Genomic DNA, 57,671 nt, shown 5'->3' with positions numbered 1-57,671 from the left:
ACATGATTGCCGGTCGTGGTGACTGGGTGATCTCCCGTCAACGTGTCTGGGGTGTTCCGCTTCCAATCTTCTACGCCGAAGACGGCGAAGCCATCTTGGATGCCGACATCATCGAACACGTGGCCCAATTGGTCGAAAAGCACGGTTCAAACATTTGGTTTGAAAAGGATGCCAAGGACCTCTTGCCAGAAGGCTACACGAACGAACACTCACCAAACGGCATCTTCAAGAAGGAAGAAGACATCATGGATGTCTGGTTCGACTCCGGTTCTTCATGGAACGGTGTGCTTCGCACGCGTCCTCAGTTGGACTTCCCAGCCGATTTGTACCTCGAAGGTTCTGACCAATACCGTGGTTGGTTTAACTCATCGTTGATCACATCCGTTGCCGTAACGGGTCAAGCACCATACAAGAACTTGCTCTCCCAAGGATTCACTTTGGATGGTAAGGGAAACAAGATGTCCAAGTCCCTTGGAAACACGATTTCACCAGCTGAAGTCGGTGACCAACTCGGTGTTGAAATCCTCCGTTTGTGGACGATTTCCGTTGACACATCACAAGACATGCCGGTATCGCAAGAAATCTTGAAGCAGGTTGCGGACTCTTACCGTAAGGTTCGTAACACGATGCGTTTCTTGTTGGCCAACACGTCTGACTTTGACTATTCAAAGGACGCCGTACCATTCGAAAAGCGTTCCGCCCACGACCAGTACGCAACCGTCCTTTTGAACGACTTGGTTGCCGGCATGGAAGACGCCTACGACAACTACCGCTTCAACGACGTTTACTCCAAGTTGATCAACTTCATCAACGTGGACTTGTCCGCCTTCTACTTGGATATCGCCAAGGACGTGGTTTACGTCGAAGCGCCGAACTCAGAACTCCGTCGCTCCATGCAAACGGTCTTCTACGAAACGGTGACGGCTTTGACGAAGCTCATCTTGCCAGTCTTGCCACACATGGCCGAAGAAATCTGGTCATACTTGCCAGACGATTCAACGAAGTTTGCTTACTTGCAAGACATGCCTGAAGTGAAGGATATCCCTGAAGCTGAAGACATCAAGGCTAAGTGGCAAACGGTCATGGCCATCCGTTCGGCTGCCAACAAGGCAATCGAAGGGGCCCGTTCAGCCGACTTGATCGGAAAGAACGCCGAAGCAGCGATGACAATCTATTTGAACGAAGACCAGGAAAAGACGTTGTCCGACTTGCACGTCGACATGCGTTTGCTTTTGATGGTTTCTCAATTGACGATTGCTTCTGCTGATGAAGCGCCAGCTGACGCTGACAAGTTTGACGACATTGCCATGGTTGTCGAAAAGGCCCGCGGTGGTTTGTCACCACGTGACCGTCGCTACCACGAAGACCTCGGTGCCGATGCTGCCTTCCCTGAATTGGCCGCTTACGAAGCCAAGATCGTCCGTGACTTTTACCCCGAAGCCGTCGAAGAAGGTTTTGAAAAGTAAGATTAACTGGACTTTTACCAGAAATTAAGCGAAAATAAAAAGCATGTCAAGTAAAAACACTTGACATGCTTTTTGCCTTCTGGCATACTATATTTGTAAAGAAATTCGGAGGAAATTAATTATGTCTGTAAAGATTCGTTTGAAGCGCATGGGTGCTAAGAAGCGTCCTTTCTACCGTGTCGTTATTGCTGACTCACGTTCACCACGTGATGGTCGCTTTATCGAAACTGTTGGTACGTACAACCCAGTTGCACAACCACAAGAAGTAAAGTTGGACGAAGAAAAGATCATGTCATGGTTGGCCAATGGTGCACAACCATCAGACACGGTTCGTAACTTGTTGTCTAACGCTGGTATCATGGCTAAGTTTGCTGAAACGAAGTCAGGTAAGAAGCCTGCTGCTAAGAAGGCTTCAAAGCCAGCCAAGAAGGCTGCTGCTAAGCCAGCTGCTAAGAAGGAAGAAGCAGCTGATTCATCTTCAAAGCCAACGACTAAGAACACGGTCGCTGAAATCAAGGCTTACTTGGACGCCCAAGGTACTAAGTACGCATCATCAGCTAAGAAGGCTGACTTGTTGGACTTGGTTTAATCTAAGCTTTTAAAAACTACCATTTTGGTAGTTTTTTTATTTGGAAAAGTCACGGGCGAGGGCACGTTATTTTACCCGGCTTTTAAGCCGAATAATTTGCTATAATAGGTGCTATGGAAAACACAAATTACTTTAAAATTGGAACCATTGTGAACACCCACGGAATCCGCGGGGAACTCAAGGTTAAGGCCATCACGGACTTTGCGGAAGAACGCTTCAGCAAGGGGGCCGTGGTCTTTCGGAAGGATAGCAACGGTTACGTTGCCGAAACCATGGAAAAGGCACGCATGCACAAGGGCATGTGGTTATTGACTTTTGTAGGGGTAACAAACATCAACGACGTTGAAGCCTTCAAGGGACAAGACCTCTTTGTGTCTGAAGACGACCGCAAGGAACTGGAAGACGGCGAATACTACTACTCCGAAATCATCGGCTGCGAAGTGCAAGACGAAGCAGGAGAAGTGATTGGTTCCGTTAAGGAAATCATGGAAACCGGTGCCAACGACGTTTGGATCGTCAAGCGTCCCTCCGGTAAGGACGCCTTGATTCCCGTTATTCCTGACGTGGTGAAGGAAGTGGATGTCGACAACCAAAAGATCGTCATCGACGTATTAGAAGGATTGCTAGATTAATGAAAATCGACGTACTCTCACTATTCCCGGACATGTTTGCACCAATGAAGCAGTCCATCATCGGAAAGGCCATCGACCGAGGCGCTTTGGACTTTGATGTGACCGATTTCCGGGACTACACAACAAACAAGCACAACAACGTGGATGACTACCCATTCGGTGGTGGTGCGGGGATGTTGCTCACGCCACAGCCCATCTTTGACGCCATGGAAGCCGTTAAGGAAAAGTCAGCAGACAAGACGACCGGTCACGTGGTGCTCTTGGACCCAGCCGGTAAGAAGTTCGACCACACCGACGCCGAACGCCTGGCCCAATACGACCACTTGACCTTTGTCTGTGGCCACTACGAGGGTTACGACGAACGCATCAAGACCTTGGTCGACGAAGAGCTTTCACTCGGTGACTACGTGTTGACCGGTGGGGAACTTGGGGCCATGGTCATGATTGACGCGACCGTGCGCTTCATGCCGGATGTTTTGGGAAACCGGGAATCAGCCTCTGGTGATTCTTTCCAGGACAACCTCTTGGAGTACCCACAGTACACACGTCCCGCGGACTTCCGTGGAATGAAGGTGCCGGATGTGTTGATTTCCGGTAACCACGGCAAGATTGCCGAATGGCGGTTGAAGGAGTCTTTGCGTAAGACCTACCTGCGCCGTCCTGACTTATTAGAAGGCCGTCAGTTCTCAAAGGAAGAACGCGACCTGTTAGACGACATTAAGACTGAAGAAGCCGACAAGAACTAGTGCTTCTTCTTGGGGGATGAAAGATGGAATTAGAATTTTTAGGGACCGGATCCGGTCAGCCATCCAAATTTCGAAACGTAGCCAGCATTGCGATGAAACTGCTAGACGAGCGAAACGCCGTCTGGCTTTTTGACGTTGGGGAAGCCACCCAGCACCAAATCTTAAAGACGACCATTCGTCCTCGCAAGATTGAAAAAATCTTCATCTCCCACTTGCACGGTGACCACATCTTTGGCCTGCCTGGTTTGCTTTCTTCCCGTTCCTTCCAAGGCGCCGACAAGAACGAACCGTTGACCATTTACGGTCCCAAGGGCTTGAAGTCCTTTGTGAACACGGCACTTCGTGTATCCGAAACGCACCTGTCTTACCCGATTCACTTCGTTGAAATCGAAGCGGGAACGATTTTTGAAGACGAGACCTTCAAGGTTGTGGCCGAACCACTCCGTCACCGGATGGAAGCCTGGGGCTTCCGCGTGGAAGAAAAGCCACACGCCGGCGAGCTCTTGATTGACAAGGTGAAGGCCGACAACATTCCGTCCGGTCCCGTCTACGGTCAGTTGAAGGCTGGTGAAACGGTGACCTTGGCCGACGGCCGCACCGTGAACGGAAAAGACTACCTCGGACCCGCCCAACCAGGGCGTGTCATCGCCATCATCTTTGATACGATGCCGACCGAAGGAGCCAAGATTTTGGCCAAGGACGCCGACGTTTTGGTTCACGAATCAACGTACGGTGTCTCAAAGGACGAGGGGAAGATGGCCCGCGCCCACGGTCACTCAACGACCCGTGACGCCGCCAAGTTGGCCCAGGAGATGGGCGTGAAGAAGTTGGTTCTGACGCACATCTCAGCGCGTTACATCGGACCACTCTTGAAGAAGTTCATCTCGGATGCCAACAAACTCTTCAACAACACCTATGTCGCCCGCGATATGGACGTCATCGATGTGCCATTTACAAAGGAGTCCCATGAGTAGAAAGTGGCAAGAACAAGAAAAGCCGGATAGCCAAAAGATTCAGGCGTTAAAAGACCCCTTGGGTCTTGGGCCAGTCACGGCAGGCTTCTTGGTGCAAAAGGGCATCGACACGGTCAAGAAGGCGGAAGCCTTCCTGCACCCAAGCTTTGACCAGTTGCACGATCCAGCTGACTTTTACCAAATGGACCAGGCGGTCGAACGAATCCAAGAAGGGGTGTTCTCCGGCGAGACCATTCTGGTCTACGGGGATTACGACGTCGACGGTCTGACGTCCACGACGATCATGACCGAAGCGTTAACCTCTCTTGGGGCCGACGTGGTTCCTTATATTCCAAACCGTTTTAACGACGGTTACGGACCCAACCAGGAAACCTACAAGCGCTTGATTGAAGAGACCGGCGCCACGTTGATCATCACGGTCGACAACGGGGTTTCTGGAAAAGAGCCAATCGCCTGGGCCAAGGAACAGGGCGTCGACGTGGTCGTGACCGACCACCACGCCTTGCCCGACGAACTGCCCGACGCAGTTGCCGTTGTGCACCCAAGACATCCAGAAGGAAAGTACGGATTTGGCGATTTGTCCGGAGCCGGGGTTGCCTTCAAGGTGGCCCAGGCCGTCCTGCAAGACGGCATGCCCGCCGAGGATTTGTCTGATTTGCCAATCGAGTTCTTTGACCTGGTTGCCATGGGCGCCATCGCCGACGTCGTGTCTTTGACCGATGAGAACCGGGCCTTTGTGACCTGGGGATTGAAAGAGATTGAAAACAACCCACGGCCTGGAATCGCGGCCCTCTTGAAAGGGGCCAAGCACCAGGCCGGCGACCGCGTCTTAGCGGAGACCGTCGGCTTCAAGCTGGCACCCCGTCTGAACGCCATCGGTCGTTTGGGGGATGGATCGCTTGGACTGAAGTTGCTGATGACAAAGGACCCAGACGAGGCCAAGGTACTCGCCAAGCAGGTCGAAGAAATCAACGACCAACGCCGCGAGATTTCAGACAAGGTCTTCAAGGAAGCGAAGGAACAGGCGCTCTCGCCTGAGATGGCCGACCAACCCTTGCTCTTTGTTGCCGGTGAGGACTGGCACCAGGGTATCCTTGGTATCGTTGCGGCCCGCTTGACGGACGTCGTCTGCAAGCCCGTTGTCGCCCTCACACACGTGGATGGCCTCTATAAGGGCTCAGGACGTTCCTATGGCGACTTTGACCTGCATGCCTTCCTAGGAGACTTCCAAGACGATTACGCGTCTTATGGAGGCCATGCGGGCGCTCTTGGGATTGCCATCGAGGAAGACAAACTCGAGACGGTCCGGAAGCGGGTAAAGGAAGCGGGGTCGGGTCTGACTTTTGAAGCCGAACCACTCGCCGTCTCATTGATGGTGGACCCGGGGATGTTGACTAAGGACTTCTACGAACAGTTGGAAGTCTTGGAACCCTTCGGCCAGGGCAACAGCCAGCCAATCCTTGGCTTGAAGCGGGTTGCTTTGACCGCCACGTCCACGATGGGGAAGGAAAAGCAGCACCTGAAGCTCGCCTTCAACGGGGGACAAGGGCCGGTCGAGGCCTTAGTTTTCAACAACGCCGAACTAGCGGCGGAAGGCGAAGGTCAAAAGCAGGCCGACATGGCCGGTAAGTTGGGTGTGAACACCTTTGCCGGACGCACGCGCCTGCAACTGCTGTTGGAAGACGTTGCATTCCCAGCAGGTGGTGCGAACACGAGCGCTGCTGGACAGGGCGTACAGGCTACTGGTCAACAGGCTGCCGGCAACGCCAATGCTGGGAACGGCAAAAAGGCGAATAAGGCCAACCCAGCCGCTAGCGGCAAAAGCCGGGTGCTTCAGGCCAGTCAGGCCGAGTTCGCCCAGGTCTACAAGTACCTCTACGTTCACCAGGAAATGAACTTGGTGGACAACCTGAAGCAGGTGCTTTTGGAAGTGAAAATCGAAGAACAACAATTTAAATTGATGATTCAGGTCTTTTTGGACCTCGGATTTGTTAAAATGGAAGCTGGACGCGTCCTTTGCATTAAACAAGCGCAAAAAAAGGCGCTGTCTGAGTCAAGGACATACCAGCGTTATTTTGCCGGTTAAACCGGTTAGAAGGAAACACTATGACTAAGATTGATTTACATGACTACGTGGCTTCCGTTCAGGATTATCCTGAACCAGGCGTCACTTTCCGTGACATTTCACCTTTAATGGGGGATGGAAAAGCTTACAAGGAAGCCATTAACCAAATCGTTGACTTTGCCGAACACTTGGACGTCGATTTGATTGCGGGTCCCGAATCACGTGGCTTCATTGTGGGATCACCATTGGCCTACTCAATGGGCATCGGCTTCGTGCCAGCCCGTAAGGTTGGAAAGTTGCCACGGAAGGCCGTTTCCGCGTCTTACACGTTGGAATACGGTGGCGTGAACACGCTTGAAATCCACGAAGACGCCATCAAGCCGGGTCAACGCGTGTTGATCGTTGATGACTTGTTGGCAACGGGTGGTACGATTAACGCCACGCGTCAAATTATTGAAGAGCTCGGTGGGGTGGTCGCAGGTGTGGCCTTCATCATCGAACTCGAGGACTTGCATGGTCGTGAAAAGATCATGGAAGCCGGCGAAGTGCCATTCTTGGCATTGATGGAATACTAATCAAAAGGATTGAACGTTTTAGGGAGCGGCAGAATGGACAACATCTTTACGGTTATCATCGTTATTAATTCCGTACTGGCCATTTTGACCGTCTTCCGCGAACCACGCGATATCGCCGCGACATGGGCATGGATACTCTTACTGTTGTTCCTGCCCGTCATCGGCTTTATCCTGTACTCCTTTGCGGGACGAAAGCTGCCTCACCGGCGGCTTTTTGCGTATATGGACCAGGACGCGTCGGAGATGGAAAACTTGATTCAACGACTGGTCAAGGAGGGGCCTGGGCCTTCACTGGAAAAACGCGCTGACGCGCTTTCCAGGTCCGCCCGTTCCTTAATCACGCTCTTCCAACGGATCAACCAGACGCCGCTCGCCACGAACAATAACGTGAAGGTGCTGACGTCCGGCCAACGTTTCTTCGAAGAGCTGAAGGAAACCCTGCGTTCCGCTAAGGAAACCATCAACATCGAGTTTTACACCTTTTACGGCGACGAGCTTGGATGTGAGATACGCGACATTTTGGTGGAGCGTGCCAAGGCGGGCGTGGACGTTCACGTGCTGTACGACTCCTTAGGCTCCGTCGGTACGACGGGCCGTTTTTTCAAGCCCTTAAAGGACGTCGGTGGGCATGCCAGTTCCTTCCTTCACCGCCGCTTCAACCTCATCAACTTCCAGCTGAACTTCCGTGATCACCGCAAGATTGTCGTCGTCGACGGTCGCGTCGGCTTTGTCGGCGGCTTCAACATCGGTGACCAGTACCTCGGTCGCAAGAAGAAGTTCGGCCACTGGCGTGACACGCACCTGAAGGTGAGCGGTTCTGCCGTCTACTACCTCCAGGCCCACTTCCTTTTGGACTGGAACGCGTCAGCCGTCAAAGAACGGATGGCCGTCACCAAGCGTCTCTACTTCCCCGATTTGGAGGAGGCACGCCAAGGTGACACCAACATGCAAATCGTCACCTCCGGACCCGATTCCGACGACGAGCAAATCAAGATGGGGTACATCCGCCTGATTCAGCTGGCCAAAAAACGCTGCTGGATTCAGACGCCCTACTTGATTCCAGACGATTCCACGATTGATGCGCTCCGTATCGCTGCCAACTCCGGTGTCGACGTTCGCATCATGATTCCTTGTATGCCGGACCACATGTTCGTCTACCGCGCCACGCAGTACTTCGCCTGGCAGCTGGCTAAGGACGGCATCAAGGTCTACACCTACCAGAACGGCTTCCTCCACGCCAAGACGATGGTCGTGGACGACCACCTCGCCTCGGTCGGGTCGGCCAACTTCGATTTCCGCTCCTTCAAGCTGAACTTCGAGGTGAACGCCTTCTTGTACGACAAGGACGTGGTTGAAACGCTGGCCGAACGCTACGAGCACGACATGAAGCAGTCGAAGCTGCAGACGGTCGAAGGCTTTGAAAAGCAATCACGCTGGATGATTTTCAAGCAGTACGCTTCACGCTTGCTTTCACCGATTCTGTAAATTTTATGAAAACAAAAAGAACCCCAATCCTGGGGTTCTTTTTTTATTACGACTTAATTGGCGCTGTAGACGGCGTCTTTGAAAGAGTCGAAGCTGTGGTAGTTTTGGTTGAGCCCGTCCGGTAGGCTGTACTCGGCGTTCTGCCAAAATTTTTTCGAGTTCGTCGCGCCGTTCTCTTCGCCAATCACGATTAGTTCGAAGGGAAGGCCGGATTCGCGCAGGTCCTGCAGAATCTGCCAGTCGACCTCGTTTCCGTTTGGAACCCAGGCCATCAAGAAGACGGGGAGGGCGTCCTTGTCACCGTTTTGAACGAGCTGGATTTCCTCACGGACCGCTTCGTCGGCCGAGGCCTTTTCGACGGTCGTCCACGGACTCGGCACTTCGATGTCCTGGCCAACCCAGTCGAGTGTGTCAACGGGCTTAGCGTCCACGCCGATGACCTGGAGACCGGCCGACAAGGCGGCGTTTCCCGCACAGAGCTCGACGAGTTCGCGGCCCTTCAAGTGGGTCTTCAAGTCGGCCAGGAAGTCTTGGTTTGGCAAGAACCAAATCCCGTGCTCGTTCACCATGGTCTCCCGCAGGTCCGACATGACCTCGTCGAAGGGCAGCCACTCGGGATGGCGCATCAACTCGTCTGCCGAATAGTCGACTCGAGGCAGGTCGTGACTGGGCAATTGGCGATTAGCCAGCCCCGCGAGGACGCCCTCAATCGTTGTCGTTTTTGCCAAAAGTTCCGGTTCGGAAGCGTAGCGTTTTTTCAGCTGAAAAAAATCCTCTTTTGTTATCACAAAAAAATTCCCTTCTTGTCATTGTTTCGACACGGTCCTCTGGTAAAGTAGTAAGAAAAGGCTCTCTAGGAGTGGTATACCATGCCCCCATTTCACCTCACGCAATCCAGTTGGGACCCCGCGTTGGCCCCGCTCTTGCCCGATGAATACCAAGAAAATGTTCAACTCTTTTTAGACAAAATCTATGCGGATGCCACGCCAACCTATCCCGCGCGCGAGAACGTCTTCAAGGCCCTCCAGTCCTGCCCGCTGGACCAGTGCAAGGTCGTCATCCTAGGTCAGGATCCCTACCACCAACCCGGTCAGGCACAAGGTCTTTCCTTCTCCGTTCCCGACGGCATGAAAACCCCGCCCTCCCTGCGTAACATCCTCCAGGAGGTCGGCGAAGATCTCGGTTCCATCCGCATGGGCCAAGACCTCACCTCCTGGTCCGAGCAAGGGGTACTGCTTCTAAACGCTGTCCTGACCGTCAAGGACTCCTCGGCCAACAGCCACAAGGGTCAAATCTGGGAAACGCTCACCGACGCCGTCATTAAAGCAGCCGCCGAAGATTCCCGTCCCAAGGTCTTCATCCTCTGGGGCAAGTCCGCTCAGGACAAGAAGAAGCTCATCGACGAGAACAAACACCTCGTCATCGAATCCGTTCACCCGAGCCCGCTTTCCGCCTACCGCGGCTTCTTCGGCTCCAAGCCTTTTTCCCGCGCCAACGCCTTCTTAGAATCACAGGGCGAAGACCCGATTGACTGGTTGAGCTAAGGAAAGCTGACAGGCGAATGGTTAATCGGCTGAGCAAGGGCGTCGACGCTTTTTTGAAATCGTTGATCAGCACATGAATTCAGCGGGCCAGTTCGCCCGGTAAGCACCCGATTTTTGTTATACTTTTAAGGTATAAAAAAGAGATTTTAATGAGAAGGAGCCTCACATGGCATTATTTGATGAATTGAAAAACAAAGTTGCAGGACAAGACCTTCACCTGGTCTTCCCGGAAGGGGATGACCCCCGCGTCTTGAAGGCCGTTGTTCGCTTGGTCGAAGATCAATTGATTCAGGCGACGGTCCTTGGTGACGAAAAAGCGATTGCTGAAACGGCGGCTGAAGTTGGCGTTTCAACGGACGCCCTCACGGTCATCAACCCAGCGACGGTTGACGAAGGCAAGAAGGCCGAAATGGTCGCCGCCTTGGTTGAACGCCGCAACGGCAAGACCGACGAAGAAACGGCCGCAAAGTGGCTTCAAAACGTGAACTACTTCGGAACGATGATGGTTCAAATGGGCCAGGCCGACGGAATGGTTTCCGGTGCCGCCCACGCAACCGGAGACACTGTGCGCCCCGCCTTGCAGTTGATCAAGACGGAACCGGGTTCAAAGCGCATCTCCGGTGCCTTCTTCTTGCAAAAGGGCGACCAACGCTACGTCTTTGCTGACTGTGCCATTAACATCGAATTGGACGCCGAAACGATGGCCACGGTTGCCATCCAATCCGCCAAGACCGCCAAGGCCTTCGGCGTTGATCCTAAGATCGCCATGCTTTCCTTCTCAACGAAGGGCTCAGCCAAGGGTGAAATGGTCGACAAGGTCGCAGAAGCAACCAAGTTGGCCAAGGAAATGGCGCCTGAATTAGCCGATTCGATCGACGGTGAATTGCAGTTCGACGCCGCCTTCGTTGAAAGTGTTGGTGCTGCCAAGGCACCCGAATCAAAGGTTGCCGGCCACGCCAACGTCTTCGTCTTCCCTAGTTTGGAAGCCGGAAACATCGGTTACAAGATTGCCCAACGCCTCGGGGACTTCGAAGCCATGGGGCCAATCCTCCAAGGGTTGGCCAAGCCGGTTTCTGACCTCTCACGTGGTTGTTCAGAAGAAGACGTTTACAAGGTGGCCATCATCACGGCCGTGCAAGCCTTGGAACAAAAGGAAGCCTAAGCAACGGTTAAAGCTCGGCGCGCCGTTTCTTTTGAGCGTCGATTAAAGCACGGTGGGGCTTTTAATCCCAGCAGACACCCGGACCTGACGAAAGGAGGCCCTTCATGAACATCTTTTTAAATAGCGGCCTCTACGACAGCAACTCCGGTGTGGAACATGCGCAGTTCTACCGAATGAAAGCCTTCCAAGGGATTGGTGAACCGGTCAAGTTGGTTTACTCCGCGCTCTTGCCGAAACTCCACGAGCACATGGCGCTCTTCGACTTGAAGGAAGAGCAGGTGTTAAACCTGTACGACTGGGCCATGGCCGATGATCCCGACCAGTATTTACGGTCGGGTCTGACTGGAACAGAAAGAGCAGACTACAAGCGCGAAGTCGTCAAGGACTTCACGCAGACCAACCGCACCGTCACCGAACAGGCGACGGGTGGGTACACCATCGTGCGCCGCAAGGAAAAGGTTTACCGTGAGGACAAGAAGCTCTACCTCGTCTCTGACGCTCAGGTCGAGCTGAGCCGTGGTGACCGTCGTTTGAGCTGGTCCTACGACCGCTTGCTGGACGACAAGGTGATGGTTGCCATCCACCTCGAGAACTTCTGCGGGCAGGATTACTACTTCCAGAACTTCTACGAGCTCTTGTCCTTCTTCATGGGCGCCCTCGAGAAGGCCTTCGGACCCGCCACCTACTTCTTGGACCGCGAACGGGACTACGACGAGTACCTGGTTCAAAAAAAGCAAGAGGGGGCGGACAACCGACTCGTCTCCGTCATCCACGCCGGGCACCGGGTTGAACAGGTGGGCGGCCGTCAGGTTTTCAACCAGTTCTACCAGTTTGTTCTGGACCACGCGGATGCCTACGACAAGATCGTCGTGGCCACGAAGCGTCAGGCTGCTGACCTGAAAGAGGATCTGGGCGAGCGCCTGGGCAAAACGCGGGCGGAAAACTTGGTGGCTGCGCTACCGGTCGGCTTTGTGGCAGACCAAGTAGACCGGCCAACTGACCAGTTAGTATACTCAAGACCTCGTTTTGAAACGGATCCGCTTCACCTCGTCACGGCTTCGCGCCTGCACCAGGAAAAGCACATCGACCAGTTGATCGATGTGGTGGCCAAACTGAAAGATCAAGAAGTTGCCGCCAAACTGACCATCTTCGGTCGCGGCCCTGAAAAGGAAGCCTTGGAAGGGCAGGTTGAAAAGGCCGGACTTCAAGAAGAGGTCGTCTTTGCCGGTGTCTCTGATAACCTGGAAGACGACTTTGCCGAATACGATTGCTACGTTTCAGCCTCTTACTCCGAAGGATTTGGTCTGACCTACCTGGAGGCCATGAACGCTGGCCTTCCAGTGGTGACCTATGCTAACGAGTACGGCGCCAAGGAACTCATCGACAGTGGAAAAAACGGCCTTTTGGTTGCGTTTTCCAAAGATGAGGAGAATCGAGAGGCCAATGTTTCGGGGATGGTACAGGCCCTGCTGGAAGCGCGAGCTCAACTAGCCGACCTGCAAGAAGGTGCTTTTAAAAGCGTTAAAGCCTATGGACTCAGCAAAGTTCAAAAGAGCTGGCAAAAGCTCTTAGCCGAAATCAAAAAGGGGGACAATCATGCAAATTCAGTTGATTGATTCCCTGGACCAAAACCGCAAGCCCGAAGTGGCCTGGCAGATCGATCAAGTGAAGAGCGGTCAGTCCGATGAGCTCTGGATCGCCACGCCACACGAAAACGCCGTGGCCATCTGTGAGGACCTGGGGCTTTCCCTAGATAAGGTCGTCGACATGGCCAGCCGGACCCGCCTGTCTGACATGCCAAAGGGGAAGGGGTACTTCCTCTTTGACCTGCCCGTTCCAAACGACGGCCAAATGACCTTCGAAAAGGACGGCACGGTCAGCTTGATGAGCAAAGGCGTTCGGATGGCAAACATCGTCTTGTTCTCCGGTTCTTCCTACCTGGTGCAGGCCATCTCCTGGCTGACACCATCCGGTGCTGTCAGCCGAAAGGTCGTCTACCAGAAAAACGGCCAGATCTTCTGTCGACAGTACTTCAACCGTGGCAGCCTCCTCGAATCCGACTACTACTTCGGACAGGAGGAAGCCCCGGTCAAGGACTATTACTTCAACGGTCGGCGAAACTTCTCGTCTGTCTTTGGCGAGGACTATCCAAGCTTTGAAGCGGGTCTCCAAGACTACTTGAGCGAAAGCGCGTCTGATGACGAGATTGTGGTCACCGAACCCCATCGTCTGGCCACCTTGGTACAAAAGATGGTGCTGGCATGCCCAGAGGGCGTTTTCGATGCTGACGGCAGGTTAAAGGAAGCCATCGCCATGATGATTGAAAACGACCAGCACCCGGTGAAAGAAATTTGGCTGGGCGGGCGTGACTTTGACAGCCTAAAAAGCCAAGATTACCCCTTAAGCAAAGTAAAGAAACACGATTTTCATGCCTGATTTTTTCAGGCGTACATAGAAATAAAGAGAGATACACCCATGGCTATCACCATCATGCCTTCCTGGGGCGACAACTACCAGGTTCAAAAACAAGACAACGAGCAAGCAATTGTCTCACTCTTGCAAGAACAAGAGGAGCTCTTTTTGCTCATCACGTCCTACCAGCCCAAGCTAAAGACCAGCTTGAACGAACAAAAGCTTGGCGGCACACCTTACTGGACGGCCTTTGACGCCCTCCAACGCGTCACGTTAAAGGACAAAAAACCGCTCCAAGTCGACCATCTGACCTGGCCCGAAAACGCCCACTTCATCCGCCTCTTCGACCGCATCGTCGTCTTGGCCGACAACAAGCTCTACGCCAACATCTTCTTTACCTACCCAAAGGGTGACCAGATTGACCGCGTCGACCTGATGGAAGGTGGGGAGCTCAAGCAACAACTCACCATCGACGACCGTGGCTTTGTTTCCCGCGTTGTCCTGTTTGAGGGCGGCCAACCGCAAGCCATCCACTACCTCAGCCAGGGTGGTTTCGTCGTCGCCAAGGAGAACTTTGCCTCCGGTGTCACCCAGGCCCTCTTACCCGACGGGCAGGAGAAGACCTACGCCTCTATGAACGCGCTCATCGATGAGCTCACGCTCGCCTATTTGAACGCTGAACAAAACGAGCAGCTCCTCGTCTTTGACTCCGAACAAAACTGGCGCGTCATGCAGCAGGCCAGCGTCGACCACGTTGCCTACTGGCTGCCTGAGACGAACCTTCCGGTTGAAAAGGCGGAGCAGCTGCAGGGCATGAAAAACATCACGACCCTTTCCAGCCAGGCAAACGGATCCGTGGACACGCTGCTGTCACCATATTCCGTGCCGGCCAAGCCGGTCGCTCACCCACGCGACCAGGAGCTCATCTATATAAAGCTCGGCGACATGGCCCAGGACCAGCAAGAAACTTTGGTCGAACAAGCCTTCTTCCTGGCTACGAAGGTCGATAACCGCACCTTCATCTTTGAAAGTCACAACGCCAACCTCGAACTTGAGGCCAAACTAAACGACATGGTTCAGGCACGCAGCCAAGCCTTCCACTGGGAAGACGGCCAAGACGCCGTGCTTCGAGCCCGCTTCGTCTTCTTGATGCAACAACGACCTGAACAGCGTGATAACTACTTTAAAACCTGCTCGGCCTACGTTGACCTGTCAGAAGAACCATCCTTGCAAGCCCTGGCCCAGGCCACGGCCTACGCCTTGCCGGTCTTAACCAAGGGGCAAAACGTTTACCAACAGCCCGTCTACTTGGATCAAACAGCGGGTCAGAGCTTTGAAACGGCACTGGTCGACCTGCTCGAAAAGGCCAAAGACGATGACTTCAAGCAAGAATTGAACGAGAAGCGTGCCAACTTCACACCAGAAAAGCTACAGGCTGCCTGGCAACACGCATTAAAGATTGAAAACGAACAGCCCGCTGTTCAGAACCACTAATTGAGGGAGTACCGATGGCAAAGACACTATCCGTCTTACAAATTGGATCAACAGACTGGTCGGATGCAGCCGAAGAAAACGGAATCGCGCTGACCCACTGCGACGTAACCGAACTGCCCGTGTTCTTGGCCAAGCAAAAGGACCCGGACGCTTTGAGCTCATCCTACGTCCTATTAACCGACGACGGCCTCGACTCAAACCTGCTTGCTAAGCAAGTGCAGGCCTGGCCAGCTCACCGCGTGATTTACACCGGGGATGCTCAGACTTTTTCGGCCAAGATGCAACAGGCCTTGTTCGAACGCTACGCCATTTACCTGAAGGAAGATGAACCAGCAGACGTCTTTACTCGCATCCACAAGGATCTCTTCTTGGGACAGATTGGTTTCCCAAGCCGTTTTTCAGAAGACCAGTTCATTCCACAAAATAACTACGCCTGGCGTCAAAAGCGCAGCGGCCGTTTTTGCTATGAAATCGAAGGGGACTTCGGGGATTCCTACCAGCAAATCGGAACCCTCCGCACCTTCCCGGGTGACCTTTCAGCCGGTGAAGAAAACCTCCTCTACGCTGACTATGACCGGGAGGGGGATGTCTCTTTGGCCTTCTCCTTCATCTTCTTTAAAAACGGTGCCCTGCAGCAGATGAAGCTGTTTGAAAACCCGGACAAGGAACTCTTGCCCGCCGTCCGAGCACCAAAGGATTACCTGGACTACCAGATTTTGGTTCTGGCCAAGGGGCAGGGAAAGCTCACGCTTCGCAACCTGCACCAACGCCGTTCCCGTCACGGGCTCGGTCACTTCTTGCCAGGCGGACAGCGCATGCTGACAACGGAGGGCGAAGAGGTGTTGTCCTACTTCAACCCCGGTACCAAGAAGGGACCGTTGGTGGTTGCCTTTGCCGGTACACGCCTCCACGTCGAAGGATTTGAAATGATGGGCACGCTGAACGAACTCGGCTACCCATACTTGCTCTTCACCGACACACGTGCCCAGGGTGGTGCCTTCATGGTCGGAACGAAGTCCTTTGAAAACCTCGTTGAAAGTCGCATCCGTGAGGCCCAATTGACGGCCGAAAAGACCAGTGAAGACACCATCTTCACCGGTTACTCCATGGGGTCTTACCCAGCGATGTACTACGCGAGCCTGCTGAACGCCGAGTACTTGGTGTTGGGAAAGCCAATCATCAACCTCGGCCGCTTCACGGGACGTCCCGACTTTGCTCACAACGGCATGAACCACGATTGGACCCTCGATTTGCGTTACGTCTTGACCGGCCGTTTGGACGAGGCCGACAACGAAACCTTGGACCAAAAGCTTTGGAAGAACTTCGAAGATAACGATTTCCGTCCGAAGAAGGTTGGCCTCTTTTCCATGAGCTACGACGAGTACGACGGAAAATCACTGCCTGAGCTCGAACGCTACTTGGCAAAGGTCAAAGCAGATGTAGAGCAGCACGAAGAGACCGGCCACCACGAAGAAAAGGTTCCGGAAATGCTCGCCTTCATCAAGAAGGCTTTGAAGAAGCAGGCAAAGAAGGGAGTGAAGTAATGCAGTACCAAATCTACTGGCAACCACAAACAACGCTCCACGAACTGCAAGGAGCCGTTGTCGACTACGTCAAAGAAAACGAAGTCTACTACCAAAATCACTTCCTGCCATCCGGTCAAGCCATCGCTTCCTGGTTTAGCGACAAGAACTACTTCTACGAACGAGCCATGGCGACGTTACCCGAGATGACGGAAGGAGAGCAGTACAAAACGGTTCTTCGTTCCGAGAACTCGAAGAAGATGCACGCCTACTTGGCCTGGACCTTCTTTGACCAGTCAGGACGCACCATTACGACCACCTATCAAAACGGACCCGAGATGGTCTTGAAGGTGCCGAAGGGGACGCGCTCCTACCGCCTGGACTTGCTTTCCGCCGGAACCGGGGACTTCACCTTCCACGAGGTGACCATCGCCCCTGAGGTCGACGGAAGGCTTCTTGACGGCGACCAAGCCGTGACGGACCACTTAAGCGCCTACTTGGACATGCCAAAGACGCTGGCCTCAAAGACACTTCGTGTGGTTTTGACTGAACCGGAACTGGATCGGACAAACTATCCAATCAATGCCGTTCAGCCTTCACCACAGGCCGTCTTGTACCTGGCCACGGACCTCGTTCACTGTCAGTCATACTACGACGAGAAGGCCTTGGACATCATCAACCAGGCCAAGAAGCAGGCAAAGGCCAAGTCCGTTGAATTCGTCGGCTACGGTCCTATCTCCGCTTTGACCGCGCTGCTTTACCGCCGTGCGGTTAAGAACGCGACGGCCGTCTTGCCAGAGGGGGAGAACCTCGAATTGCCAGCCGGGCACCGCACGTTGTCTTCTGGATTACAGGCCTTCTTGAACGCCCTTCCAAAAAAGATTGAAGAACTCCGTGGAGCAGACGACCAAGTGCTCGTGAACCAGGTTCTCGCCCAGAATCCAAGCCCGCTGAAGGCGCCGGAAACACGGGCGGACTTGCTTTCCTCTTTGAACTACCTTGATTGGCCACTTTCTAAGAAGGAAGAAAAGACAAAGTTGAAGCAGGAGAAGAAGGCCGTGAAGGAAGCGGTCAAGCAAGTCGACGAACAGGCGGTCATCGAACAGAGCGAACTGGAAACAGACGATGACGCAACCGTCTTTGAACGACGTAAGCACATGAAAGAAATTCGCCATGAACAGGCCAAGCAGTTGGTGGATAAGAACAAGCACAGCGGTTCGAGCCAGCAGCGCTTGCAGGATTTCTTCGTTCGAAACCGGCATTAATGAATGGCGTGAAAGCCCGTTTTTCGAACGCGCGACCATCGATGAAATGCGCGCTCATCCATGAATTGAATGCACGTAAAAAAGCCATCCCGAGCGGATGGCTTTTTTCTTTGGTTCATTTGGCTGTTTTTAGAAGTAGGCCTTGATGAAGAGGTCGACGGCCAGACCCATGGCCAAAATGGCGATGATAATCTTCAAAATCTTTTCGGGGATGATGCGCACGATGTGGGGTCCAATCCAACCTCCAATGAAGAGTCCGATGCCCATTGGAATCACGAGGCCCCAGTAGATGTGGGAAGAGAACATGTAAATCACGGTGGCGATGAGGTTGGCCCCACCGAGTGACAGGTTCTTCAAGGCGTTGTAAGAGGCGAAGGGCATGGTGGTTGTCGCCGACAAAATCGCTAGCAACAGGACCCCACCAGCCGCACCGAAGTAGCCACAGTACATCCCAACGAGCGTGATTCCGATGGAAACCACGACCCGGTAGACGGGCTTGTGGTCGTCATCTTCGATGTTGTCCTCACGCGTGAGGTTCAGCTCAGCGTGCTTGTTCTTGTTCACTTGGGACAAGAGCAAGAGTGCGGCAACTAACACGAAGAATGGGACGGCTTTTTCAAAAGTCGTCGCCGGGGCGGCCAAAAGCAGCCAGGCTCCGATGACGGAACCCCCAAGTGTGAAGGGGAGAATCTTGATCAGCTCTTTTTTGTGTTCGCCCAGTTCCTTATGAGAGGAAACCGTGGCACCCAAACCGGTCATCACAAGTGCAGCCGTATTGGTCACATTTGCAAAGAGGGGCGGGATACCAACCGCCAAGAGGGCGGGGTAGGAAACCAAAGAGGCGAGCCCGGCCGTCGTGGAGACGATCCCGGCGAGGACACCCATTGGAAGAAGGAAGAAAAAATGCTGCCAGTAATCTGCCATGGTGATGAATCAAATCCTTATCTATCTAACTTAAAATACTTCGAAACTAAATGTACTTTTTCTAGTATAAAACGGATGGGAAGGGGACGCAAGGTGTCAGCTTTATTCCAAAAAATGGGCATAAAAAAACCAGACATTTCTGTCTGGTTGTGTTTTTGATGCCGATGACAGGAATCGAACCTGCACGGAGAAATCTCCATACCGACCTGAACGGTACGCGTCTGCCAGTTCCGCCACATCGGCTAAAAACAATAATAATTATATCGTTCGCACCGGGTTCTGACAAGGATAAGTTTTTACCAATCAAGATTCGTTCGGATTTTCGATATAAAACCGAACATTCTGTTTAATTTCTCAACAATGTTAAACAAAAACCGTGTCTTTGTACCTGTTCAAGGTTAAAAAGACCGGATATAATAAATGTGTTAGTAAATAAGGAGATTTTGCTATGACAAAACCGAATACTTCCCCTGCTGTTTCAAGAAGTACCCTTTTTGCGGAGTCGCCCTTTCAAACGCGTCCCGTTGAGAAGGTGCTTCTGACGTTTCTTTTGAGCTTAGGATTTTTGACTTTGCTCGTTGCTGCTTTCTTCGACCAAAACATCACCAAGGCGGTGATGGCCCGTTCGTCGGCCTTTGGTCACTTCTTCCAGGTTTATGGGACGCGCGGGCCAAACATCGTGTTGTTCGTGTCCTTCCAGCTACTGGCCTGGTATTCCTTCTTAAAGATGGAAGGAAAGGTCCTGAAGTCCTTTTTGACGATTGGACTGCTCGGCCTTTCCATGGGTCAGATTCTCTTTGGCCTAAACGGTTACTTCGGATACACGCTCGCCACCATCATCAACGGAAGCGTGAAGTCCGTACCTGATCCGAAGCCGGAAGCCTTTTTCATGGCTTTGGCCCTGACGGCCGTGCTGTCTGGTCTCTTCTTCTTCGGGATGAAGGACAAGGACGACGCGGACCTCGAGTACCTAAAAAACGCGGCCATCGTTGGAATTGCTTTGTTCTTCGTGGTCTCGCTTGTCATTGGTGATTTGAAGTTGCACTGGGGTCGATGGCGCCCATTTGAAATGGATGCCAACTTCAGCCAGTTCACGCCTTGGTTCCATCCAAACGGCTCAAACGGTCATCTGTCCTTCCCATCCGGTCACACGACCTCTGGTTGGATGACGCTGTATTTGCCGTTCTTCTTCACCCGTGATAACCGCCTCTTCCAACGCATCTTCACGGTGCTTGGTTTGGTCTTGGCCTTCACGATTGCCTTGAGCCGTGTGCGCTACGGTGCGCACTGGTTGTCCGACGTGACGGCCGCCAGCCTGATTGTTGGTTCGCTCGTCTTCATGGCGTCGCGCTTGTTAAAGGCGCACTTTGTGGAGGAATAGAAAGCGAGGGACGTTGGCCTCACGTTTTAAGCCCCCGAAGGAAAAGTCCGCCTGATGGGCGGGCTTTTTTTGATGGGGGCGTTTTCATAAAGAAGGGATTGGTGCAAAGAATAGCGCATTACCTAGCAATCTGCAGGCTAAACTGATACAATAAGTAAGATTTTTAATTTTAAGGAGAAGACACAATGTCAGGACACAGTAAATGGCATAACATTCAAGGTCGTAAAAACGCCCAAGATGCTAAGCGTGGAAAGATTTTCCAAAAGCTTGCGCACGACTTATATGTTGCAGCAAAGGCTGGCGGTGCTGATCCCGAAATGAACGCCTCACTTCGTTTGGTCGTTGATAAGGCGAAGGCCGCTAACATGCCAAAGGACAACATCCAACGCGCGTTGGATAAGGCCTCTGGTGCCGGTGGCGCAAAGTTCGAAGAAGTAACGTACGAAGGTTACGGTGTAGCCGGAGTTGCCGTTTTGGTTGAAGCCTCAACGGACAACATCAACCGTACCGTTTCATCAGTACGTAGCTCATTCAAGCACTTCGGAGGTTCACTTGGAACTTCTGGTTCTGTGGCTTTCCAGTTCGATCGGAAGGGTTACTTTGCCATCGATCGTTCCGAAAACCCAGACTTGGACGAAGACACGATTTTGGAAGCGGCTTTGGAAGCCGGTGCCGAAGACGTGCAAACGTCCGACGAAGCGTTTGAAATCTACACGGAACCTTCAGACTTCCAAGCAGTTGAAGCTGCGTTGACGGAAGCGGGTTACGACTTGGCGGAAGCCGAAGTAACGATGATCGCGCAAAACCCAATGAGCATCTCTGACGAAGATCAAGAAAAGATCGACAAGTTGGTTGACGAATTGGAAGACAACGAAGACGTTTTGGCCGTTTACACGACTGCCGAATAAGTTGTCAAAACAAAAAAGCACCGCCTCACATCAGGCGGTGCTTTTTTTTCGATATCCGTACTGCTATTTCGCTGCTTCTACTGCTGCATCCACCAGCCCCGCAAGCTTGACTTCATCACGCTTTGCCGGGTAGAGGTTGACGCGCACCAAGTCAGCAACACGTCTTGCGCCGGTCGTTTGCATCTGCTCCTCAAACTTGTCGAGGGCTAAGCAGTAGTAGCCTTCGTAGAAGTTGTCACCGGAGCCGGCAATCCCGTAGACAAGATTGCTCAAGTCCAGATCCTTCAAATCGTCGAAGTAGTCCAGGACCTCGTCAGGCAAAGAACCTTCATCGTAGGTGTAGGGCACCAAAAAGGCAATGTCGACATCCTGCAACTCTTCTGGTTCGGACTGCGCCATTTCTTTTTTGGTCACGTCGACACCGGCTGCTTTGAGCTTTTCAACGATGATGTCGGCGACCGCTTCGTTGTTTCCAGTGATGGTGGCAAAAACCACCTGGGCAGATAACGTCGTCATGGACACTGCCTCCTTTTTTATCGTTGTGTCTAGTATACAGGAAATAAAGGTCGGCTCTCAAAAGCTTTCAACGTGAAAAGTGGGCTGGCTCCCAAAAGCTCCCAAAAGTTTTTAAAAGCTTTCAAAGCGTTTGAAAAACATGGTAAAAGAGACAATAAAATCAGTATAATTAGAAAATTTTCATAAAATGCCGAATTCCCCCTAGTTTTTTTAGAATGGCTGCCCTATAATAGGAACAAATAAAAGGGGGTGCACCATGGCATTATCAGAAAAGCAAGTTCAAGCCTTGCAAAACGTATATGATCACGGCATCTTGGACCACGACGACGTGGCACGTGAAGCCTTGGCCCAAGTCTTGAAAGACGCAAAGTAAGCAATTGAAGCGATTGCCAGCGCTTTTAAAACTGTGTTATAATTAATCCAATAAATTGCTGATGAGGACAACTCGATTAATCAACCCTCGAAAGAGAGCTAACGGCTGGTGAAAGTTAGTGTGGGCGTTAAAAGAGACTACCTCGGAATGGTGAAGAAGTAAGTGATGAAACTTTGCCCGGGTAACACCGTTAAACGTTTAAGAGTCTGAGCTTAGCTCAGAAAACTGGGTGGTACCACGGTAAAACGTCCCTCTGTGTGCTTTTTGCGCACGAGGGGCGTTTTTCTGTTCTTCAGGTATTTGCAGTGGGGTAAGCAGCTTTGCTGCGTTTTCCCATGGGCAAAGCCCGGCGGAGCCAAGCAAACCGGTTTCGACAATTGATTGCTCGAGTAGCCGTCATCAGCAAGAGAGAAAAGAAAGAAGGCAAGGAATATGGCTGAAATTACATTAACTTTCCCCGATGGGGCAAAGAAGTCCTTTGAAGAGGGCGTCAAGCCAATCGAAGTGGCCGCTTCAATCGCCAAGTCATTGGCCAAGAAGTCCGTTTCCGCAAAGGTGAACGGGGCCTACGTTGGCATGAACGACGCCATCACGGCATCAGGTGACTTCGAATTAATCACGAAGTCAGACGAAGAAGGGTTGAAGCTGTTGAATCACTCAGCTTCCCACTTGTTGGCCCAGGCCATGCGCCGTTTGCCAAAGTTTGCAAACGTGCACTTCGGAGTTGGACCTGCCATCGAAAACGGTTTCTACTACGACACGGATAATGGAGCCGGAAACCAAGTTTCAGTGGAAGACTTCGCCGAAATCGAAGCGATGATGAAGAAGATTGTCAAAGAAGACTTGCCAATCTTGTCCCACGAAATCTCACGTGAGGAAGCCTTGGAAACCTTCAAGGACGACCCATACAAGGTGGAACTCATCAACGACTTGCCAGCAGACGAAAAGATTTCCGTTGCTGTTCAAGGTGAACACGTCGAACTCGACCGTGGTGGCTTGGTGCCATCAACTGGTTGGATCAAGCACTTCAAGTTGGTTTCCGTTGCCGGTTCATACTGGCGCGGTAACTCCGACAACAACGTGATGCAACGTGTTTACGGAACGGCTTGGTGGACGGCCGAAGACTTGGAAGCTGACCTCACACGTCGTGCCGAAATGAAGGAACGCGACCACCGTAACATCGGTCGTGACCTCGACTTGTTCTTCACGAGCCAAAAGGTTGGTTCCGGATTGCCCGTTTGGTTGCCAAACGGTGCCACGATCCGTCGCCAAGTGGAACGCTACATCGTGGACAAGGAATTGGCTAACGATTACTTGCACGTTTACACGCCAGTGCTTTCAAACTTGAACATGTACAAGACTTCCGGTCACTGGGACCACTACCGTGAAGACATGTTCCCACCAATGGACATGGGTGACGGAGAATTCTTGGAACTCCGTCCAATGAACTGTCCATCACACATCTCCGTCTACCAACACAAGCCACGCTCATACCGTGACTTGCCACTCCGTATCGCGGAACTTGGTATGATGCACCGTTACGAAAAGTCCGGTGCCTTGACGGGACTTTCACGTGTTCGTGAAATGACGTTGAACGACGGTCACACGTTCGTTGCGCCCGACCAATTGGAAGAAGAATTCAAGTCCATCTTGAAGATGACGATGGGTGTTTACAAGGACTTTGACATCACGGACTACCGTTTCCGTTTGTCATACCGTGACCCTGAAAACACGGCCAAGTACTTCGATGACGATGAAATGTGGGAAAAGTCCCAAGCGCAATTGAAGCGCGCCATGGACGACATGGGCTTGGACTACTTCGAAGCACCGGGTGAAGCTGCCTTCTACGGTCCTAAGTTGGATATCCAAACGAAGACGGCCTTGGGTGGTGAAGAAACGCTTTCAACCATCCAATTGGACTTCTTGTTGCCTGAACGCTTCGACTTGACTTACGTCGGTGAAGACGGACAAGACAACCACCGTCCAGTGATGTTGCACCGTGGTATCGTTGGTACGATGGAACGCTTCACGGCCTACTTGATTGAAATCTACAAGGGTGCCTTCCCAACTTGGTTGGCGCCATTGCAAGTGCAAATCATCCCAGTTAACGCCGAAGCCCACGGACCTTACGCAAAGAAGATCCAAAAGGAATTGGCCGAAGCTGGTTTGCGTGCCAACGTCGATACGCGTTCTGCTAAGATGGGTTACCTCATCCGTGATGCACAAACGAAGAAGACGCCATACACGCTTGTCTTGGGAGACCAAGAAGCCGATAATGGCACTGTAACGGTTCGTCGTTACGGAGAACAAGAGACAACAAGCATGGCCGCAGCTGACTTTAAGCAAATGGTCTTGGACGACGTCGCTCGTTACTCACGTCCTGACGAAGAAGCATAATTTAAAAGAAACGAAGGCAGCTAGACAACTTAGACTAGCTGTCTTCTGTTATAAAGAATCAAGGGGAATAATATGTCACAGGAAAATCAAACAGTTGACGAACCCAAGGCTCAGAAGGGTCTGCAAAATCGTCACATTCAATTGATTGCCATTGGTGGAACGATTGGAACCGGACTCTTCATGGGTGCCGGAAACTCCATCTCATACGCCGGTCCCGCAATCTTGCTCGTGTACGCTATCATCGGTGCCATGATGTTCATCATGATGCGTGCCATGGGTGAAATGCTCTACCAAGACCCAACCAAGCCAACCTTCATCGCCTACATGACGAAGTACTTGGGAAACCGCGTCGGCTTCTTTGCCCGCTGGTCCTACTGGGTCACGTTGATCTTCTTCGGAATGGCCGAATTAACAGCCATCGGAAAGTACGTGCAATTCTGGTTCCCAACGATGCCAGAATGGATCATCCAATTGGCCTTCTTGGCTGTGTTGGCAGGGGTTAACCTGATTGCCGTTTCACTTTTCGGTGAAATGGAATTCTGGTTCTCCATGATTAAGATCATCGCCATCTTGGCCTTGATTGCCACTGGTTTGATCATGGCCTTCGGCCACTTCGAAACGCCAGTTGGTCACGTGGAATTCTCAAACTTCTTTGGAAACTTCAGCTTGCTGCCAAACGGTTGGGTGAACTTCGTGAACGCCTTCCAGATGGTGATGTTTGCCTTCGTTGGAATGGAATTCATCGGAATGACGATTGCCGAAACGGACAACCCACGTAAGATCTTGCCAAAGGCAATTAACCAGATTCCATTCCGTGTGCTCTTCTTCTACTTGGGTGCCTTGTTCGTGATCATGACGATTTACCCATGGAAGCAAATTCCTGCCCACCAATCACCATTCGTAATGGTCTTCGAATTGGTTGGTTTGAAGGGTGCCGCTGCCATCATCAACTTCGTTGTGTTGACGGCCGCTGCCTCATCATTTAACTCCATCCTGTTCTCAACGGGACGTAACTTCTACTCATTGGCCAAGGAATCACGCGCCAAGTTCTTGCAACCATTTGCAAAGCAATCAAAGCGCGGTTTGCCTGGTAAGGCCATCTTGTTCTCAGCTTTGATTTCAGTTGGTTCACCAATCTTTTCTGCCATCCCAGCCATCTCCGACGCCTTCGTCTTCGTGACGTCAGCGGCAACGGACATGTTCTTGATGATTTACATCTTGATCTTGGCAACGTACTGGCAGTACCGCAAGTCAAAGGACTACATGGCCGACGGTTTCTTGGTGAAGGCACCAAAGATTGCAGTCCCAATGGCTGCCGTCTTCTTCGTCTTCGTCTACGTGACGTTGTTCTTCAACGAATCATCCGTGATCCCAGCCATCGGTTCAACGATCTGGTTGGTGGTCTTCGGATTGGTATCTTACTTCCAGCCGAAGGAAGCGTTGACGGAACAATAAAAAACGCTGTTGCTCCTCTTAGCGGGGGCGCAACTGGTTGGTGGCTTCGTCGAGACTAACGTCGGGGTCGCTTTTGACTTTACCATTCGAACACACATTTTATTGGAGACCAATTTTGGCAACTTTAATTAACTTTATTCTGCACATCGACGCCCACATCGCAAACTTGGTACAACACTTCGGTGCTTGGACCTACTTGATTTTGTTTGCGATTATCTTGGTGGAAACGGGAGCCATCGTGCTGCCCTTCTTGCCTGGAGACTCACTGCTCTTTGCAGCGGGTGCGATTTCAATGACGCCCGCCGGTCAGGCCGCTGGCTTGAACCACTGGGTGTTCATGGTGCTCTTCTTCGTCGCCGCGATGGTCGGTGATTTGACCAACTACTTGATTGCTCGCAAGGGTGGTCGTCCGTTGCTCGATAAGAAGCCGTTCTCATTCTTGATTAAGGGCTCACACATCGAAGACGCGGAAGCGTTCTTCCAAAAGCACGGTGGGGTAGCGGTCATCATGGGACGCTACGTGCCAATCATCCGGACGTTCGTGCCGTTTGTGGCGGGGCTTTCAGCCTTCAACTTCCGCCGCTTTGTGACGTACACGTTCATCGCCGCCTTCTCATGGTCATTCTTGATGACCGGAGCGGGTGCGCTGTTCGGTAACATCCCGTTTGTGGCGGAACACTTCTCAGCCATCATCTTGGGAATCGTCTTCGTGACGTTGTTGCCATCCATCATTGCCGTTATCAAGGCGATGTTGAACAAGAAGAAGTAATTGATATGAAAACGCGCTTGGCATTTGTTTGCCAAGCGCTTTTTTTCTGCGAACTTGCAGCATCGCGCGCTGCTTGCCTTACAGGTGTCCCCCAGCTTCCGCATTCTCCTTGATTCAAAAGCGTGGCGCGCAAGCTTGTTTTGGAATCGAGCAGCCATTAGAAATTCCTTTCGCCATCAAGTGGCCACAGAAATCGCTTTCGCCACCGCCATATTTATCAGAAATTCCTGGCATAACTGCCGCCTTGTTTAATAAAAAGCCCAAGTCAGTTATAATGGATGAAATGCCTGGAATCGTACAGGCGTTGGAATTCATTCCATACAGAGCGTTTATCCATCTACGGCTCTGCATAAAAACAAAGAGGAGAAACACCATCATGAATTTGATTCTTGCAACGGATGCTTACAAGTTAACGCACCATTTGCAGTATCCACAAAACATCAACAAGCTCTACTCATACGGGGAAGCCCGTGTGGGTGGAAAGTTCCCAACCGTTTCCTGGTTCGGGATTTCCATGATCTTGCACGACTACTTCAAGACACCCGTGACCACGGAAATGATTGACGAAGCCGAAAAGGTGGCCGAAGAAACCTTCGGAACCAAGGCTTACTTCAACCGTTCCGTTTGGGAAAAGGTCCGCGACCTGGGGCACTTCCCAGTTCGCATCAAGGCCTTGCCTGAAGGTTTGGAGGTGCCTACGGGAACCGCGCTCTTCACAATCGAGTCGACGGAGGATTGGTTCGCCACGTCCTTGAACGCCCTTGAAGTGATGTTGATGCACGTTTGGTACCCAACGACCATCGCCACGAACTCGCTTTACATCAAGAAGCGTCTTTTGCCACTCGTTGAAAAGGCAGGGACGACCGATGTCTTGCCAATCATGGTCAACGACTTCGGCCTCCGCGGCGCAACGTCGTTGGAGTCTGGTCAACGCGCCGGTGCCGCCCACTTGCTCCACTTCCGTGGGTCCGATAACCTGGCCGCTTCGACTTACTTTGACCAAGTCTATGGCATTCCTGGCCGCGGACAGTCCATCTGGGCGACGGAACACTCCGTTGCAACGGCCTATGGTTCTGGCCAAGGGGAGTGCGATTACCTGAACGCCCAGCTTGATCGCACGCCGGACGAAGTGCCGGTCTCAATCGTCATCGATTCCTACGACACCTTTAACTTTGTCCGCCACGTGGTGGGTTCAGAAGCAATGGTGGAACGAATCAAGAACCGTCCTGGCCGCGTTGTTTTGCGTCCCGATTCAGGTGATCCAATCACGATGGATTTGGCCGTCTTGGACATCTTGGCCGACATCTTCGGAACCGAAGTGAACGACAAGGGTTACAAGGTCTTGAAGCACAACGTTGGTTTGATTCAAGGAGACGGCATGAAGGCTGACACCATCATCAAGTTGTACGAAGCCTTGATTGACCGCGGTTGGTCAACGGATAACTTGGTGGTTGGATCAGGTGGTGGACTTCTCCAAGAAGGCTTCACCCGTGATACGGAACGTTTCGCCATCAAGGCCGCGTACGCCCACACCAACGAAGGCGAAGACCTCGACATCAAGAAGCAGCCAAAGACAGACCCAACGAAGGCGTCAAAGTCTGGTTTGCTCAAGGTTATCGTGGATGATTCGGGCCGCTTGCAGACGGTGCCACAGGGAACCCCTGGTAAGGACCTTCTCGAGACGGTTTATGAAAACGGTGTGATTACGCCAGTGGATGGCCAAACGGTCTTGGACCGCGCCAATAACAACCTCAAAGAAAAAGACGACCTCGGTCGTGTGAACAGCTAAAAAGTCATTCCAACAACAGTTTTTACCGAAATGTAATAAAAACCGTTGTTCGGACTTTCTTTTCTGTGGTAGAGTTGAAGTAGATAGGAGGGCTTTATGTCTGAATGTACTTTGCTCGAAATTTTAGTAGAACAAACCACAGCTAAGGCCCTTTTTTGCTCAAAAACAGTTTTCGATTAATTTCGGAGGCTGTTTTTTATTTTTTTAGGAGGTTATTTTATGCTGAAAGCAGAACGTGCTCATGACTTAGGTCCTGACTTTGTGACCCGGCTTAACTTGCAAAATCCCCACGACTTGAAACCAGTTTCTGGTGGTGACGTCAACTGGGCCTTTTCACTTTATTCCGGCAACGACCGCTATTTCTTGAAGGTGCAGCCAAATCAAGATAAGCACTACTTTGATTCTGAGGTTGCTTCTTTGAAGGCCTTGAGCCATTCTGTGACGGTGCCAAAAGTAATTAAGCAAGGGGAGAACCGCGGCTTTGCTTACCTACTTTTGTCATGGGTCTCAAATGGTCCAGCAAACCAAGGCGACTTAGGACGCGCCTTAGCTGTCTTGCACCAAGAAAAAAACGACAAGTGCGGCTTTGATCTGTCAAACCAGTACGACACGGTGCCAAAGGATAACACTTGGACGGATTCCTGGGCGGATTTCTTCGTTCACCGTCGCTTGGAACCCTTAATGCAACAAGCCATCAAGAAGGGCTTCTGGTTAACACAACGTGGTGACCACTTCGATAACTTGAAAAAAGCGATCTTAAACGACGAGCACGCCAAGAACGTCAAGCCATCACTCTTGCACGGTGACTTATGGGCCGGAAACTTCATGTTTGATGAAAAGGGCCAACCGGTCTTTATTGATCCAAACGCCTTTTACGGTGACCGTGAATACGATCTTGCCGTTTCAAAGGTCTTCCCAGGATTTGCCAAGTCCTTCTATGAGGGGTATGAAAAGGCTTATCCGTTGGACGAAGGGTACGAAGAACGCTTCAAGTGGTATGAGTTCTACTACATTTTGATGCACTTCGTTCGTTTCGGTGACATTTACGCGCCACGTTTGAACCGATTGCTCTTGCAGTTCTAATTGTCCCTTTGATTTGTTTATTTGACAGTGTAAGGGCTTCTCGCTATACTCTTAGCATTGATGTTAGGAGAGATTTGCTATGAAAACGAACAGTAAGAACCAACACTTTGTGCTGACAACGATTTTCGTTGCCATCATTTTGTTACAGTCGGCCGTGCCTTTCTTGGGCTACTTGCCGCTGGGTGCTTTCTTCATCGGGGCTTCCGCCGTCATCTTACCGGCAACGGTTGCCTTGGCAGCGATTGTGCTGGGGCCAAAGTCCGGTGCGACCGTGGCCTTTTTCTGGGGAACCTTCTCAATGGTCCGTGCGCTGCTGCACCCGGGAACCTTTGGTTCCCTGTTGTTTTCAAACCCGTTGATTGCTTACGTGCCACGTTTGTTGATTGGTCTTCTCATCGGACTTCTTGCAAAACGTTTCCTCCAAAACAAAACGTCGAGTCTGCGCCTCTTTTCTTTGGGAGGCTTGTCCGCTTTGATTAACACGTCGGTGACCATCCTTCTTTCCTGGTTGTCATTGACTGTGTTACCAACCAATGCTTACGGGATTCCAAGCGATCACTTGCTGTTCTTCATCGCGAGTGCCCTGGCCTTGAACTTCATCTTTGAAGTGATTGCCAATGGTGTCATCACCATGGTAGTGGGCCGTGACATCGTTAAGAAAACAAATTAAAATGACGATCAAAAGCCATCCATTTTGGATGGCTTTTTTGTTTTGAAAAAAGTGCGTGTCCTAAATGACATAAAAAATGAAAAAAGATTGACGGGGGAAAGGAAAGGGAAGATAGTAAGGGTGAAAATAGGGAGTTGCCTGAGAGGAGGCAACAATGATTGGAAGTGCAATGAAGTTTCTTGTTCAGATGGCGCAGGCTCTGCAGCTCATCGCAATTTGGATTGGAGTGAAGGTGTACCAACAGGATGTAACAAATCGAGAGGAGGACCAGAAAAGAGACCGAGTGATTCAGTCCCTTGAGTTTTTACAAAAGTTTCAGAACGGCTGGGAGGTTGAACTGGAAGAGTTAAACCAGCAATACGATGTTCGGATTCAAGCGATGAAAGAGGATTTTTATCGGGAAAACCGTTATGAAGGAATTAATCAAAATGAGATTGACGAAGTGGATGAAGCTATCCGTGAATTGGTTGTGAATGAATTAGAAACGGAAAGGTACTTCAATAAATTGGAGTACCTGGCCATTTACATCAACTATCAGGTCGTGGACGTTAAGATTGTCCGACCACTCATTGAAGAAAGTATTTTGGGATTTGTGGCGCGCTATCAAAATGGTAGTGAAGCCGATAACGAACACCGTGCAAAACGAGCACAATTGAATCAATTACTATCAGATTGGAGAGTTAAACATGACTGAAAAAGAAATGACAGATCGGGAGAAGTTTCAAGAAGCCCTCAAGGAATTAAAGCGCCGTGAGAGAATCTCATATGAAAAGATGCTTGAAAGAAGACGCAAGGAAGGACCGAACGCCGGCTTCTGGGAGGCCGTCAAGCAGTACAACGGGTCCATGGTTCATTCGAGAAGAAGGTGGTGATCGTCGTTGAAGAAAATCGAAGGAAAGTAGATGACTGAAAAAGAAATGACGCAAAAAAAGAGTTTTGAAGAAGGCCTTGAAGAATTAAAGCGCCTTGAACGAATTTCATATGAGAAGATGCTCGAGAGGAGACGTAAGGAAGGGACGAATGCCGGCTTCTGGGAGGCAATTCGGCAGTACAACGGTTCGATGCTAGACTAAAAGAAAAAGCTCTTGTCCTTTAAGACAAGAGCTTTTTTGATGCGCCTACCCAGACTCGAACTGGGAGCAAAGACTTAGGAGGTCCCCGTTTTATCCTGTTAAACTATAGGCGCAAACTCCCATTATTATAACGAAATTCGGCCCTGAAAACAATTTGGAAGAAGGGGGCGGCTTCTCTAGTATTAAAACTTCCTTAAAAAGGCGGAACCTTTACTCTTTATTAAGGTTCTTGAAACAAAGATAAGGGTTATCTTTGCTATACTAACTTAGTAAGATTATTAGTTAGAAAAGGTATAAACCCGGGCTTTTACGGGTTGAGATTAGAAGATTTACTATGAAATTCAAGTGGCCATTTAAAAAGAAGGAACCGTATTCACTCGGAAACCTGCCAACCTATACCCGTGTGCAGGTGAACGAACCAAAGAAGCGACCGGTGAACCTCAAAGTGTTTGCTTTTATCCTGGCCTTCTTGTTGGTTGGGTCAGCCGGATTTGCTGGCGTTGCCTACTTTGCCAACCGCGACCAAGTCGAGGTAAGCAAGAACAAAGCGGACGGTGAGCCGTTGAAGTTGAAGACTTCCGCTCGCAATGCTTTGGTGATTGATGCCCAGACCGGTCAGATTCTTGGGTCAAAGAATCCGGATCAAAAGATTGGAATTGCCTCCCAGAGTAAGATGCTGACGGCCTACGCCACGCTTCAGGGAATCGACGACGGAAAGTTCGAATGGACGACGCCCGTTAAGATTACGAAGTCATCCGACTGGTCTTCAAAGGACATCGATATGTACGCCCACTTGGATATCCACGAGGGACAAACGCTGACGGTGAAGGAACTCTTCAACGCCATGTTCTTGGCATCGGCAAACGATGCCTCACTGGCTTTGGCCGATTACGTGAAGAACAAGGATGAAAGCCAACAAGAGTTCTTGCAACGCTGGGCGAAGAAGTTGGACCTCGATGATTCTTCTTGGTACAACGCCGCCGGTCAGGTAAACGAAGACGCCTTTGACTACCAAGTGAAGTCAGCCAAGAAGACGGCCGAAAACACCGCCACACCACGTGAACTGGCCATCCTGGCTTACCGCATCTTGCAGGACTACCCGGATATCCGGACTTACTATGAAAAGCTTGGTTTGGTTTACTCACCAAACGGGGATACCACCCAGACAAAGATTAAGCTGGCCGAAGGTGGAAAGTTCAGCCGGGAAATCAAGGACAAGTTGAACAACCCGAAGAACTTGATCTTTGAGGGGATGAAGACGGGATCAACGCCGGATACCGGTGGTGCCTTGACCGGATTGATTAAGGACAAGGACGGCCACGAATTCATCACGGTGGTTTCCGGTGCTGGAAAGTACACGGATTCCTTCGAGCGTTACCAAGTAACGGCCGACATCGTGGGTCAGGTACTTGATAACTTCAAGAACCAAGTGGTGAACGAGAAGGCAAAGGTACCTGGCCAAGGGGTGCCAAAGAACGCCTGGGCCGAATCCGGCTACAGCCATTTGGTTGCCAAGGAAAAGCGCAGCTACTGGATGAAGAAGTCTGAAAAGGGAAAACTGACCTTTGAAACAGTGAAGCGCGTCAACACGGATGAGTTGGATGATGATGCCACGGTTAAGTACGTTGGGCCGAACTTGAAGGCGGAGTACTTGAAGGGGATTCAAGCCTCTGACTACAAGATTCCGTTGACCAACCAGGAAAGTGAAATCGCCGCAGAAGAAAACCTCTTCTTGAAGCACTGGTTGATGTTCTGGAAGTAAGCTAGGCAGGCACTTGTGTTGACAAGTTGCAGGATAAAGCAGACTTTTAAACAATAGAGGCCGTTTTGCAGCGAAACGGAACATAAAAAAAGCGGAGCCAAATGGCTCCGCTTTTTGTTTTTACATTTTTAAGAAATTAGTTGTTTGAAGTGGCTTCTTCGGCACGGTCCTTCAAGTCTGACAATTGTGCGTCCAATGAGTCGGCTGCGTCGTCCTTCTTAGCAGCGGCTTGGTTCTTTACTGAGTTGAACTTTTCCTTACCGGCTTCGCTCAAGTCAGATGCCTTTTGCTTGCTGTATGAAACCCAGTCTTGACCCTTGGCCTTACCAGTTTCAACCATGTCTTCCGCCTTGTCCTTCCAGTCAGCGACACGTTCGTCGTCCTTCAACAAGAGGTAAGCCAATGCAGCGTTACCGAACAATGAAACTCCTAGCAAAAAGTTCTTCATATGAGACACACTCCTTTTCATTCATGCTTGTGCTATATCGTTACGTCTATTATGGGAGCCATTCTAAGAAAAGTCAACGGAAGAAGCCGAAAATGCCGGGCTCTGGACCACGCCATTTTGGACTGAAAATGATATAATAAGGCGAGTTAAAGTTTTAGAAGGAGTCATTCATGATTAGTTTGAAGTCACCACGTGAAATCGAAGCCATGCGCAAGTCCGGGGCCATTATCGCCGGCATGCACCACATGCTTCGTGATTTAATTAAGCCCGGTTTGGACACCTGGGAAATTGAAACCAAGTGTAAGGCCTACATCGAAGACCACGGTGGTGTTCCTTTGCAAATCGGATTCGAAGGTTTCAAGTACGCCGTGACGGTTTCCGTGAACAACGAAGTTGCCCACGGTTTGCCAAAGAAGGGCGAAATCTTGAAGAACGGTGACTTGGTCAAGGTCGACACGGTTGTCGGATTGGACGGGGCCGTTTCTGACTCCGCCTGGTCATACGCCGTCGGTGAAGTGTCACCCGAAGTGAAGAAGTTGATGGAAGTGGCCAAGAAGGGGCTCTACCTCGGTATCGACCAAGCGGTTATTGGTAACCGTGTTGGTGACATCGGAGCAGCCATCGACAAGTACGTTTCCGACGAAATGGGTTATGGAAACGTTCGCCAGTACATCGGTCACGGTGTCGGCCCAACGATGCACGAAGATCCACAAATCCCTCACTTCGGTAAGGCCGGTCACGGTCTTCGCCTGAAGGAAGGAATGACCATCACCATCGAACCCATGGTCAACATGGGTGGCTGGGAAGTTGAAACCGACGAAACCCCAGAAGATGGTTGGACGGTTCGCACCTTGGACGGCTCATGGTCTGCCCAGTACGAACACACGTTGGCCATCACCAAGGATGGTCCTAAGATCTTGACGTCTCAAGATCCTGAAGAAGACGCAAAGTACTTGTAAGAATTGTTTGGGGCGCACGGCGCTTGATTGTCAGAATGTCGGGTAGCACCTGTCTGCCCGCAGCAGAGAATTCGGGCGCGCGCCCATTAAGAGGTAACGATGGCACTTCCAGAAGCTTTCATCGCAAAATATCAAGACCTACTTCAAGAAGAAAGTGGGCCTTTTTTTGATGCCCTGTCCCAATCCGTGGACAAGGGTTTTCGTATCAACCCGCTGAAGCAGGACCAAAACACCGTTGATTTGAACCTGGACCGTCCCATTTCCTGGTCGAAGTACGGCTACTTTGGCCAAGTGGACGGAAAGGGCGTCGACCACACGACAGGTTTGGTCTACTCCCAGGAACCATCCGCGCAATTTGTCGCCGAAGTGTTGGACGCACAACCCGGCGAACGCGTGCTTGACCTGGCCGCCGCGCCCGGTGGGAAGTCCACCCAGCTCGCTGCTCAGATGATGGGCGAAGGTCTGCTCTGGACAAACGAAATTTTCTTCGGCCGCGCCAAGATCCTGTCCGAAAACATCGAACGTTTTGGTGTACAAAACGCGGTCGTTTCGTCCACGGATTCAAAGGATTTGGCCAAGTTGCTGCCGACCTTCTTCGACAAGGTGCTTTTGGACGCGCCTTGTTCGGGTGAGGGGATGTTCCGAAAGGACCCCGATGCCATAACCTACTGGTCGGAAGGCTACCCAACGGAGTGTGCCGAACGTACGGAAGGGATCCTGGACAACGCGGTCAAGATGTTGAAGCCGGGCGGTACTTTGGTTTACTCCACTTGTACCTTCGCGCCCGAAGAAGACGAGAAGATGATGACCTGGCTGCTCGAAAAGTATCCGGAGTTTGAATTGTTACCAATTGACAAAGTCACTGGCTCGGGCATCCAAGACGGTCGTCCTGAATGGTCAAATGGCGATGAAGACCTCCTGAAGACAGCGCGCCTTTGGCCACAGGACCTCCCTGGAGAAGGCCACTTCGTGGCAAAGCTGCGTAAGAAAGATGACGCCGAATTCGGTAAGGCGGTCAAGGAACAGAAGTACGCCAAGTTTTCAAGCGAGGAAGAAAGCCTGCTGAAAGACTTCTTGGCAGACACTGTCCCTGGATTGGACGCGCCGATGGAACGCATGGTCAAGTTCGGTGACCGCGTCTTCTTGATGCCGGTTGGCTGCCCAGCCTTCAACAGCACCAAGGTGAAAATCCTCCGTGCAGGATTGGCCCTCGGAACTTTCAAGAAAAAGCGCTTTGAGCCCGACCACGCGTTGGCACTGGCGGTCAAGCCGGACCAGGCCAAGCGTACCTACGCCCTCGACCTAAAAAGCGAATGGGCCGGCTACATCCACGGTGAGACCATCACCAAGCCGCTCGACTTCGACAAAGGCTTCGTGCTCATCACCGCCGGTGGAAACGGCGTTGGTTGGGCGAAGTACGTGAACGGGCAATTGAAGAACTTTTACCCGAAGGGACTGCGCTTCTAAGCAGTTGGAGAAAAGGAGTCTTTTTCATGGCGTTGTAAGCGCACCGAAGGGGCGCGTCTTTCCATGACAGAAAAGACCCGTTTTACAAAGAACAAAATACAAGACAAAATCGGTTCGAATTACCTCATCACAAAGGAGAATCACATGGCATTTCAAAGCAGTATTACCATTCCAAACGTCGGGACTTACACCATCAGTCCTTCCATCAAGAAGTTTACGTTGATCGACCTCGGCTTCGTTGAAAACAACGCCGGCGCCTTCATCCTGAAGCGCTCCCTGCAACCCGAAAAGCCCATCGACCAAGCCATCTCCCTCAAGCTGACCTTTAAAAAGGACCTCTCCGGTGCCAAGGCCGACATCGTCGGCATGGCCGGTGGCCCAGTTCAAATTGGCAAGCAAGACGACGCTTCCCAAATGGAAGAAATCTTGGCCTTCCACCTGAAAGAACTCGTTGAACGCAACGTATTGGAGCAAACGGTATGACAACTTTTTACTTCGTTCGCCACGGACAAACCGAATGGAACCTCGAAAAGCGTTTCCAGGGGAAGCACGGTGATTCACCGCTCCTCCAAACGTCTTACGAAGACATGGAAAAAGTCGCGGACTTTTTAAAGGACAAAAACATCGCGCGTGTCTACGCCTCACCCTTGAAGCGTGCCCGCGTGACCGCCGAGGAAATCACCAAGGCTTTGCCCAACAACCCGGAGCTTTCCCTCCACTCCAACATCGCCGAAGTCGGCCTCGGTGAGTGGGAAGGGCAGCTTAAAGAAGACGTGATGAGGAACTACCCCGAAGCCTACGACACCTACCGCAACCACCTCGAAGACTTCGAGGGACAGGGCTTTGACGGCGAGGGCTACACGAAGGCGGTTGCCCGCTTCAAGCGCCTCATCGAAGAAATTGCCGAAGAGCGCCCCAACGATTCCGTCTTGCTCGTCGCCCACGGGTTGATTTTGACCTTCGGGATGTCTGCCATCCTCGGCGTACCCCGTAACGAAATCCGTTCGCTCGGTGGTCTTTCCAACACGTCAACGACGACGATTGAAAAGGCGCCCGGTGCCGACTACAAGCTCGTGAAGTGGAACGAGACGGACTACCTCGGTAAGAAGCAGGACGCCAAAACAACCATTTAGGCTACGCCTGGTGGAAAAGTCACGGTCGGGGAAGCGCTTTTCCCCGGTCTTTATGACAAGACAGTGCTGGTTTTCCAGCGTACATATGTTGAACAAAAAAGCTGCTTTTGCCGGAACTTATAAAGGGCCGCAATTTGCAAGCCGTAAGCCGCAAGCTGAAATTTGCGAGGCGCAGTCTGCAAGCCGCAATCTGTAAGCCGCAATTTTCAAGCTACGTTTTGGCAAGGCGCCAGGATCGGGAGCAGCAAGGCAGCACATAAAACAGCAAAACAGCAACGCACAAAGAAGTAAGTAGAGCAGGTATGGCAAAAACGATTTCTGAGGACAATCAAGTAACGGGAACGCTGAAGAACGTCATCTTTTCAGCGAGTGACTCCTATTTCAAGATTCTTTCCGTTGAAGTGAAGGACAACGATTTCGACTGGGACGAGGAAGAACTCGTCGTCACCGGTACCTTCGCCTCCGTCAAACCCGGCTCCACCTACGCTTTCTTCGGACAGTTGGTCACGCACCCTCGTTTCGGTCAGCAGTTCCAAGCGGCCCGCTATGAGAACCAAGCCGCTACCGACGAAAAGGGCCTCGTGGCCTTCTTCTCATCGGGCGACTTTGCCGGTGTGGGAAAGAAGACCGCCGAAAAAATCGTGGATGCCCTGGGAGAAGACGCCCTAGATAAAATCCTTTCGGATGAAAACGTTCTTTCTGGAATTGTGAAGCCAAACGTGGCGGAAAACCTGGTGAAGACGCTGAAGGAAAACGTGGGGCTCGAACGGCTCTTTGCCCTCGGACACCAGGTGGGGCTCTCCGCCGACCTAGCGGGTAAGCTCTACGACCAATACGGGGAAGAAGCACAGAGTATCTTAAGAGAGAAACCCTACCGCCTCGTCTATGACTTTGACGGCTTGCCCTTTAAAAAGATTGACGCCATCGCACGGAACGCAGGCTTTGAAGCAAACGATCCCGAGCGAATTCAGGCGGGTGTGTACGCCGCCATTCAAAACGCCTGCTTTGCTGGTGGGCACACCTTCTTGACGGTGGCGCAGACGCTTCAGGCCGCCCGCCAGACATTAGGTCAGGCCGAACTCGGTGAGGGCGACGACGTGATTAACGGCGCGCTCGGCGCCTTGGTTGCGCAAAAGCGCCTGAGCTACGACGAAGACGGCTACCAGCCACACGATTTGGCCGAGGCCGAGGGCGTGGTGGCCAAGAAGGTCGAAGAGCTCCTCAAGCAAAAGGCGCCCGTGAAGACAACGCAGAAGGCCATCGACGAATCCTTCGTGGTGGCCGACGGGCTGACACTGGACGACATCCAGGAACAGGCCGTGAAAGAAGGACTGTCAGCGCCCATCTTCGTGTTGACCGGTGGACCCGGAACGGGAAAGACCACGGTCACGAAATCCCTGATTAAGACCTGGGAGAAGATGGTCAAGCAGCAGGCCCGCCAGGAAGGACGTGACCAGGACTGGATGAAGGAGCAGCGCGTGCGCCTCGCTTCGCCAACCGGTCGCGCCGCCAAGCGCATGATGGAAATCACGGGCTACGAGGCGACGACGATTCACCGTCTGCTCGGAATATCGGATGGGGATGACGCTGAATTTGATGCGGAAAACCCCCTCTCTGGTGGGCTTCTCATCATTGACGAGGCGTCGATGTTGGACATCGACCTCGCCTCGGCGCTCTTTGCGGCCGTGCCGAAGAACATGCACGTGGTCTTGGTCGGGGATGCCGACCAGCTGCCTTCCGTTGGACCCGGAAACGTGCTCTTTGATTTGATTCACGCCAAGCAGGTCAACCACGTCGCCCTGAAGCGGATCTACCGCCAGGGAAAGGGCTCGTCCATCTCGGCTTTGGCCCAGTCCATTAACGCGGGTGCGTTGCCTGAAGACTTCATGCAAAAGCAGCCCGATCGCTCGACGTTCCTGACCACCTCAGCCCAGGTGCCATCGGCCGTGGGTCAGGTGCTGAAGTCGGCGATTAAGAAGGGCTTCACCGCCGACCAGGTGCAGGTGCTTGCGCCGATGTACAAGAGTCCGGCGGGTGTGAAGGCGTTGAACCAGATTGCCCAGGACCTGTTCAACCCGGTCGAACCAGGACAAAAGACGCTGCAGTATGGCGATAACGTGTTCCGCCTCGGGGATAAGGTGCTCCAGCTCGAAAACGATAGCGAGCGGGATATCTACAACGGGGACATGGGGGAGGTCGTTGCCGTCCATAACCAGTCCGACAAGGGCGTGGCGGCAGACGCGCTCGTCGTCGACTTTGCCGGCCAGGAGGTCTGGTACACGACGAAGACGCTGAACCAGCTGACGTTGGCGTATGCCACGACGATTCACAAGGCGCAGGGGAACGAGTTCAAGCTCGTAATTCTGGTGCTGACGTCGGGCTTCAAGATTATGTTGAACCAGAATTTGGTGTACACGGCGATTACGCGTGCCAAGGAGGCGCTCGTGATGGTGGGGGACTACGATGCGTACGATTACGCGGCGACCCACGCGGTGCCGGCACGGCAGACGCGCTTGCCGGAGTTGCTGGGTGGTGAGGCGACTGTGATTCGCACGACCGCTGCCACGACTGCTGGCCCTGCAAAAACGGCGCCCCAGGCGCCTTCCACCGACAGGCCAACCGCCAAAACGGCCACGCCAACGGCTGCCCAGGAGCCCACCCCAAAACAGGGTAGTAACGTAGCCCAAACGACGAGCCCCGCGGCAGCAACAGAAGCCGCACCAACAGCACAGCACCCCGCGGCCCAAGCCGCACCAACATCAGGTGCAACCCAGCAACCAACAGCCCAGCACCCCGCTGCCATCGAGGAAGCGGCCGCCGTCTCCATCCTCCCAGAGGGGATTCTGACGGCCGAACACCTGGCAAAGGGAAACATTGATCCAATGGTGGGGATGGAAAACCTCACCCCTTACGATTTTATGACCCAAGAGCCCTAAATCTTTTGTATAATGAAAGCATATAAGCGAGTGGGACCGAAACGTTAAAAAAGTGGCCACGCTTAAAAAAGAGGCTGCCTAAAAAATGGGCCGTGCCTCCCGATAACGGGGGCAGCCCTCAAAACGCCACCAACTCCAACTGATACTAGCAAGCAGGAGCCATTATGACTGCCAATCCAGAATTTCGACTTTTTGATTTAGGAATGAACCCCGACTTCACGGAAAAGATTGCCGACCAGCTCGGCGTGCCGGTCTCACCGGTTGACGTGAAGCAATTCGCGGACCACGAAATCTACGAACGAATCGTTGAATCCGTTCGTGGAATCGACGTTTACGTGGTGGCCCCAATTGCCGACCCAGTGAACGACAGCTTCATGAAGTTGATGATTTTCATCGACGCTGCCAAGCGCACGTCGGCGAAGTCCATCAACGTGGTTGTGCCTTACATGGGTTACGCCCGTTCCGACCGCAAGACGCGTTCACGTGAACCGATCTCGGCCCGTTTGGTGGCGAACATGTTGCAGTCACAGCGCGTGAAGCGCGTGATGACGATGGACTTGCACACGCCGCAGGTGCAAGGCTTCTTTGATATTCCAGTGGACCACTTGATTGCCATGCCGGCACAGGTGGACTTCTTGGAAAAGGAAGGCACGGTCGGCGAAAACGTCGTCTGTGTGGCTTCCGGACCATCAACGTTGAAGATTGTCCGCCGCTTGGCCGAAGAAATCGGCGCGCACTGGGCCATCATCGATGCCGACCGCGATCCGGACTCCGAAGCCCGCGTGACGGGTAAGGTGGAAGGTTTGCACGCGATTATCGTGGCGGACATGATTGATACGGGTCAGACGATGATGAAGGCGGCGACGGCCGTGAAGAAGGCCGGGGCGGCAACGATTGACGCCTTGGCGACGCACCCGGTTTTGTCGGGTGACACGGCCCAGAAGTTGCAGGAATCTGATTTGGACCGCGTGATTGTGTCGGACACGATTGCCGTGCCGGAACACAAGCAGTTCGATAAGTTGCAACAAATTTCCGTGGCGCACCTCTTTGCGGCTGGAATCCAGCGCGTGATTGAGCACAAGTCCATGTCAGACGTCTTGAAGGCGAACGGTCACAAGGAGGGGTAAATGAAAGAATCATTTGATCTTTTGTTTTCACCTGAGTGGTCGGTGTTGCCTGGAAAGGCGGGGATGATCACGTCGCAGTACGGGGCGTATTTGACTTTTGAAGCAAAAGAGGCTGGACAGTTGACGCTGACGTTTATGGAAGCGTACCCGGATTTGACCTTTACGCTGACCGTTGATGGGCAGGATAAGGAAAAGGTGCTGGCAAATGACGACCGGTTGGCGATTGAGCTGCCGGACGGCAAGCACGAGTACGTGCTGACGTTGGACCAGTGGGCGACGGGGCAGGTGGCTTTCTGGCAGACGGGGCTGGTCATCGAAGACCTGGCTTGGTCTGGAAAAACGGCCTTGCGGCCTAAGCTACCGGGTGCATTCGACGAGAAGTCGCCCTACCTGACTTTCGTCGGTGATTCGATTGTCGCCGGCGAGGCGATGGTTGGCGCAAGCCACGATGAACATCAGCCGACGCAGTCCTTCCCGGCTTTGGTCGCGAAGGAATTAAATCGTCCTTTGAACCGCATCGCATATGGCGGTACGGGGCTCACCACGGCTGCCCCTTTCCAGGAGCCCAAGGCGATTGACGCCTTGTGGCGAGTGGGACAAGACGTCCCACGGCGGCGAGTGGTCACCAAGCAGGTTGTAGTGGCATACGGTTTGAACGACGGAAATTATGGGGCGGACGCCAGTGACTTTGCATTCGGCCTGCGCGTTTACTTGCTCGAGCTGGTAAAGCGCTTCCACGGCGCACACTTCTACCTGCTCACGCCTTGGACCGGTGCCTTTACCGACATCTTCGAGGCGGAGGCGGCGCGTTTTGATTGCTTCACAGTGATTGAAACCAAGGACTGGGACATCCAGACCCGTCCGCACCACCCGGGTCCCAAGGACCACCAAAAGATTGCTAAGAAATTAATGACGTACCTGAAGGAGGAGAACTAAATGGTTTACCAAGCAGCAGAAGATCGTTACGAGAAGCTTCCCTACCGACGTGTGTCGGACTCTGGGTTGATTGTGCCGGCCGTGTCATTCGGCCTCTGGCGTAACCTCGGGGATACGATGCCTTTGGAAAACTCACGTAAGGTGATGTTGAAGGCTTTCGATTCTGGAATTTTCTCATTCGATAACGCCTTTAACTACGGACCAAACAACGGAACGGCCGAAGAAACCTTCGGTCAGGTTTACAAGTCTGACTTGAAGCCTTACCGTAACGAATTGGTGATCACGACGAAGGCCGGATACCACATGTGGCCTGGACCTTTGGGTGAATTCTCCGGACGCAAGACGCTGATCAACGCCTTGGATACGTCACTTGAAAAGATGAACCTCGATTACGTGGACATCTTCTACGCCCACCGTTATGATCCAAACACGAACTTGGAAGAAACGGCCCGTGCCTTGGACCACTTGGTTAAGCAGGGGAAGGCGCTCTACGTTGGGGTGTCAAACTACAACGCGGAACAGACGAAGGCGATTGCCGAAATCTTCAAGGATTTGGGTACGCCATTTATCGGTAACCAGGTTTCTTACAACATGCTGAACCAGCAGGAAAAGGAATCCGGTATGTTGGACATCTTGGACGAACACCACGCTGGTTTGTTCGCCTACGGTCCATTGGCCGAAGGATTGCTCACGGACCGTTACTTGGACGGTATTCCGGACAACTTCCCAATCCACAAGACGAACGGCTTCCTCTTTGACCAAGGAAAGGACGCGTTGGTGCAAAAGCTGAACGCGTTGAACGACTTGGCAAAGGGCCGCAACCAGACGATTTCACAGATGTCACTTGCTTGGCTCTTGCAGGACAAGCGCGTGGCTTCCGTGGTGATTGGAACGTCATCGGTGGATCACTTGGAGGACAACTTGGAATTTACCAAGAACTTGGACTTCACGGCCGACGAAATGGCTCAAATCGAAAAGATTATCAAGGGCTAAAGCCCAAACAAAAAAGACCGCTCACAAAGAGCGGTCTTTTTTTTAACACCGACAGGCTAACAGCCAAAACGGCCTCGATTAAAAACAGTCTACCTGAGCCCAGCCCACACCTTCGAGCAGCGAGTTCGGCGACGACCCAAGCTCTTTAACCGGCACCGGCCGCCCCAACTCAGCGTAATAGGCGACCCATTCCGGCAGCACCGTTCCGTTTTGCCCGAAGCGCAGTGGTCTCTCCTCGAAGATGCCTTCCTCTTCAAAGGCGAAGGTGACGAGTTGTGAGCAGTAGAAGCCTGGGCCAGCTTGGTAGAAGCCGTGGTTGTAGGGCTTACCGACCTGCGAAAAAGCGCGGTCCAGAACAGCGTCCAAGTCGGTGATTTTCCCATTGAAGCGGTAGACGTCAATCCGCCCGCGGTTCTTTTGCAAGAAAGCCGACCAGGGACCGAAAACGACACCGTCGTCGCCGGTGGCTTCGATGACGATTGGATTCGTTTTATCCTCACGGCCATCCACCAACGCCACGTGGCTGTACGTGACTTGGCCAGCTTGATTTGTTGACTCGGCAATCGATTGGTCTAGTCCTTCGTTTGTGGGGCGGACGAAGAGTAAATCCCCGCTAAAAAGTGAACACATCAGTCTTTTCTCCTTGCCTATAAGAATAACATAAAAATCAACGGCGCTGCTTTCCTATTTTTGGCCCAGCGCCCTCTAGCACGTGAGGTGAAAACAGGGTACAATAGATGAATGTGAGCAAAGTTGACTAATCTACATTATTGGAGAGTCTGAAATGGAAAAAAAGCTAACGTGGCGCCAGAACTTACTAATGGTGTCTTTGATCTTCGGAATGTTTTTCGGAGCAGGAAACTTAATCTTCCCAATCCACTTGGGACAAATTGCCGGAGCCGCTTGGGGACAAGCAACCTTCGGATTTATTTTATCGGCGGTCTTGTTACCACTCTTGGCCTTGGTGGCCTTGGGTGTGACGCGTTCAAGCTCGGTCTTTGATTTGATCAAGCCGCTCGGTGCCAAGACGTCCATCGTTTTCGTGGTTGTCTTGCACTTGTGCTTGGGGCCTTTGGTCGTGGCACCACGTACCGCAACGGTGGCGTACTCGTTCTCCGTTGCCAACTGGGTGCCAGCGGGCATGGAACAAGTCGGGCTGGCCATTTTCTCGCTTTTCTACTTCATCTTGGTCTACTGGGCCTGCTTGAAGGCCGACAGCATTACGTCGGTGATTGGAAAGTACTTGAACCCGGCTTTCTTGATTTTGCTGGCCGTGGTCTTCATCTTGGCCCTTGTTTGGCCAATGGGTGGGTTGGACCAGCACGTGACGTCTGCTTACCAGAGCTCACCGGTGCTGTCTTCAGCCATTGAAGGTTACAACACGGTCGATGCCTTGGCATCGCTGGTTCTTGGTGTGGCCATCGTACACGCCATTCAAAACATGGGCTACACGAAGCCAGCCCACGTTGCTAAGATCATCATCAAGACGGGAACTTGGGCCTTGATTGGTCTTTCATTGGTTTACGTCGGATTGATTTTGCTCGGAACGTCATCACTTGGAAAGGTGAACACGTCCGTGAACGGGGCGATTGCTTTGACGCAAATCATGACGAACTACTTCGGTTCGTTCGGTCACTACTTCTTGGCCATCATGGGACCGGTCGCCGTGTTTACGACAGCGATGGGGGAATCTTCCTCACTGGCCCACGATTACCACCGCGCCTTCCCAAAGATTTCCTACGAGAAGTTCTTGGCCTTTGCGGTGATTTTGGCTTACTTGGTGGCCTTGCTCGGTTTGGATAAGATCATTGAATGGGCGGAACCAATCCTGTTGATGATGTATCCAGTGGCGATTGTCTTGGTCTTCTTGAACTTGGCGTCACCATGGATTGGCCGTAAGCGTCCGATGTTTAACTGGATGATTGGGTTGACGTTGATTGGCTCAATCGGGGACGGTTTGACGCAGGTGCCATTTGCCAAGATGCTCGGCGGTTTCGTGTCCTACACGGAAAATGGTGTCTTGCACGAAGGCTGGTACCAGGCGCACTTGCCACTGGCAAGCCAGGGGTTCTCCTGGACGCTCTTCGCGTTAGCAGGGTTGGTGATCGGTGCGTTGCACTGCTACATCACAAAGCCTGCCTCCGTTGACGAACAACCTGCTCAATCGGAAGTTTAACCTTTTGAAAAAACGGCGTCCCAAGGGCCGCCTTAAAACGTGAGGAAGTTTTAAAACATCCTCGCCAAATCAATATAAAAAAAGCGCTACAGTTTAATGGACTGTAGCGCTTTTTTTGTATATTAATTAATCGCTTACTTCGCTTCTTGTTCTTCGTTCAAGATGCGGTAGGCCAAAGATTCTGACATGATCAAATCCGTCAAGAAGTTTCCACGCAAAGCACCGATGGCTGCTTGGGACTTAGACTTTGAACGGATAACACCAACACGCTTGTTAACGGACAAGATGGTGCTCATTGGCAAACCAACGGTCTTGTCTGAATCAGCGTTCAAGATGTTTCCATTAATGTCGTAAGGACGACCGAAGATCATACCGGCAACTTCACCCAAACGAACGTTAGGGAAGAGGCGGTTGATGTTTTGGTTCCAGATGGAAATGGATTCAAGTGATGAGATGGTACCAAGACCAGTTAACAACGTGTCCATGTCCTTTGCCACGTCCAATGTGTTCTTGATGGAAACGGCTTCGTACAAACCGTTTCGAACCGCATCGTCTGACAAGTAAAGGGGTGCTGGAAGTGTCAAGAACTCACCAGAAACCTTCTTGGCAGCGCGTTCAACGATACGGACAGATCCGGCCGTTGAGTTGTACTTCATGTTTTCACCAACGAATTGTGTGAACTTGATGTGTTCCAATGGGTTTGATGTAATGGCGTCAATCAACGCGTACATCGTTTCTCCCCATGTCATTCCAACAACGTGCGTGTCCTTTTCAAGGTGCTTCACAACGAAGTTAGCCGCATAGTTAGAAAGCAATTCTTCAGTGGCCGTTGCCGTGGCATCGTCTTGGATGATGTAGCAGGCCGTCTTAGGGAACTTTTCTTTAAAGACTTGTTCCAATTGAGAATTACGTGAAGCCGTTGACGCGATTTCGATTTTGACGATTCCGGTCTTAACGGATTCCGTCAGGTACTTATTAATTAAGTAGCGAGAGACTTGATACTTCTCGGAAATCTCTCCGAAGGACATCTTATTTAGGTAGTAGTCCTCGGCGATTTGAGCAAGTAAGCTTGGATCAGTCGTTGGCATAATAATCCTCTTCAATATGTATTTTATATTCTGTACGATTTATGTAACAAAGTATTACAGAATGATATAGATAGTCTACACATTTTTCCACATTTTTGCAATATATATAGTAAATTTTTGATTGTTATTAGTAATTTAGAAATCATAAATCTTTTTAAAAATTAAAAAAGAAGTAAAAAATCTCTGTTTTTATAAAAATATCAACATTAATTCTTTACTTCACAAGACGAGTCTTTTATAATGATATATGTAACTTTTATCAGCAAATAGAAGGAGGCATTATGGTTGATATGAACGAAGTGCAACAAATGCACGAAGAACACACTGGTGTCTTGGAAGTTTCTGGAACTTTCGACATTAAGACGCCATCTGATTTGGGTAAGGCATACACGCCTGGTGTTGCTGGCTTGGCCAAGGACATCGAAGCAAACCCAGCTGACAAGGCAAAGTACACGATGTCAGGGAAGTTGATTCCGGTGATCACGGACGGTTCTGCTGTCTTGGGTCTTGGAAACGTCGGTCCTGGTGCCGGATTGCCAATCGTTGAAGGAAAGGCATTGATTTACAAGTCATTTGCCGGTGTTGATGCTATCCCAATGGCATTGAACCAAGAATCAATTGATGACATCGTGACGACGATTAAGACGATGTCACCTTCATTTGCTGGAATTCACTTGGAAGACATCGCTGCTCCGCGCGTCTTTGAAATCGAACGCCGCTTGTCTGAAGAATTGGACATGCCTGTTTACCACGATGACCAAACGGGAACGGCCATCGTTGTCTTGGCCGGATTGATCAATGCGGCCAAGGTTGCTGGTAAGGAATTGAAGGGCTTGAAGGTCGTTGTTAACGGTATCGGTGCTTCAGGTGTTGCCACGGCTAAGTTGTTGTTGGCCGCTGGTATCAAGCACCAAACGCTCGTTGACATCAACGGTGTTGTTCGTCCAGAAGACGAAGGCTACAACTCATTCCAACGCGAATTGGCCGACTCAGTTGACCAAGTGCCTGGAAAGACGTTGGACGATGTCATCGTTGACGCTGACGCCTTCATCGGTTTGTCAGACGCCAAGGTCTTGTCACAAGACCAAGTCAAGAAGATGGCTGACAACGCCATCGTCTTCGCATTGGCTAACCCAGTGCCAGAAATCGACCCAGACGAAGCCAAGGCTGCTGGTGCAGCTGTGACGGCTACTGGTTCATCACAATGGCCAAACCAAGTGAACAACGTCTTGGTCTTCCCAGGATTGTTCAAGGGACTCTTGGCTTCAGGATTGAAGCACGTTGACATGGACCTCCAAGTTAACGTTGCCCACGGTTTGGCAAACTTGGTTGAAGACGTGAACGCCGACAAGATTGTGCCGGGCGTCTTCGAAGACGGTGTTGTTGACGCAGTTACAAACGCCGTATTGGACTACGCAAAGAAGGCTTAATCACACATGGCTGAAACGATTCAAGAACTCTACATCCATAACCCAATGATTAAAAAGCGTTGGGAGAACTTCTTGAAGGACCGTGGCATCACGGTGTTTGCTGATCAGGAAGTGGATACGATTGATCAGACAATTGGACTTTTTGACGAGCAAGATAACTTGGTCGGAACGGGTTCGATTGCGGGCAAGACCATCAAGTACATCGCCGTTTACGACGATGGCTCTGGTGCCTCTGGTTCCCGCTTTAACCAAGTCGTTTCGGCCTTGGAAATGAAACTGGCAGAAGCCGGCCATTTCCAAATCTTTGTCTTCACGAAGCCCCAGTACGAAAAGAGCTTCCAACACGTTGGCTTTACGACTTTGGCAAAGACCGATTACGGTCTCATCCTTGAAAAGGGAACGCCAAACATCGACACCTACCGCAAGGCTTTGCCAAAGAAGCCAGCGGATGCGAACAAGGTGGCGGCCATCGTGATGAACGCCAACCCCTTTACGAAGGGACACCGGTACTTGGTGGAACAAGCGTCAAAGGAAAACGACTGCGTCTACGTCTTTGTGGTGAACCAAGACGTATCACTCTTTACCACCCAGGAAAGAACGCAGTTGGTTGAAGAAGGAACGAAGGACTTGGACAACGTGCTTGTCGCAAATGGTGGGGACTACATGGTTTCCTACTTGTCATTCCCGGCCTACTTCATTAAGGACCAAGACCAGGCCATCAAGTTCCAAACCGCGCTGGACGCCACGCTGTTTAAAGACCAGCTGGCCAAGCCTTTGGGCATCCAGACGCGTTATCTCGGGACGGAACCAACGTCTCACACCACTAATCTTTATAACGAAACGCTCAAAACCATCCTGCCACCTGAAGTAGATGTGAAAGAAATCCCACGTCTAACTGCCGGTAGCGGGCAGAATGTGGTTTCAGCAAGAGAGGTCCGGGCTTTGATTAAGGACGATTCCATTGCGCCTTTGGAACAATACGTTCCAGAGACAACGGCGGACTTTATCAAGGAAAACCTTGGCTTGTTGCAGGAGCGGATTTTGAAAGGACAGAAAATCAATGGAAATTAAGCAAACAGCCATGGCTGGTACGCTGGAATCTTCTGATATCCAAATCGTATTGAGCCAAGGTTCAAATGGCATCGAATTTGATCTTACGTCAGACGTAATGAAGCAATTCGGTGACGACATCAAGGAAACGATTGAAAATGTAATCAAGTCATTTGAAATCGAATCAGCCATGGTTAAAGTGGTTGACAAGGGGGCTTTGACGCCTGTCATTAAGGCGCGTGCCATCACGGCTTGCCAACGTGCCTTGGATTTGAAAGATCAACCAAAGTGGGAGGTGCTCTAATGGCTGCAGATGAACGTTTACGCCGTACAATGATGTTCGTTCCTGGTAACAACCCAGGATTGATTAAGGACGCCGGAATCTTCGGTGTTGATTCCATCATGTTTGATTTGGAAGATGCCGTTTCAATGACGGAAAAGGATTCAGCCCGTTACTTGGTCTACGAAGCATTGCAGACTTTTGATTACGGAAACGCTGAATTGGTTGTTCGTATCAACGGATTGGACACGCCTTTCTACGAAAACGATATCAAGGCCATGGTTAAGGCCGGTATCGACGTTATCCGTTTGCCAAAGACGGAAACGCCAGAAATGATTCACCAATTGGAAGAATTGGTTCTTGCTGCTGAAAAGGAATTCGGCCGTGAAGAAGGTTCTACTAAGTTGATGGCTGCCATCGAATCAGCTTTGGGTGTTGTTAACGCATACCCAATCGCTGCAGCTTCTGACCTTATGATCGGAATCGCTTTGTCAGCCGAAGATTACACGACGGACATGAAGACGCACCGTTACCCAGACGGAGCGGAATTGTCTTACGCACGTAACGCCATCTTGCACGCTGCCCGCGCTGCTAAGATCGCTGCCTTCGACACTGTCTTCACGAACTTGGATGACATGGAAGGATTCGTTCGCGAAACCGAATACATTAAGCAACTCGGATTCGACGGTAAGTCATTGATCAACCCACGTCAGATTGCCCCTGTTAACAAGGTGTACGCACCAACGCAGAAGGAAATCTTGAACGCCCAAAACGTGATGGCTGCTATTGAAGAAGCTAAGCGTAAGGGTTCTGGTGTTATCGCCATGAACGGTCAAATGGTTGACCGCCCTGTTGTTTTGCGTGCAGAACGCGTAATGAAGTTGGCAGAAGCCAACAACTTGCTCGATGCGGAGGGAAATTACATTGAAAAATAATGTCAACCGGGAAATCCCCGATCAAATCTTAAACGACTACAACTACGAAGGTTTCAAGACGACTGACTTTGGTAACCCTGACATCCAACGTGTTGCTCCTAAGGTTACTGCCCAAACTGGTCCATCAAAGATTGTTGAATCAGTGAAGAAGGTTGTTGCTGAAACGCTTGAAGATGGCATGACCATCTCATTCCACCACCACTTCCGTGAAGGAGACTACGTCTTCAACATGGTAATGCGTGAAATTATCGACGCCGGCTACAAGAACTTGACGTTGGCTCCTTCATCATTGACGAACGTGATGAACGACATCGTTGTCGAAGCCATCGAAAAGAAGACGGTGACAAACATCACGTCATCAGGTATACGTGGTTCATTGGGAGACGCCGTATCACACGGTGCCTTGGAAAACCCAGTTATCTTCCGTTCACACGGAAACCGTGCCCGCGCCATTGAATCTGGTGACATCAAGATTGACGTTGCCTTCTTGGGTGTACCAAACGCCGACGAAATGGGTAACGCCAACGGTATGAACGGTGACACGGCCTTCGGTTCATTGGGTTACGCTTTGATCGATGCCCAATACGCTAACAAGTTGGTCTTGTTGACGGATAACTTGATGCCATACCCTAACACGCCTGCTTCAATCAAGCAGACGCAAGTTGACTACGTGGTTAAGGTTGACGAAGTTGGTAACCCTGACAAGATCGGTTCGGGAGCCACTCGTTTCACGAAGGACCCTAAGGAACTTCAAATCGCCGAAATGGTTAACGATGTTATCGTTAACTCACCATACTTCAAGCAAGGCTTCTCATTCCAGACTGGTTCTGGTGGGGCTGCCTTGGCCGTTACGCGTTTCTTGCGTAAGGCCATGATTGAAAACCAAATCAAGGCATCATTTGCCTTGGGTGGTATCACGAAGCCAACGGTTGACTTGTTGAACGAAGGTTTGATCGAACGCATCATGGACGTTCAAGACTTCGATAAGGGTGCCGCTTCATCAATGAAGAACTCACCTAACCAACAAGAAATCGATGCCTCATGGTATGCTGACCCTGCTAACAAGGGTGCCATGGTTGATAAGTTGGATGTTGCCATCTTGTCTGCTTTGGAAATTGACACGAACTTTAACGTTAACGTTATGTCAGGTTCTGACGGTGTTATCCGTGGAGCCATCGGTGGTCACCAAGACGCCGCTACTGCTAACTTAACGATTATCTCAGCGCCACTTGTTCGTGGACGTATCGCAACGATCGTTCCTGAAGTGACGACTGTTATCACGCCAGGTGAATCAATCGACGTTGTTGTTACGGAATTGGGTATCGCGATTAACCCTAACCGTAAGGACTTGATTGATTCATTGTCAAAGGTTCCTGGTTTGCCAATCTTCTCAATCGAAGAATTGCAACAAAAGGCTGAAAAGCTTGTTGGTGCAGCAAAGCCATTGGAATTCACTGACCGCGTTGTTGCGTTGGCCGAATACCGTGACGGTACTTTGATCGATGTTATCAAGCAAGTGAAGGACTAATCTTCTTCATAAAAAGGGCCAGTTTTAAACTGGTCCTTTTTACTTTTAAGGCAGAGAGGGACAAGGGTTCCTCTTTGCCGTACATAAAATGGAGAAATTCTTTTAGAATAGGAATATCTCTGCTATATTAGAATATAAATAAGAAAATTTTAGGTAGGAGACGATTCATGAGTCTTTTGGAAAATGTATTTGCAGGAGGAAAACAAGTCACGTTGGACAACGTGCTTGAAAACCGCGAATGGCGGTCCAACCTGCAAGGGCAATTAGAAGAGAAGCACCCACAGGAAACGATTTTGGCCATCAAGCTAAACATTCCGGGTGCCATCAAGAACAGTCCTGCCTTAAAACAACTCTTTACGGCCGGCTGGCGCACCTTCATGGCGCGTTTAACCTTCTGGCCAGTCCGTTACATTAAAGTGCTAAAAGACCGTGTCACGGGTCCTGAAGGCTTCTTAGTGGTGGCGGGTCCAATCACGGAAGTGAAAAAAGAAGCGATTCGCTTTGAACAACACTTCTTCTTAGGCCGTCTCTTTGACATCGACGTGATGGCCGAAAACCAAGAACAGTACCAACTGTCCCGCAAGGACCTGGGCTTTAGTCCCCGTACCTGCCTCGTGTGTGACCAGGATGCCAAGCTCTGTGCGCAGACGGAAAAACACGACCTGCAGGAACTGCAAACGGCCGTCAATGACTTTTACCAAGAGTACTTCGTTAAGGATCCCGTCATTCCGGCCTGGGACAAAAGAGAAGTGGTGAAGAGTGCGCTCTTTGCCTTTCTCGCCGAAGCGTCCGTGACGCCAAAGCCCGGTCTTGTTGACCCGGCTTCCACCGGTTCACACGATGACATGGACATCTTCTCCTTCATCGACTCATCCATCGCTTTGGAAGGGTACTTCGGTTCCTGCTTCGAAGCTGGACGTGAATTCCACGGTAGCGATTTGAAGGCTTTGCTGTTGAAGATTCGTCCGTCTGGTATCCGCGCCGAAGAAGCGATGTTTATCGCAACTGAAGGGGTGAACACCCACAAGGGCGCAATCTTCACGGTCGGAATCTTCCTTGCCGCCTACGGTTACGCTAGCCGTAATTACCAGGACCCATCCTTGTCCTTTGTGTTGGACGTCGTGGCGCAAATGGGTTCTGATTTGATCAAAGAAGAGCTTGCCAAGAAGACTGAGCACGATCAAACGGCCGGGCAGGCACAGTACGAGGCCTACCGTTTCACCGGTGTTCGTGGGGAAGTGGCCGAGGGGCTTGTGCCACTTGAAAAGGTGGGCTTGCCTGAGCTTCGAAAGAGTCATGGGGACACCAACGTCCGCCTGTTGAACGCACTCATGCACCTGGCGGCAAACATCAACGATTCCACGTTGATTAAGCGTTCAAAGAACCCTGAAATTCCAAGGCAAATGGCTGCCTACAGCCAGAAGTTCTTTGAACTCGGCGGTGCCAATAGCGAGGATGGCATGGCCTACCTGAAGCAACTGGACCAGGACTTCATCAAGGAAAACCTCTCCATCGGAGGAGCGGCGGACTACTTGATTTTGACGGCCCTGGTTGGTCGCTTAACTGGATTAATTTAAACACTTACAAAAAGACCGTCACGTTAGCTGGCGGCTTTTTTCAAAAGAGGAGAAATGAAGATGGCTTTTTTTAAGACAAACGATGGCGTTTCAATTAACTATGAAGACCGTGGCGGAGACGGGCCCGTTGCGGTCTTGCTCTCTGGATTTTCAGGGATTCAAGCCGAATGGTTTTACCAAATCGAAGCTTTGCAGGAAAAGGGCTTCCGTGTTGTCACGATGGACTGGCGTTGCCACGGTCGTTCCCAAAAGACATCAAAGAACTTGCGAATTGGTCGTTTGGCTACGGACCTCAGGCAGCTTGTTTTGAAGCTCGACTTGCAGGATATGACGCTTGTCGGCCACTCCATGGGTGGGGCCGGGATCTTTGCCTACCTCTCACTCTTCGGTGAAGACCGGGTGAAGAAGGTCGTTGTTATCGACGAATCACCAAAACTGTTGAACGATCCGGAGTGGTCCGCCGGGCTTTTGGGCATGGACTGGAACACCTTTCCTGTGATGGTCAACACTTTCATTCACCAAAAGCTGACATACGCCCCCGTTTCTGAAAGTTTAAAAGATAACTTACAGAAAGAAAAAAAAGATTATCCATTCGATTTTAATTTAGCGGTGGCTTTGTTGAAGAATCATTTATTGGAAGATTGGCGAGAAAACATCTACGACTTGAAGGCGCCCATGCTCTACGTAGCCGGGGAGAAAAGCCCGCTGTTTAAGGATTCTTACTACAAAGAATTCGAAGGATTGTTCAAGGAAAAAGATCAGTTAACGGTCATGGAAAAAGTGGGCCACTTGCCCCACATCGAAAAACCTGATGAATTTAATGATGTATTTTTGAAATTCATAATGTAAAGATTCACAATATATGTTATATTATTCAAGTGAAATAATTATATAACTGAGGTTTATGAATCATGTCAGAAAACGAAACAAGCCAAAACGGCTTCTTTTCAAAGTTTGAGAATATGATCAAGATTGATGGTATCGGTGGAATCGCCTATATCGTCATGTTGGCTATTCTCGTTGGTGTTATGCAATTGGGTGCTTTCCCAAAGAACATGTTGGGGGCACTCTTCATCATGGTCAGCTTGGGTGGGATCTTGTACTACATGGGTGCAAACCTTCCAATTGTTAAGACTTACTTGGGTGGTGGATCCGTGTTCACCACGATGGTCGCAGCCGTTCTTTCAGGAACGGGCCTTGTGCCACACACGACCGTTGCAACGGTTAAGTCATTCATGACTGGAACCAACTTCTTGGAATTCTACATCGTGTCTTTGATCATCTCAGCCATCTTTAAGATGGACCGTAAGATGGTTTTGAAGGCCGCTGTGCGTTTCTTGCCAGTTGCGTTCTTGACGTTGATCATCACGTTCTTCGTTGTTGGTTCCGTTGGGGCATTGCTCGGACTTGGTTTCCAACACACGTCACTTTACATTACCTTCCCAATGATGGCTGGTGGTGTTGGTGCCGGAATCGTGCCATTGTCAACGATTTACGGAGCGGCAACGCACGTCCCATCAGGACAAATCTTGTCACAACTCTTCCCACCACTTGTTTTGTCTAACTTGTTGGCCATCATCATTTCTGGATTGATTTCAGAAAACACGAAGGGCTCAAAGTTGAACGGAAACGGTGAATTGTTGAAGCAAGACATCCAAGACGAAATAAAGGGTGTTGAACCTACTCACTTGGACAAGCAACAATTGCTTGTTGGTATGATGACGGCCATCTCCTTCTACATGATCGGAGTAACGTTGCACAAGATGGTTCCTCAAGTGAACTCATTTGCCTTCTTGATCTTGCTTGCCATCATCATCAAGGCCTTGGGAATCGTGCCACACTACTACGAAGAATCAACGGTTATGTTTGGACAGTTGGTTGTGAAGACGTTGACGCACGCCATCTTGGCCGCTGTCGGTCTTGCTTTGCTTGACTTGTCATCACTTCTTTCAACGTTCTCATGGCAATTGGTTGTCTGCGTTATCGTGTCAATCATGTCCGTAACGTTCTTTGCTGGTTTGCTTGGTAAGCTCTTTGGCTTCTACCCAGTGGAATCATCAATCACTGCCGGATTGGCTAACAACTCAATGGGTGGTACTGGAAACGTTGCCGTTTTGTCAGCTGCCAACCGCATGAATTTGATGGCCTTTGCACAGATGGGGAACCGTATCGGTGGAGCCATTGTCTTGGTTATCGCCGGACTCTTGGTCACAATCTGGGGCTAAATCCTAAAATTGAATCATTTTGATTAAAAGTCAGCTTTCGAGCTGACTTTTTTATTTTTGTTTAAGATAGGTACGTTTTTGGTAATCTGTTCCTTAAAAATATTCCAACCTGGTGTTATACTAGTCCAGGTATTGTTATAAAAGAATAAGATACAGGAGTGTATTATGTCTGAACAAACTTCAGAAAAGGGTCTTTTTGCAAAGATCGAAGAAAAAGTTCAAGTGACAAATATCGGAGGAGTTGCCTTCACTTTGATGTTACTTCTCTTGATTGCAACGTTGAGCTTGAACGCATTGCCAAAGAACATGGGTGGGGCATTGTTTGCCTTGGTTATCCTCGGAGGAGTCTTCTTCTACGTTGGTAACAACACCCCAATCTTGAAGTCATACTTGGGTGGAGGTTCTGCCTTGGCCGTTGTTGCTGGTTCAGCAATGACTGCCATGGGAATGGTACCTGCACCAGCAGTTGCTGACATCAAGTCATTTATTTCCAACACGAACTTCTTGGAATTCTACATCGTGGCTTTGATCTGTTCAGCCATCTTGAAGATGGATCGTGACTTGTTGTTGAAGTCCGCTGTGCGTTTCTTGCCAGTTGCCTTCGGTGCCATGATCATCGCCTTCTTCGTAACGTCCATTGCGGGAATGGCCTTTGGATTCTCATTTAAGCACGCTGCTTTGTACGTTTCATTCCCAATGATGGCCGGTGGTATCGGTGCCGGAATCGTTCCTTTGTCAGCGTCATACGCTGGTGCTTTGCACCAATCAGCCGGTGACATCTTGAACCAATTGTTCCCAGCCGTTGTGATTGCCAACTTGTTGGCCATCATCGGTTCATCACTTTTGGTTAAGTTCACGGCTAAGTCAAAGATGAACGGACAAGGTCAATTGTTGAAGACGTCAGAAGACATGGGTTCAAAGAAGCAAGATGACATGCCAGCCATGAACAACCGTCAATTGTTGAACGGTATGATGGTTGCCTTGACTTTCTACATCATGGGTAACATCTTGTTCCACTTCATCCCACAGATCAACGCCTTTGCCTTCATGATTCTTTTGGTTATCTTGGCTAAGGCCTTCAACTTGGTTCCAAAGTTCTACGAACAATCAGCTGCTATGTTCGGTGGTATGATTACGTCAGCCACGACACCAGCTTTGTTGGCCGGAATTGGTTTGGCCCTCGTTGACATGAACAAGTTACTCCAAACGGTTACTTGGCAACTCGTTGTCTGCTCATTGATCTCAGTGATTACGATTGGTATTGCTGGTGGTTTGCTTGGTAAGCTCTTCGGACTTTACCCAGTTGAATCAGCCATCGCCGGTGGTATGATCAACAACTCAATGGGTGGAACTGGTAACGTTGCTGTTTTGTCAGCCTCAGACCGTATGGGACTCATCGCCTTTGCCCAAATGGGTAACCGAATCGGTGGTGCCATCATCTTGGTCTTGGGTGGCTTGCTCATTACCATTTTGTAATTCATTACAATTTTCAAAGTCCAACGCGTCCGCGTTGGGCTTTTTTGTTTGCCCTTTTTGTCTTTTGCTTGTGAAGTGCTGATTTCTATTCTGTTTCTCGATTTTCTAAAATACCGTTCTTTTCGCGTCCTGATAGGCTTTCTTGTATCAGTTTAAAATCTTTTGTAAAACTTTAGAATTATTCTAGTCACAAACGTTAACATTTCGTTACAAGAGTGCTAAAACAGAGTTGAGGTAAGTTTTAGTTACTAGAGCACTTAATGAGAAGATTGGAAGTGGATTTTGATGCTCAAAGAACATAAGAAAATGTACAAGGCCGGTAAGAACTGGCTGATTATGGGAATAACGTCCTTTGCCGTAGTGGGCGCGGTTTCCCAACTCGATAACATGGGAATCAAATCGGCCAAGGCCGTGATGCCAAACCAAAGCAAACAGGTGGCTTCGGCCGATCAACGTGACTTCAACACGAAGCCATACGTCGGTTACATCATGGGAAACGAAATCGACTTTGATAGTTACGAAGACGCCATCGTTGGACGTTACATGGATATTCCTGTCACGCACCTTTTGGATTCCGATAACCACTATCTAAACATGGGATTTCAAAACGTCTACGTGCACTTGGATCCGGACACGGGAATGTTGTATGCTTCGATCATGCAGAGTTATTCAAAATTGCTGATTCGACAAGATACAGGTCAGGAAATTGAATTTCACTGGAATCCACCGTTTGGACCTGGCACTCCAGACCACGCCTTCCCAATTTATGACATGACTCGAGACGGCTCATATGTCAAGAAATTGGACAAAAATAAGTGTATAAAATATTTTGAGCTACGTCCGTTAAATACATTCTAATCAATTCATTTGTTTCT

The 57,671-nt window shown here is 50.9% G+C and carries 53 protein-coding genes, 2 tRNA genes and 1 other annotated feature (1 of these 56 running past the window's edge); of the genes, 46 read left to right on the top strand and 9 right to left on the bottom strand.

Going from position 1 to position 57,671, the window contains the following annotated elements:
• The 8 genes from ileS to cls form a co-directional block, all read left to right on the top strand.
• Positions 1–1,466, top strand: the 3' portion of a protein-coding gene (ileS, locus tag NFX39_RS03765) for an isoleucine--tRNA ligase (protein ID WP_252443143.1). 1,333 nt of this gene lie to the left of the window's left edge; the window shows 1,466 of its 2,799 coding nt (coding positions 1,334–2,799); its start codon lies off the left edge, out of view; it ends in the stop codon at positions 1,464–1,466.
• A gap of 121 nt (positions 1,467–1,587) precedes the next feature.
• The gene (gene rpsP / locus NFX39_RS03760; protein WP_252443141.1) at positions 1,588–2,055 is read left to right on the top strand and encodes a 30S ribosomal protein S16; all 468 of its coding nucleotides are present in this window, start codon (positions 1,588–1,590) and stop codon (positions 2,053–2,055) included.
• 113 nt (positions 2,056–2,168) lie between these two features.
• Complete coding sequence (gene rimM / locus NFX39_RS03755) at positions 2,169–2,687, top strand: ribosome maturation factor RimM (protein WP_252443139.1); 519 nt, start codon at positions 2,169–2,171, stop codon at positions 2,685–2,687.
• Positions 2,687–3,433, top strand: a complete 747-nt coding sequence (gene trmD / locus NFX39_RS03750) for a tRNA (guanosine(37)-N1)-methyltransferase TrmD (protein WP_252443137.1) — start codon at positions 2,687–2,689, stop codon at positions 3,431–3,433. Before rimM ends, trmD begins: the two co-directional genes overlap by 1 nt.
• Before the next feature lie 23 nt (positions 3,434–3,456).
• Positions 3,457–4,407 (top strand): ribonuclease Z, encoded by a 951-nt coding sequence (gene rnz / locus NFX39_RS03745; protein WP_252443135.1) that lies wholly within the window; start codon positions 3,457–3,459, stop codon positions 4,405–4,407.
• Positions 4,400–6,493 (top strand): single-stranded-DNA-specific exonuclease RecJ, encoded by a 2,094-nt coding sequence (gene recJ, locus NFX39_RS03740; RefSeq protein ID WP_252443133.1) that lies wholly within the window; start codon positions 4,400–4,402, stop codon positions 6,491–6,493. The genes rnz and recJ overlap by 8 nt, the downstream gene beginning before the upstream one ends.
• A 20-nt stretch (positions 6,494–6,513) precedes the next feature.
• Positions 6,514–7,047 (top strand): adenine phosphoribosyltransferase, encoded by a 534-nt coding sequence (locus NFX39_RS03735; protein ID WP_252443131.1) that lies wholly within the window; start codon positions 6,514–6,516, stop codon positions 7,045–7,047.
• 33 nt (positions 7,048–7,080) lie between these two features.
• Positions 7,081–8,532, top strand: a complete 1,452-nt coding sequence (cls, locus tag NFX39_RS03730; RefSeq protein ID WP_252443129.1) for a cardiolipin synthase — start codon at positions 7,081–7,083, stop codon at positions 8,530–8,532.
• 53 nt (positions 8,533–8,585) lie between these two features.
• On the opposite strand, the gene NFX39_RS03725 is transcribed toward cls, so the two are convergent.
• Entirely contained in the window at positions 8,586–9,260 is a 675-nt protein-coding gene (locus tag NFX39_RS03725) for an SAM-dependent methyltransferase (protein ID WP_252443127.1), read from the bottom strand.
• Positions 9,261–9,401: 141 nt separating this feature from the next.
• On the opposite strand from NFX39_RS03725, the gene NFX39_RS03720 reads away from it, so the two are divergent.
• From NFX39_RS03720 to asp3, 7 genes are all read left to right on the top strand, one after another.
• Positions 9,402–10,076, top strand: coding sequence for a uracil-DNA glycosylase (locus tag NFX39_RS03720; protein ID WP_252443125.1), 675 nt, complete (start codon positions 9,402–9,404; stop codon positions 10,074–10,076).
• A 166-nt stretch (positions 10,077–10,242) separates the two neighbouring features.
• Positions 10,243–11,238: a phosphate acetyltransferase gene (gene pta, locus NFX39_RS03715; RefSeq protein ID WP_252443123.1), complete on the top strand. Its 996-nt coding sequence runs from the start codon at positions 10,243–10,245 to the stop codon at positions 11,236–11,238.
• Positions 11,239–11,342: 104 nt separating this feature from the next.
• Complete coding sequence (locus tag NFX39_RS03710; protein ID WP_252443121.1) at positions 11,343–12,854, top strand: glycosyltransferase; 1,512 nt, start codon at positions 11,343–11,345, stop codon at positions 12,852–12,854.
• Positions 12,835–13,674, top strand: coding sequence for a hypothetical protein (locus NFX39_RS03705; protein ID WP_252443119.1), 840 nt, complete (start codon positions 12,835–12,837; stop codon positions 13,672–13,674). The genes NFX39_RS03710 and NFX39_RS03705 overlap by 20 nt, the downstream gene beginning before the upstream one ends.
• Before the next feature lie 39 nt (positions 13,675–13,713).
• Positions 13,714–15,144, top strand: coding sequence for an accessory Sec system glycosyltransferase Asp1 (gene asp1, locus NFX39_RS03700; protein ID WP_252443117.1), 1,431 nt, complete (start codon positions 13,714–13,716; stop codon positions 15,142–15,144).
• A 14-nt stretch (positions 15,145–15,158) separates the two neighbouring features.
• On the top strand, positions 15,159–16,688 hold the full coding sequence (asp2, locus tag NFX39_RS03695) for an accessory Sec system protein Asp2 (protein ID WP_252443115.1): 1,530 nt from the start codon (positions 15,159–15,161) through the stop codon (positions 16,686–16,688).
• Positions 16,688–17,932 carry an accessory Sec system protein Asp3 gene (gene asp3, locus NFX39_RS03690; protein ID WP_252443113.1) on the top strand — a complete coding sequence of 415 codons (1,245 nt, stop codon included), beginning with the start codon at positions 16,688–16,690 and terminating at the stop codon, positions 17,930–17,932. The genes asp2 and asp3 overlap by 1 nt, the downstream gene beginning before the upstream one ends.
• Positions 17,933–18,061: 129 nt before the next feature.
• Here the strand turns inward: asp3 and NFX39_RS03685 are convergent, their stop codons facing one another.
• Entirely contained in the window at positions 18,062–18,856 is a 795-nt protein-coding gene (locus NFX39_RS03685; protein ID WP_252443111.1) for a sulfite exporter TauE/SafE family protein, read from the bottom strand.
• A 159-nt stretch (positions 18,857–19,015) separates the two neighbouring features.
• A tRNA-Leu gene (locus NFX39_RS03680) sits at positions 19,016–19,099 on the bottom strand.
• 205 nt (positions 19,100–19,304) lie between these two features.
• Between NFX39_RS03680 and NFX39_RS03675 the strand changes: the two genes are divergently transcribed.
• On the top strand, positions 19,305–20,237 hold the full coding sequence (locus NFX39_RS03675; RefSeq protein ID WP_252443109.1) for a phosphatase PAP2 family protein: 933 nt from the start codon (positions 19,305–19,307) through the stop codon (positions 20,235–20,237).
• 185 nt (positions 20,238–20,422) lie between these two features.
• Entirely contained in the window at positions 20,423–21,145 is a 723-nt protein-coding gene (locus NFX39_RS03670; RefSeq protein ID WP_252443107.1) for a YebC/PmpR family DNA-binding transcriptional regulator, read from the top strand.
• A 63-nt stretch (positions 21,146–21,208) separates the two neighbouring features.
• Here NFX39_RS03670 and NFX39_RS03665 read toward each other — a convergent pair whose 3' ends face one another.
• Positions 21,209–21,661, bottom strand: coding sequence for a flavodoxin domain-containing protein (locus NFX39_RS03665; RefSeq protein ID WP_252443105.1), 453 nt, complete (start codon positions 21,659–21,661; stop codon positions 21,209–21,211).
• Between the two features lie 422 nt (positions 21,662–22,083).
• Positions 22,084–22,290: a binding site (T-box leader), on the top strand.
• Between the two features lie 176 nt (positions 22,291–22,466).
• On the opposite strand from NFX39_RS03665, the gene thrS reads away from it, so the two are divergent.
• From thrS to NFX39_RS03650, 3 genes are all read left to right on the top strand, one after another.
• The gene (thrS, locus tag NFX39_RS03660; protein ID WP_252443103.1) at positions 22,467–24,431 is read left to right on the top strand and encodes a threonine--tRNA ligase; all 1,965 of its coding nucleotides are present in this window, start codon (positions 22,467–22,469) and stop codon (positions 24,429–24,431) included.
• Between the two features lie 72 nt (positions 24,432–24,503).
• Positions 24,504–25,886, top strand: coding sequence for an amino acid permease (locus NFX39_RS03655; protein WP_252443101.1), 1,383 nt, complete (start codon positions 24,504–24,506; stop codon positions 25,884–25,886).
• Between the two features lie 115 nt (positions 25,887–26,001).
• Positions 26,002–26,655, top strand: a complete 654-nt coding sequence (locus tag NFX39_RS03650) for a VTT domain-containing protein (RefSeq protein ID WP_252443099.1) — start codon at positions 26,002–26,004, stop codon at positions 26,653–26,655.
• 114 nt (positions 26,656–26,769) lie between these two features.
• Here NFX39_RS03650 and NFX39_RS03645 read toward each other — a convergent pair whose 3' ends face one another.
• A complete protein-coding gene (locus NFX39_RS03645) occupies positions 26,770–27,033 on the bottom strand; it encodes a hypothetical protein (RefSeq protein WP_252443098.1) in 264 nt (87 codons plus the stop codon).
• On the opposite strand from NFX39_RS03645, the gene NFX39_RS03640 reads away from it, so the two are divergent.
• The 6 genes from NFX39_RS03640 to NFX39_RS03615 all read left to right on the top strand — a co-directional run bounded on the left by NFX39_RS03640 (position 27,032) and on the right by NFX39_RS03615 (position 31,270).
• On the top strand, positions 27,032–28,444 hold the full coding sequence (locus NFX39_RS03640) for a nicotinate phosphoribosyltransferase (RefSeq protein ID WP_252443096.1): 1,413 nt from the start codon (positions 27,032–27,034) through the stop codon (positions 28,442–28,444). The two genes, NFX39_RS03645 and NFX39_RS03640, sit on opposite strands and share 2 nt — an antisense overlap.
• A gap of 219 nt (positions 28,445–28,663) precedes the next feature.
• Complete coding sequence (locus NFX39_RS03635; protein WP_252443094.1) at positions 28,664–29,527, top strand: fructosamine kinase family protein; 864 nt, start codon at positions 28,664–28,666, stop codon at positions 29,525–29,527.
• 79 nt (positions 29,528–29,606) lie between these two features.
• Entirely contained in the window at positions 29,607–30,197 is a 591-nt protein-coding gene (locus NFX39_RS03630) for an ECF transporter S component (RefSeq protein WP_252443092.1), read from the top strand.
• A 154-nt stretch (positions 30,198–30,351) separates the two neighbouring features.
• Positions 30,352–30,891 carry a hypothetical protein gene (locus NFX39_RS03625; protein ID WP_252443090.1) on the top strand — a complete coding sequence of 180 codons (540 nt, stop codon included), beginning with the start codon at positions 30,352–30,354 and terminating at the stop codon, positions 30,889–30,891.
• Entirely contained in the window at positions 30,884–31,069 is a 186-nt protein-coding gene (locus NFX39_RS03620; protein ID WP_252443088.1) for a hypothetical protein, read from the top strand. The genes NFX39_RS03625 and NFX39_RS03620 overlap by 8 nt, the downstream gene beginning before the upstream one ends.
• A 30-nt stretch (positions 31,070–31,099) precedes the next feature.
• On the top strand, positions 31,100–31,270 hold the full coding sequence (locus NFX39_RS03615; RefSeq protein ID WP_252443086.1) for a hypothetical protein: 171 nt from the start codon (positions 31,100–31,102) through the stop codon (positions 31,268–31,270).
• A 40-nt stretch (positions 31,271–31,310) separates the two neighbouring features.
• Here NFX39_RS03615 and NFX39_RS03610 read toward each other — a convergent pair.
• A tRNA-Arg gene (locus NFX39_RS03610) sits at positions 31,311–31,383 on the bottom strand.
• Positions 31,384–31,604: 221 nt separating this feature from the next.
• Here NFX39_RS03610 and NFX39_RS03605 point away from each other — a divergent pair.
• Positions 31,605–33,032, top strand: coding sequence for a D-alanyl-D-alanine carboxypeptidase family protein (locus NFX39_RS03605; RefSeq protein WP_252443084.1), 1,428 nt, complete (start codon positions 31,605–31,607; stop codon positions 33,030–33,032).
• A gap of 136 nt (positions 33,033–33,168) precedes the next feature.
• Here NFX39_RS03605 and NFX39_RS03600 read toward each other — a convergent pair whose 3' ends face one another.
• Complete coding sequence (locus NFX39_RS03600) at positions 33,169–33,480, bottom strand: hypothetical protein (protein WP_252443082.1); 312 nt, start codon at positions 33,478–33,480, stop codon at positions 33,169–33,171.
• Positions 33,481–33,650: 170 nt separating this feature from the next.
• Here NFX39_RS03600 and map point away from each other — a divergent pair, with 170 nt between their 5' ends.
• From map to NFX39_RS03560, 8 genes are all read left to right on the top strand, one after another.
• Positions 33,651–34,439: a type I methionyl aminopeptidase gene (gene map, locus NFX39_RS03595; RefSeq protein ID WP_252443081.1), complete on the top strand. Its 789-nt coding sequence runs from the start codon at positions 33,651–33,653 to the stop codon at positions 34,437–34,439.
• Positions 34,440–34,538: 99 nt separating this feature from the next.
• Complete coding sequence (locus NFX39_RS03590; RefSeq protein ID WP_252443079.1) at positions 34,539–35,906, top strand: RsmF rRNA methyltransferase first C-terminal domain-containing protein; 1,368 nt, start codon at positions 34,539–34,541, stop codon at positions 35,904–35,906.
• A 144-nt stretch (positions 35,907–36,050) separates the two neighbouring features.
• On the top strand, positions 36,051–36,389 hold the full coding sequence (locus NFX39_RS03585) for a DUF1831 domain-containing protein (protein WP_252443077.1): 339 nt from the start codon (positions 36,051–36,053) through the stop codon (positions 36,387–36,389).
• Positions 36,386–37,039 (top strand): histidine phosphatase family protein, encoded by a 654-nt coding sequence (locus NFX39_RS03580; RefSeq protein WP_252443075.1) that lies wholly within the window; start codon positions 36,386–36,388, stop codon positions 37,037–37,039. The genes NFX39_RS03585 and NFX39_RS03580 overlap by 4 nt, the downstream gene beginning before the upstream one ends.
• A 302-nt stretch (positions 37,040–37,341) precedes the next feature.
• Complete coding sequence (gene recD2, locus NFX39_RS03575) at positions 37,342–39,975, top strand: SF1B family DNA helicase RecD2 (protein WP_252443073.1); 2,634 nt, start codon at positions 37,342–37,344, stop codon at positions 39,973–39,975.
• A gap of 164 nt (positions 39,976–40,139) precedes the next feature.
• Entirely contained in the window at positions 40,140–41,102 is a 963-nt protein-coding gene (locus NFX39_RS03570) for a ribose-phosphate diphosphokinase (protein ID WP_252443071.1), read from the top strand.
• Positions 41,103–42,038, top strand: coding sequence for an SGNH/GDSL hydrolase family protein (locus NFX39_RS03565; RefSeq protein ID WP_252443069.1), 936 nt, complete (start codon positions 41,103–41,105; stop codon positions 42,036–42,038).
• Positions 42,039–43,031 (top strand): aldo/keto reductase, encoded by a 993-nt coding sequence (locus NFX39_RS03560; protein WP_252443067.1) that lies wholly within the window; start codon positions 42,039–42,041, stop codon positions 43,029–43,031.
• A gap of 78 nt (positions 43,032–43,109) precedes the next feature.
• On the opposite strand, the gene NFX39_RS03555 is transcribed toward NFX39_RS03560, so the two are convergent.
• Complete coding sequence (locus NFX39_RS03555; protein WP_252443065.1) at positions 43,110–43,661, bottom strand: YiiX/YebB-like N1pC/P60 family cysteine hydrolase; 552 nt, start codon at positions 43,659–43,661, stop codon at positions 43,110–43,112.
• Between the two features lie 154 nt (positions 43,662–43,815).
• Between NFX39_RS03555 and brnQ the strand changes: the two genes are divergently transcribed.
• Entirely contained in the window at positions 43,816–45,207 is a 1,392-nt protein-coding gene (gene brnQ / locus NFX39_RS03550; protein ID WP_252443063.1) for a branched-chain amino acid transport system II carrier protein, read from the top strand.
• A gap of 134 nt (positions 45,208–45,341) precedes the next feature.
• On the opposite strand, the gene NFX39_RS03545 is transcribed toward brnQ, so the two are convergent.
• A complete protein-coding gene (locus tag NFX39_RS03545; protein WP_252443061.1) occupies positions 45,342–46,295 on the bottom strand; it encodes a sugar-binding transcriptional regulator in 954 nt (317 codons plus the stop codon).
• Between the two features lie 281 nt (positions 46,296–46,576).
• On the opposite strand from NFX39_RS03545, the gene NFX39_RS03540 reads away from it, so the two are divergent.
• The 10 genes from NFX39_RS03540 to NFX39_RS03495 all read left to right on the top strand — a co-directional run bounded on the left by NFX39_RS03540 (position 46,577) and on the right by NFX39_RS03495 (position 57,654).
• The gene (locus NFX39_RS03540; protein WP_252443059.1) at positions 46,577–47,725 is read left to right on the top strand and encodes an NAD(P)-dependent malic enzyme; all 1,149 of its coding nucleotides are present in this window, start codon (positions 46,577–46,579) and stop codon (positions 47,723–47,725) included.
• Positions 47,726–47,731: 6 nt separating this feature from the next.
• Complete coding sequence (citC, locus tag NFX39_RS03535; RefSeq protein WP_252443057.1) at positions 47,732–48,796, top strand: [citrate (pro-3S)-lyase] ligase; 1,065 nt, start codon at positions 47,732–47,734, stop codon at positions 48,794–48,796.
• Positions 48,786–49,079, top strand: a complete 294-nt coding sequence (gene citD / locus NFX39_RS03530) for a citrate lyase acyl carrier protein (RefSeq protein WP_252443055.1) — start codon at positions 48,786–48,788, stop codon at positions 49,077–49,079. Before citC ends, citD begins: the two co-directional genes overlap by 11 nt.
• Positions 49,079–49,990, top strand: a complete 912-nt coding sequence (gene citE / locus NFX39_RS03525) for a citrate (pro-3S)-lyase subunit beta (RefSeq protein WP_252443053.1) — start codon at positions 49,079–49,081, stop codon at positions 49,988–49,990. Before citD ends, citE begins: the two co-directional genes overlap by 1 nt.
• Positions 49,980–51,518 carry a citrate lyase subunit alpha gene (gene citF / locus NFX39_RS03520; protein WP_252443051.1) on the top strand — a complete coding sequence of 513 codons (1,539 nt, stop codon included), beginning with the start codon at positions 49,980–49,982 and terminating at the stop codon, positions 51,516–51,518. The genes citE and citF overlap by 11 nt, the downstream gene beginning before the upstream one ends.
• 167 nt (positions 51,519–51,685) lie before the next feature.
• Positions 51,686–53,095 carry a triphosphoribosyl-dephospho-CoA synthase CitG gene (gene citG / locus NFX39_RS03515; protein ID WP_252443049.1) on the top strand — a complete coding sequence of 470 codons (1,410 nt, stop codon included), beginning with the start codon at positions 51,686–51,688 and terminating at the stop codon, positions 53,093–53,095.
• 60 nt (positions 53,096–53,155) lie between these two features.
• Positions 53,156–53,944 (top strand): alpha/beta fold hydrolase, encoded by a 789-nt coding sequence (locus tag NFX39_RS03510; protein WP_252443047.1) that lies wholly within the window; start codon positions 53,156–53,158, stop codon positions 53,942–53,944.
• A 62-nt stretch (positions 53,945–54,006) separates the two neighbouring features.
• Positions 54,007–55,320 carry a 2-hydroxycarboxylate transporter family protein gene (locus tag NFX39_RS03505; RefSeq protein ID WP_252443045.1) on the top strand — a complete coding sequence of 438 codons (1,314 nt, stop codon included), beginning with the start codon at positions 54,007–54,009 and terminating at the stop codon, positions 55,318–55,320.
• A gap of 165 nt (positions 55,321–55,485) precedes the next feature.
• The gene (locus NFX39_RS03500) at positions 55,486–56,796 is read left to right on the top strand and encodes a 2-hydroxycarboxylate transporter family protein (protein WP_252443043.1); all 1,311 of its coding nucleotides are present in this window, start codon (positions 55,486–55,488) and stop codon (positions 56,794–56,796) included.
• A gap of 285 nt (positions 56,797–57,081) precedes the next feature.
• Complete coding sequence (locus NFX39_RS03495; protein WP_252443041.1) at positions 57,082–57,654, top strand: KxYKxGKxW signal peptide domain-containing protein; 573 nt, start codon at positions 57,082–57,084, stop codon at positions 57,652–57,654.
• Positions 57,655–57,671: the final 17 nt, after the last annotated feature.

The sequence above is a fragment of the Fructobacillus apis genome (assembly GCF_023893635.1).
In the GTDB taxonomy this organism is placed as follows: domain Bacteria; phylum Bacillota; class Bacilli; order Lactobacillales; family Lactobacillaceae; genus Fructobacillus; species Fructobacillus apis.
The sequence above is the reverse complement of the archived record's forward strand: the minus strand, read 5'-3'. Positions and strand labels throughout refer to the sequence as shown.

Coding starts and splice junctions, on each gene's coding strand:
- NFX39_RS03505 (WP_252443045.1), top strand. CDS start 54,007: ATGTCAGAAAACGAAACAAGCCAAAACGGCTTCTTTTCAAAGTTTGAG.
- citG (WP_252443049.1), top strand. CDS start 51,686: ATGAGTCTTTTGGAAAATGTATTTGCAGGAGGAAAACAAGTCACGTTG.
- cls (WP_252443129.1), top strand. CDS start 7,081: ATGGACAACATCTTTACGGTTATCATCGTTATTAATTCCGTACTGGCC.
- NFX39_RS03600 (WP_252443082.1), bottom strand. CDS start 33,480: ATGAAGAACTTTTTGCTAGGAGTTTCATTGTTCGGTAACGCTGCATTG.
- NFX39_RS03685 (WP_252443111.1), bottom strand. CDS start 18,856: ATGGCAGATTACTGGCAGCATTTTTTCTTCCTTCTTCCAATGGGTGTC.
- asp3 (WP_252443113.1), top strand. CDS start 16,688: ATGCAGTACCAAATCTACTGGCAACCACAAACAACGCTCCACGAACTG.
- NFX39_RS03735 (WP_252443131.1), top strand. CDS start 6,514: ATGACTAAGATTGATTTACATGACTACGTGGCTTCCGTTCAGGATTAT.
- NFX39_RS03615 (WP_252443086.1), top strand. CDS start 31,100: ATGACTGAAAAAGAAATGACGCAAAAAAAGAGTTTTGAAGAAGGCCTT.
- NFX39_RS03705 (WP_252443119.1), top strand. CDS start 12,835: ATGCAAATTCAGTTGATTGATTCCCTGGACCAAAACCGCAAGCCCGAA.
- NFX39_RS03580 (WP_252443075.1), top strand. CDS start 36,386: ATGACAACTTTTTACTTCGTTCGCCACGGACAAACCGAATGGAACCTC.
- NFX39_RS03590 (WP_252443079.1), top strand. CDS start 34,539: ATGGCACTTCCAGAAGCTTTCATCGCAAAATATCAAGACCTACTTCAA.
- NFX39_RS03555 (WP_252443065.1), bottom strand. CDS start 43,661: ATGTGTTCACTTTTTAGCGGGGATTTACTCTTCGTCCGCCCCACAAAC.
- trmD (WP_252443137.1), top strand. CDS start 2,687: ATGAAAATCGACGTACTCTCACTATTCCCGGACATGTTTGCACCAATG.
- NFX39_RS03510 (WP_252443047.1), top strand. CDS start 53,156: ATGGCTTTTTTTAAGACAAACGATGGCGTTTCAATTAACTATGAAGAC.
- brnQ (WP_252443063.1), top strand. CDS start 43,816: ATGGAAAAAAAGCTAACGTGGCGCCAGAACTTACTAATGGTGTCTTTG.
- NFX39_RS03625 (WP_252443090.1), top strand. CDS start 30,352: ATGATTGGAAGTGCAATGAAGTTTCTTGTTCAGATGGCGCAGGCTCTG.
- NFX39_RS03605 (WP_252443084.1), top strand. CDS start 31,605: ATGAAATTCAAGTGGCCATTTAAAAAGAAGGAACCGTATTCACTCGGA.
- NFX39_RS03675 (WP_252443109.1), top strand. CDS start 19,305: ATGACAAAACCGAATACTTCCCCTGCTGTTTCAAGAAGTACCCTTTTT.
- NFX39_RS03670 (WP_252443107.1), top strand. CDS start 20,423: ATGTCAGGACACAGTAAATGGCATAACATTCAAGGTCGTAAAAACGCC.
- citD (WP_252443055.1), top strand. CDS start 48,786: ATGGAAATTAAGCAAACAGCCATGGCTGGTACGCTGGAATCTTCTGAT.
- NFX39_RS03655 (WP_252443101.1), top strand. CDS start 24,504: ATGTCACAGGAAAATCAAACAGTTGACGAACCCAAGGCTCAGAAGGGT.
- rpsP (WP_252443141.1), top strand. CDS start 1,588: ATGTCTGTAAAGATTCGTTTGAAGCGCATGGGTGCTAAGAAGCGTCCT.
- map (WP_252443081.1), top strand. CDS start 33,651: ATGATTAGTTTGAAGTCACCACGTGAAATCGAAGCCATGCGCAAGTCC.
- NFX39_RS03545 (WP_252443061.1), bottom strand. CDS start 46,295: ATGCCAACGACTGATCCAAGCTTACTTGCTCAAATCGCCGAGGACTAC.
- rnz (WP_252443135.1), top strand. CDS start 3,457: ATGGAATTAGAATTTTTAGGGACCGGATCCGGTCAGCCATCCAAATTT.
- NFX39_RS03640 (WP_252443096.1), top strand. CDS start 27,032: ATGAATTTGATTCTTGCAACGGATGCTTACAAGTTAACGCACCATTTG.
- NFX39_RS03720 (WP_252443125.1), top strand. CDS start 9,402: ATGCCCCCATTTCACCTCACGCAATCCAGTTGGGACCCCGCGTTGGCC.
- NFX39_RS03620 (WP_252443088.1), top strand. CDS start 30,884: ATGACTGAAAAAGAAATGACAGATCGGGAGAAGTTTCAAGAAGCCCTC.
- NFX39_RS03585 (WP_252443077.1), top strand. CDS start 36,051: ATGGCATTTCAAAGCAGTATTACCATTCCAAACGTCGGGACTTACACC.
- NFX39_RS03560 (WP_252443067.1), top strand. CDS start 42,039: ATGGTTTACCAAGCAGCAGAAGATCGTTACGAGAAGCTTCCCTACCGA.
- citC (WP_252443057.1), top strand. CDS start 47,732: ATGGCTGAAACGATTCAAGAACTCTACATCCATAACCCAATGATTAAA.
- thrS (WP_252443103.1), top strand. CDS start 22,467: ATGGCTGAAATTACATTAACTTTCCCCGATGGGGCAAAGAAGTCCTTT.
- NFX39_RS03630 (WP_252443092.1), top strand. CDS start 29,607: ATGAAAACGAACAGTAAGAACCAACACTTTGTGCTGACAACGATTTTC.
- NFX39_RS03635 (WP_252443094.1), top strand. CDS start 28,664: ATGCTGAAAGCAGAACGTGCTCATGACTTAGGTCCTGACTTTGTGACC.
- NFX39_RS03645 (WP_252443098.1), bottom strand. CDS start 27,033: ATGATGGTGTTTCTCCTCTTTGTTTTTATGCAGAGCCGTAGATGGATA.
- NFX39_RS03570 (WP_252443071.1), top strand. CDS start 40,140: ATGACTGCCAATCCAGAATTTCGACTTTTTGATTTAGGAATGAACCCC.
- NFX39_RS03540 (WP_252443059.1), top strand. CDS start 46,577: ATGGTTGATATGAACGAAGTGCAACAAATGCACGAAGAACACACTGGT.
- recD2 (WP_252443073.1), top strand. CDS start 37,342: ATGGCAAAAACGATTTCTGAGGACAATCAAGTAACGGGAACGCTGAAG.
- NFX39_RS03565 (WP_252443069.1), top strand. CDS start 41,103: ATGAAAGAATCATTTGATCTTTTGTTTTCACCTGAGTGGTCGGTGTTG.
- NFX39_RS03500 (WP_252443043.1), top strand. CDS start 55,486: ATGTCTGAACAAACTTCAGAAAAGGGTCTTTTTGCAAAGATCGAAGAA.
- pta (WP_252443123.1), top strand. CDS start 10,243: ATGGCATTATTTGATGAATTGAAAAACAAAGTTGCAGGACAAGACCTT.
- NFX39_RS03665 (WP_252443105.1), bottom strand. CDS start 21,661: ATGACGACGTTATCTGCCCAGGTGGTTTTTGCCACCATCACTGGAAAC.
- asp2 (WP_252443115.1), top strand. CDS start 15,159: ATGGCAAAGACACTATCCGTCTTACAAATTGGATCAACAGACTGGTCG.
- rimM (WP_252443139.1), top strand. CDS start 2,169: ATGGAAAACACAAATTACTTTAAAATTGGAACCATTGTGAACACCCAC.
- asp1 (WP_252443117.1), top strand. CDS start 13,714: ATGGCTATCACCATCATGCCTTCCTGGGGCGACAACTACCAGGTTCAA.
- NFX39_RS03495 (WP_252443041.1), top strand. CDS start 57,082: ATGCTCAAAGAACATAAGAAAATGTACAAGGCCGGTAAGAACTGGCTG.
- NFX39_RS03710 (WP_252443121.1), top strand. CDS start 11,343: ATGAACATCTTTTTAAATAGCGGCCTCTACGACAGCAACTCCGGTGTG.
- recJ (WP_252443133.1), top strand. CDS start 4,400: ATGAGTAGAAAGTGGCAAGAACAAGAAAAGCCGGATAGCCAAAAGATT.
- citE (WP_252443053.1), top strand. CDS start 49,079: ATGGCTGCAGATGAACGTTTACGCCGTACAATGATGTTCGTTCCTGGT.